Raw genomic sequence first — 56459 nt, forward strand, 5'->3', positions numbered from 1 at the left:
GCTGCCGCCGGTCCCGCGTCGACGGGCATCGATGACGCCAACCGCAGCAGACTCGCATTCGCGACCGCGGCCATGGCGGAGCGGTTAATGTGATTCGCGGCCTGCGGGTGAATGCTCCGCCCGCGGTCCGGATAAAAAACTGGAGAGACGACGTGAACAAGCGCGCTGGCTTCGCACTGGCCTGTCTGCTCGGCTGCACCACCGCCGGTGCCGCGGCGCCCGCCGATCAGGCCGCGCGCCTGGGCAAGGATCTCACCGAAGTCGGCGCCGAGCGGGCCGGCAACAAGGAGGGCAGCGTTCCCGTCTATGTCGGCAAGGGCGCCTTCGCGCCGGCAATGCTGAAGATGACGCGCGCGCAGCTCGAAGACCTGCGCAAGCGCCTCGTGAAGGACATCCAGGGGATGGTCGGCGATCCCGCCGTCACCGCCGACATCCTGACGCAGGCCCAGGCCATCATGGATGCCGAGCCGGCCAAGGCGAAACAGGTGCTCGCGGTGGTGCGGGCCATGCTGTCGTCCGACGCTTCTCTGAAAGCCGATTTCGACAAGGTCCTCGCCGGCCGCGGCGGCAAGAGCGTCGATGGACTGCTCGGGCAGGTCGAGTCCGGCAAGCTCAAGCTGCCGCAGATCAAGGACGACATCGTCGCCGTCATCACCGAACTCAAGAAGGGCGGTGGCGACGCCTTCATGTCGCGGATGGTCGCCGCGTTCGACGTGGGCCGCGTGCTCGAGATCGTCAGCATCATCGACGACCCCAAGACGCGCGTGCAGGCCAACGCGCTGGTCATGAAGTACATGCCCGCCTACGTGAAGGGCTTCCTCGACTACAAGACGCCGGGCAGCACCGCGGGCGCGCTGGACTCCATCAAGCCGCTCTACGTCATCACGCAGGCCAACCTCAAGGAGCACGAGGCCCAGCTCAGCGATGGCCACAAGGCGATGTTCAAGACGTATCCCGACTACAAGATGATCGTGTTCCCGAGTTACCGGAACGCGTTCTTCCCCGACGAGATCCTGAAGGCCACCGTCGCCAATGCGACCTCCGCCACGCTGACGGGCACCGACGAGATCAAGGGCGCGAAACTCGGCTTCCCGTTCCCGGTGCCGACCTCGGGCGCCGAGCCGCTGTGGAATCACAAGCTCAAGTTCCGCGGCTCGGCCGTCAAGCGCTACAACAACCAGGCCATCGTGAAACCGGACGGCACGTACAAGATCAGCAAGCTGGTCGAGGACGTGAAGTTCAAGTACGCCAATCTCAAGGAGCCGGCCGAGATCCAGACCGGCGGCCTGTTCGCGTACTACCTGCAGGAGGTGCTCGAACCACCGCGCGTCGCCGGCCAGGTGATCCTCGTGCACGAAACAGCGGGCAATCCTGGCCTGACGCGCAACGCCTGGATCTACTCGCCGGGCCTGGCGCGCGTGAACCGCGCGCCCGACGTGGGCTACGACAATCCCTCGATCGGCTCCGACGGCGAGCAGTTCAACGACCAGATCGATGTCTTCAACGGTGCGCTCGATCGATTCGACTGGAAGCTGATCGGCAAGAAGGAAGTGCTGATCCCGTACAACTCCTGGATGCTCAACAGCCCCACGTTCAAGTACAAGGACGTGATCCGGCCGGGCCACATCAACCAGGATCTGGCGCGCTACGAATTGCATCGCGTGTGGGTCGTCGAAGCCACGCTCAAGAGCGGCCAGCGCCATCGCTTCGGCAAGCGCCGTTTCTATCTCGACGAGGATTCCTGGGCGATCGCGGTGGTGGACTGCTACGACAATCGCGGCGAACTGTGGAAAGTCCAGGAAGCACACCTGCTGACGATCCCGTTCATCCCGACGGTCAGCGGCATCCCCGAGACGATCTACGACCTGCAGTCCAAGCGCTACTTCGTCACGACGATGACCAACGAGGACGCGATCTCGGACTTCGAGGTCAAGTACGAGGATTCGATGTTCACGCCCTCGGCGCTGCAGAAGAAGGCCCGGGCCAAGTAATGCGGCGCGTCGGCGTCCTGTTCGGCGTGATCGCCTTGCTCAGTGGCGCCGCCCCGGCGCAGCAGGAGATCGAGGACGCGGCGCCGGCAGAGACGGCAGCCGTCGCACGCGGGCCGAGTCCGGCGGTGATGGCGCCCAAGGCGGCGAAGAACCGTCTGCTCGACATCACGACGGCCGGCCCGCGGCTGGTGGCCGTCGGACAACAGGGCGTCATCCTGACGTCCGACGACGGCACGGCCTGGACGCAGTCGCCGTCTCCGGTGAGCACGATGCTCACGCGCGTCCACTTCACCGATGCGAAAGCAGGCTGGGTGCTCGGCTACGACGCCACGATCCTGCAGACCGCGGATGGCGGCGCCACCTGGGTCCTGAAGCATCACGATCCCAAGGGTCGCGCGCTGTACGACCTGCTGTTCCTCGATTCGAACAACGGCATCGCGATCGGCGCCTACGGCACGATGCTCGTCACCACCGACGGCGGCGCCACGTGGACGGCGCGCGACGATGCGCTGACCGGCCTGGGCATGCATCTCAACGCGTTGCAGAAGCTGGCCGACGGCACGCTGTTCATCGCCGGCGAGCGTGGCCTGATGGCGCGCTCGACCGACGCTGGCGCGACCTGGTCGATCCTCGATTCGCCGTACGCCGGCTCGCTGTTCGGCGCGATGCCCCATGGCGACAAGGGCGCGCTGGTATACGGCATGCGCGGCAACGTCTACGCCGCGACCGACCTCGCGAGCTGTCCGGTGGTCGATCCCGCAACCTGGGATCCGTATGCGCGTGAGACGGTCGCGGACGCGGAGAAGATCGCGGCGCTCGGCTGGCGCAAGATCGAAAGTCCCGTTCGCGAGAGCCTGTTCGGCGCGGTGCCGCTGGCCTCCGGCGGTGCGCTGCTGATCGGCGTGAACGGCACGACGCTGAAGCTCGATGCCGGAGCCGCGACGATCACGGCCGTGAAGACGCCGGCGGTCGAGACGCTCGCCAAGGGCGTGCGCTTCGGCGAGCACGTGTTCGCGGTCGGACGGCGCGGCGTCGAAGATCTGGGAGCGGCGCCATGAGTGAAAGGCCGCCCGTAGCCCGGACGAAGTCCGGGAACCCGATCCGTTCGGAGAGAGACATCCCGGACTTCGTCCGGGCTACGCCGATGTGTCGCGGGGTGAACGCATGAGTGTCGCCACGACATCCACCGGTTTCACTCGCGCGATCCTGCGCGTCGTCGAGCCGGTCATCTTCGGCAAGCGCGTGTTGACGCTCACCCTGCTGATGCTGATCACAGCCTTCCTCGGCTGGCACTCGGCGCAGCTTCGGCCCAATGCCGGCTGGCTGAAGATGGTGCCGCAGGCACATCCGTACATGCAGACGTTCATGCAGTACTACCAGGACTTCGGCGGCGCCAACACGGTCCTGATCGCGCTGAAGAACCACAAGGGCGACATCTACCAGCCGGAGTTCATGGAGACGCTGCGCAAGGCGGCGGACGACGCGTTCTTCATTCCGGGTGTCGATCGCGCACGCGTGAATTCGATCTTCTCGCCGAGCATCCTGTACATCGAAGTCGTCGAAGGCGGCCTCGCCGGCGAGAACGTGATTCCGTCCGACTACGCGGCGACGCCTGAGATGATGGCGCGCATCCGTGGCAACGTGGCCAAGGCCAATGTCATTGGCCGGCTCGTGTCCGAAGACCAGACCACGGCATTGATCCAGCTCGAACTGCTGGAGACCGATCCGAATTCCGGCACGACGAAGGATCGCGAGGAACTCGCCAAACCGATGCTGCAGCGCCTGCGCGAGGCCTGGCAGAACGGCAGCGACGTCGGCGCCAAGCTCAAGGCGGTCTCGACGCTGCTGACGAAGAACGAGGACGCCAAGGCCGGACTCGATTACGTGCAGGTGGGCGAGGCCCTGGAGAAGATCCGCGCGAAATACGAGACCGGCGACATCACGGTGCACATCGTCGGCTTCGCCAAGGTCGTCGACGACATGACCAAGGCGAGCATGCAGGTCGGCGTGTTCTTCGTCGTCGCGCTGCTGCTGATGGGCCTGCTGCTGTGGATCTACATCGGCAGCTTCCCGCTGGCGATGATCGTGGTCAGCACCTCGCTGGTGGCCTGCACCTGGGAACTGGGCCTGCTGCACGCCATCGGCTACGGCCTGGATCCCTTCGCGCTGCTGGTGCCGTTCCTGATCATGTCGGTCTCGGTCAGTCACGGCGTGCAGTACGTCAGCGCCTGGGCCAACGAGATCTCGACGCGCGACGCCACGCCCTACCAGGCCTCGCTGGCGACGTTCCGCTCGCTGGCGATTCCCGGCGTCGTCGCACTGCTCGCCAATGTCGTCGGCTTCTCGACGATCTACCTGATCAACATCCAGGTGATCCGCGAGATGTCGGTGAACGCGGCCTTCGGCATGGCCGGCGTGATCATGGTCAACAAGATGCTGCTGCCGATCGTGCTGTCGTACTTCCGGCTGCCGAACGTCGAGGGTTTCCGTCGCGCGACCGAACTGCGCGACCGCCTCGGCGATGCCGTGTTCCGCCGCATGGCGCTGCTGACGCGACGCGGCCCGGCGATCGTCGTGACCACGATCTGCCTGCTGCTCGCGGCCTTCGGTGCCTCGCAGTACCACCGCGTGCAGATCGGCGACACGACCGACGGCGTGCCCGAGCTGCGGCCGGACTCGCGATTCAACCAGGACGCGCGCGCGGTTGCGGCGAACTTCTCGATGGGGGTCGATCATCTCAAGGTCATCGCCGAGTCCTTCGACGACGGCTGCATCGACTACGACGTGATGGCCGAGATGGACCGCTTCTCCTGGTACATGAAAAACCAGGATGGCGTGCGCGACGTGCTGTCGCTGATCGAACTCGCCAAGCTCGCCAACTCCGGCCTCAGCGAAGGCCGTCTCGACGCCGAGGTGCTGCCGCGCGCACCCGAATCGCTGGCGCAGATCACGGCCCTGGTCCCGACGACCACGGGTTTCTTGACCGACACCTGCGACGCGCTCGCCCTCTTCATCTTCACCACCGATCACAAGGCCGACACGATCACGGCGCTGACCGACGCGGTGAAGCACTACGCCGACGATCTGCAGCAGGACAAGCGGGTCAAGCTGCGCCTGGCCTCCGGCAACATCGGCGTGATGGCGGCCACCAACGAGGAAGTTCGCCGCAACGAACTGCCGGTGGTGTTCTACGTCTACGGCGTGATCCTGCTGTTCCTGTGGCTGAGCTTCCGTACCGTGTCGGGCGTGCTGTGCATCGGCATTCCGCTCGCCACCGTGACCTTGCTCGGCTATGCGGTGATGGCGGCACTCGGCATCGGGCAGAAGGTCGCGACCTTGCCGGTGCTCGCCTTCGCCTGCGGCATCGGCGTGGACTACGGCATCTACAGCTACTCGGTGGTCGCGGCCGGACTGCGCAAGGGCCTGACGCTCGAGGAGGCGTACTTCCAGAAGATGCGCTCCACCGGCAAGGCCACCTTGTTCACCGGCGCCGGCATGGCGGTGGGCGTGCTGTTGTGGATCTTCTCGGACCTGCAGTTCCAGAAGGACATGGGCATCCTGCTGGTGTTCGGCTTCACGGCGAACATGATCGGCGCGATCGTCGTGCTGCCGTCGCTCGCCCACTTCTTCTCGAAGGAAGAGCTGAAGCACGCGGGCAAGGATCTCACCGCGGGTGCGGATGACGCGATTGACGACAAGCGCTGATGGCGGGCCCCGCGGACGGAGTCATTTACCGCAAAGGCGCAAAGGGAAAAGAAAGGACGCAAAGGAAAGAACGAGAATTTGGCCCGCACCAGGCCTTGTCCAACGCCTTGCGATTATCTCTGCGCCCTTTCTTTTCCCTTTGCGCCTTTGCGGTGAAAACGCAGCTTCCTCGAACCCAGACTTCGACCAGCGGGATCCCGGACTTCGTCCGGGCTACGGTGACGGAATCAGCCCGACTTGCGCCGCACGCTGCCCGGCCCGAACCCGTGCACGCGCTTGAAGCTGCGCCGGAACGCCGCCTCGGTCTGATAGCCCAGCCGCTCCGCGACGTGTGCAACCGATAGCCGCGGATCGCGCAGCAGCTTGAGCGCCTGCGCCATGCGCCAGCGCGTCAGGTACTGGTACGGCGTCTCCTCCAGCACTTCGGCGAAACGTTCCGCGAACGCAGTACGCGACAGCAGGGCCTCGTCGGCCAGCGAAGCCACGGTCCAGTCCTTGCCCGGGAACCGGTGGATCGCATCGAGCGCGCGCTTGAGTCGCGGATCCGCCAGCGCCGCGAACAGTCCGCGGCGCAGCGCGCTGCTCGCGAGGTACTGGCGCAAGGCCATCACGAACAGCGCGTCGGCGAGTTTGTCGACGACCGCCTGGGTACCGAAGCCGGTGTTGCCCGCTTCCTGCACCAGCAGTTCGGCGAGGCTGCGGTAGGCGTTGCCGGATCCGGTGCCGTGCACGTGCATCAGGTCCGGCAGGCCCGCCATCACCGGGTTGCCGGTGGTCGATTCGAAATGGAATTCGCCGCAGAGCATCGTCGTGAAACTGTCGGCACGCACGCTGCCATCTGCCTCTTCGAGCGGCGTCAGCACGTGCGCGGTGCCGCGCGGCATCACCACGAGATCGCCGGATTCCAGCTTCACCGGCGGCGTGTTCTCCAGCGTCAGCCAGCAGGTGCCACGGTCCACCAGGTGAAACCAGGCGGTGCCAGGAGGCGCCTGGGGATCCCAGTCGCGCCAGCGCCCGCAGTAGCGCATGTTGTCGGTGATGCGCGCGTGCATCTGGTAGGCGGCCAGGATGCCATCGAGCAGCGCGTCGTCTGTACGTTCCGTCATGGAGTGCGGACCCACGGGCACAGGCGGTGAAGCGACACGAGGCTAGCATGGCCCTCATCGCGTTCGGGTCTGCCATCTCATGACATCTGCCCTGCTCCGCATTCGCACGTCGTACGACTCGCTGGTCGAGGCCTGCGGCCGCGCGGATTTCCTGGCGCCGCTGCTGCTGCGCTTGTACCTCGCGCCGGTCTTCTGGATGGCCGGCTGGACCAAGGCCATGAGCTTCGAGGACACCGTCACCTGGTTCGGCGCCGATGGCCTGGGCCTGCCGCTGCCCACCTTGATGGCCGTGCTGGCCACCGGCGCCGAACTGCTGGGCGGCCTCTGTCTCGCTGTCGGCCTGGCGGTTCGCCCGATCGCCGTTCCGCTGATGCTGACGATGCTGGTGGCCATCCTGTCGGTGCACTGGCCCAACGGCTGGCTGGCCGTCGCAGAACCGCAGGGGCTGTTCGCGAACCAGCGGACGATGGAAGCGGCCGAACGCCTGTCACAGATCAAGGCGATCCTGCGCGAGCACGGTGACTACGACTATCTCACCGGCAAGGGCAGCCTCGTGATCCTGAACAACGGGATCGAATTTGGGGCAACCTACTTCCTGATGCTGCTGTCCCTGTTCTTCACCGGGGCTGGCCGCTGGTTCAGCGTGGATTACTGGATCGGCTCCAGGCTGGCCCCTGTTCACGCACGGCGGCCTGCGTCCGGCACGATGGCGCCGACGTATGTGTCCTCGCAGATCGCGCCGCGAAACTAGTTCAAAGCCTCATCAATCGGGCCCTTTCGGGCCTCAATCAAGGAGAATCACCATGACCAATACCCCGTCCAAGAAGCCCCTCGCCGTCGTCCTCGGCGCCGCGTTCGCGCTCACCGGCATGACCGCACACGCCTCCGTGTTCCAGACCACCGATCTGAGCTCGGGCTACACCGTGGCGGTGGCTGGCGACGACAAGGCCGGCGACCACAAGTGCGGCGAGAAGAAGACCGGTGAAGGCAAGTGCGGCGAGAAGAAGGACGAAAAGAAAGCCGGCGAAGGCAAGTGCGGTGAAGGCAAGTGCGGCGAGAAGAAGGAAGAGAAGAAGGGCGGCTGAGGCCTTTCGCGCGATGCAGCCGGGAACGTCCGGCTGCATCGCACTCTTTGGATCATCCCATCGACTCGAACCGCATGACGGCGATCACGCCACACGTTCAAGGTGCGGGTCTCGGCCTTCGACGTGAATTGCTGACCCCGCTCGCCGACGCCGAAGCATCCGCGTCGGGCATCGGCTTTCTCGAGGTCGCGCCCGAAAACTGGATGGGCGTGGGTGGCCGCCTGGGACGCAAGTTCCGCTCGTTCACCGAGCGCTTCAAGTTCGTCACACACGGCCTGTCGCTCTCGATCGGCGGCCCGGCTCCACTGGACGAAGACTTCGTGCGCGGGCTCAAGGCCTTCCTCGACCTTCACCGCATCGCGGACTACACCGAACATCTGACGTGGTGCTCCGACGACGGACACCTGTACGACCTGATGCCGATTCCGTTCACCGACGAAGCGGTCGAGTACGTCGCCGCGCGCGTTCGCCGCGTGCAGGACATCCTCGAGCGCCGCATCGCCCTGGAGAACGCGAGCTACTACGCGGCGCCGGGTCAGCAACTCAGCGAGATCGAGTTCATTCGCGCCGTCATCGAACGCGCCGATTGCGATCTGCTGCTCGACGTCAACAATCTCTGGGTCAACAGCATCAACCATCGCTACGACCCCGACCGCTTTCTGGATCAGCTTCCGCTGGAGCGCGTGCGCTACGTGCACGTCGCCGGACATTACGTCGAGGCCGAAGACCTGCGCGTCGACACGCACGGCTCGGATGTCGTCGAGCCGGTGTGGGCGCTGCTCGAACGCACCTACGCGAAGCTCGGTCCGGTGCCGACGCTGCTCGAGCGCGACTTCAACATTCCGCCGCTGCCGGAACTGATGCGCGAGCTGGATCAGATCCACCACCTCCAGGCACGCCATCGCCGTGACCCGCAGTCCCGCCGCGCAGCAGCCTGATCTGCGGACGCTGCAGGCGCGCTTTTCTGCGCACCTGCGGGATCCGTCGCGCCATCCGCCGCCCGAGGGCATCGAAGACCGGCGGCTGAAGATCTATCGCGACCTGTTCTACAACAACGTCGAGGATTTTCTCGCGAACGCCTTCCCGGTGATCCGCGCGCTGTCCGCCGACACGGTCTGGCATGCCCGCGTGCGCGATTTCTACGCGCGCCATCGCTCTTCCGCGCCGCAGTTCTACCGGCTCGCCGAGGAGTTCCTGAATTTCCTGCAGCACGAGCGCGGCGAGCATCCGGACGATCCGCCGTTTCTCGCCGAGCTGGCGCACTACGAGTGGGTCGAACTGGCGCTGGGCATTTCCGAAGCGGAGCTGACGCCGGAGCTGGCCGATCCCAATGGCGATCCGCTGGAGCAGCCGCCGGCCCTGTCGCCGCTGGCCTGGCCGCTGGCCTACGTGTGGCCGGTTCACCGCATCGGGCCGGACGTGCAGCCGACGCAGCCGCCGGCGCAGCCCACCTACCTGGTCGTCTACCGCACGCGTCAGGACGACGTGAAATTCATGGAGATCAATGCCGTCAGTGCGCGGCTGATGCAATTGATCGAAGAGAACCCGCAGGCCAGCGGGCGCACGCTGCTGCTGCAGATCGCGGGTGAGTTGCAGCATCCGGAGCCTTCGCAGATCGTCGAGGCCGGTCGCGGCATGCTCGCCGGCTTGCGCGAGCGCGACATCCTGCTCGGCACGCGTCACGGCTGAAGCGGAACACCGCTTCCGTAGCCCGGACGAAGTCCGGGGTGTCACTCCGGTATCGAATGGCTCCCGGACTGCGTCCGGGCTACGGTGGCGCCGACTGGCGCCACCGCTATCGCGCCCAGATAGCACGCTGTCGCGATCAGCAACCCCGTGACCGGCATCCGGAACCAGTAGCGCAGTCCCAGCACCAGGTAGCCGAGCAAGGTCAGCAAACCCAGGCCGAGCAGGAACGTCGACGCGAATAGCATCGCGCCATGGAACAGCGCGAGGTACGCATAGATGGCGCCGAACAGCATCGGACCCATGCTGTGGCTGCCGTTGAACCCGATCCAGGCGTTCCACATGCTCGTCCTGCGCGTGAGCTGAGGCGCGTCCTGCTTCATCCGCACTTCGGTCTGCGGATCACGCGGATGGAACTTGCGCGATGCGAATGTCAGCCACAGATGTCCGGTTCCCATCGAGAACGCCATCGCGGCGCTTGCTGCCATCAGCCCTTGTGCCAGCGAGATCATGTCGCTCCGCCTCGTTCCATAGCCCGGACGCAGTCCGGGATCTTTTCGTGGCTCGAAGACGGATCCCGGACTGCGTCCGGGCTACGCGATCGTCAGCCTCCGACGATCCGCGCCATCACCGCCTTCAGCACGAACACCACCCCACCGAACAGCGCGACACCCGTCGCCCAGATCAACACGAACCATAGCCACTGACGCCCGCCAGAATCCGGCGGCGTTTCAGTGGGCATAGCTGGCTCCCGGCTTGACCTTGCCGCGGAACACCCAATACGCGTACGCCGTGTAGATCATCACCATCGGCAGCGAGAAGGCCAGCGCCACCAGCACGAAGCGCTGCGACGTCTCGGGCGCCGCGGCCGCGTGCACCGTCAGGCTCGGCGGCACGATGTGCGGCCACAGGCTGATGCCGATGCCGATGTAGCCCAGCGCGAACAACGCGATCGCGTAGAAGAACGGGGCGTAGTGCGCCTGGTTGCGGATCTCGCGATACAGCGAGATCGCCACGACCGCCGTCGCGATCGGCACCGGCGACAGGCTCAACCAATGGGTGCCGCCGAACCAGCGTTCCGCGATCGCCGGAAATTTCAGCGGCGTGTAGATCGACACCACCGTCAGGACCAGCAGCGAGACCAGCAACGCGCGCGTGGCGGCACGCTTCGCAAACCCCTGCAGCTCTCCTTCCGTCTTCAGGTTCAGCCAGGTCGCTCCCAGCAGCGCGTAGCCGCCGACGACACCGACGCCGACGACGATCGAGAACGGCGTCAGCCAGTCGAACGGCCCGCCGGCGAACTGGCGGCCCTGGATCTTCACGCCTTCGAGCAGCCCGCCCAGCAGCAGGCCCTGGCTGAAGGCAGCCACCGTCGATCCCACCGAGAACGCGCGATTCCACCAGTGCCGCGTGGCCTTGGCCTTCACGCGAAACTCGAAGGCCACGCCGCGGAAGATCAGCGCGAACAGCAGCGTCATGATCGGCACGTAGAACGCCGGCAACGCGATGGCGTAGGCCAGCGGAAACGCGGCGAACAGCACGATGCCGCCCAGGATCAGCCAGGTCTCGTTGCCGTCCCAGATCGGCGCGATGCAGGCGATCGCCGTGTCGCGCGTGTCCTCGTCGGGCATCAGCGGAAACAGGATGCCGACACCCAGATCGAAGCCGTCAAGAATGACGTAGGCACCGACGCCGAACACGATCACGCCGGCCAGCACGAGCGTCAGGTCCATGTCAGAGGTTCTCCTTGACGCCCACCGACGGCGGATCCTGCGTCAGCTCCGCGGGCCGCGCGCCGCGCATGACTTCGGGGTGGATCGTCGGCAGGCTCGGCCCGGTCTGCACGAGCTTGAACACGTAGTACAGGTAGGCGATCAACAGCAGGCCGTAGACCAGCACGAAGATCGTCAACGACGTCGCCACCGACGCGGCCGGAATATCCGAGACGCCCTCGTGCGTGCGGATCAGCCCATGCACGAGCCAGGGCTGGCGACCGGTCTCGGCCACGATCCATCCGGCGAGCGTCGCGATGAAACCCAGCGGCGTGGCGACCACGAACGCGCGCAACATCAGGCGATCCTGCTCGAGCTTGCCGCCGACCCATCGCCACACACCCCAGGCGCCGAGCAGCAGGAACAGGAATCCCAGCCCCGCCATCACGCGGAAACCGAAGAACACCGGCAGCACCGGCGGCTGCATCTCCGGCGGCACCGAGCCGAGTCCCTGGATCTCGCCATCCAGATCGTGCGACAGGATCAGGCTCGCGAGCTTCGGAACGGCGATCTCGAAATGATTCTGCTGCGCCTTCTGGTCGGGAATGGCGAACACCAGCAGCGGCGCGCCGCGCGTGGTGTGCCACAGGCCTTCCATCGCCGCGACCTTGATCGGCTGATGTTCCCGCACGTTGAGGCCGTGGAAATCGCCGACGACGATCTGCAGCGGCGCCGCGATGGCCAGCACCGTGATCGCCGTGCGCAGACCCGCGAGCCCCGCGCCTCGATACACGTCCTTCCACAGGCACCATGCCGATCCGCCGGCCACGACGAGCGAGGCGGTGATCGACGATGCCAGCAGCATGTGCGTGAGCCGGTACGGGAACGAGGGATTGAACACGACAGCCCACCAGTCCGTCGGCACGAGTTGTCCGTTGATCCACTCGGCGCCCTGCGGCGTGTGCATGAAGCTGTTGGCCGACAGGACCCAGAACGCGGAGTTCGTCGTGCCCAGCGCCACCAGAAGGCTCGCGAGGAAATGCAGGCGCGGACCAACCTTGTCCCAGCCGAACAGCATGATGCCGAGGAAGCCCGCTTCGACGAAGAACGCGGTCAGCACTTCGACCGACAGCAAGGGGCCCAGCACCGGCCCGGCCAGGTCGGAGAAACGCGAGAAGTTGGTCCCGATCTCGTAGCTCAGCACCAGACCCGAGACCACGCCCATGCCGAACGTCAGCGCGAAGATCTTGACCCAGAACCGGTAGAGCTCGAGCCAGTAGGCGCGCTGCGTGCGCCGCCACGCCGCTTCGAAGCACACCAGGAACCAGGCCAGACCAATGGTCAGCGTCGGAAACAGGATGTGGAATCCGATGGTGAAGCCGAACTGGATTCGCGACAGCAGCAGAGCGTCCACGTACGTCCTCTGATATTCGTCGCGGCCCACCGCTCGTACCGAGTCTTGTGCAGGACGCGAAGGGCTGCTCCTCCGACGTCGTGAATGATCCGCCCCTTGCCGCGCTTTGTCATTCGCGTGTGCGACGACGTCGGCGGTCGCGGGTTCTCACATGTTCCCGAACGTGCGCGAAGTCTTCGTGCCCCCGTAGCCCGGGCGAAGCCCGGGGTTTTCCTGATCGATGAAACAGGATCCCGGGCTTCGCCCGGGCTACGGGGTGCGCGCGCCGACGGCTTCGGACAGCACGTCGCGCGCCTGCAACATCGCGTAGGACCGGATCCTGCACAGCAGGTCGCCGTCCAGGCAGCCTTCGAGCCGCGCCTGCAGTTCATCGCGCAGCGCCTTGTCCGCCGGCTCGCGCTCGTAGCCGACCTCGGCATACAGCGCGTCGGCGGCAAAGGCATAGCGCGCCGCAAGGGGCTCGTTCCCCGCGGTCTGAATTTCCACCGCGGCGAGCCGCTCGAGCGCTTCGGGCGCCAGATGCGAGGCGCCGACCTCCAGCGAGATGCGGCCGACCTCGACGAAGTTGCGGCGCGCCTGTGCGATGTCGCCCTTGCGCAGCAGCGCCAGCCCGGCCGTCGACAACACGTGCGCGACGCCTTCGAGGCTGCCGAGTTCGCGAAACGTGTCGGCGCCGGCGGTGGCCAGGCGCAGCGCCTCGTCGTATTCGCCGATCTCGATCAGCCCCACCGCGAGATTGTTCGACAGGCGCGCGCGATCGAAACGCCAGCCGCGAAGCTCGGCCTCCGCAAGCCGCTCGCGCAGCCGCGGCACCGCCTCGGCATAGCGGCTCTGCTGCAGCATCAGCGTGGCGAGCTCGGTGTCGACGACGAACCGGCGATACGGATCGTCGACGCCCGCGAGGATCTGCGACTGCTCGAGCAGCAGCGTCTCGGCCGCCGCGTAATCGCCACGATCGCGCGCGCAGGTGGTGAGCTGTTTCAGCGCCTCGACACGCGTCTGCACGTCGTTCATCTGGATCGCCAGTCGCAGCGCTTCGCGCAGCAGGCTCTCGACGCGCGCGGGCTCGGATCCGCGCAACAGGCGCCCGAGCGCGATCAGCAGATGCGCCCGCGCCTGCGGATCATCGCTGGGCAGGGCCTCGGCTCGCTGCGTCCATTCGATGCCTTCCTGCAGGCGTCCACGCTTGATCCAGAAATGCGCCAGCGCCGTCGTCAGCCGGATGGTCGGGTCGTGCGCACCGAGGCGATGGCCGATGTCCAGCGCCGCGCGCAGGTTGTCCTGCTCGAGCACGAGGCGCTGCATCCATTGCGGCCCCTGGGCACCGGTGATGCGCGGCACCGCGTTCCGCGCCATCGTCAGGGCCCAGGCCAGCAGCCCACGCTGCACACCCAGCGAATCGCCGGCGTGAAGTTTCTCGCGGGCGAACTCGCGCAGCGTCTCGAGCATCCCGTAGCGGTGATCGTCACTGGCAGGGAATCCCAGGCGATACGTGACCAGCGATTTGTCGACCAGCGCGGTCAGCAGGTCGGCCATGTCTTCCACCGGCAAGCCATCGCCGGCGCACACGGCCTCGGCCGCAGCGAGGTCCCAGCCGTCGGCGAACACGGCGAGACGATCGAACAGCAGCCGCTCCGACGCAGACAGTGTTTCGTAGCTCCACTCCACGGTGGCGCGCAGCGTCCGGTGGCGCGACCCGGTATCGCGCGCGCTGCCGGACAGCAGGCGGAAGCGATCCTTCAGACGCAGCGCGATCTCGCCGACGGGCAGGGCGCGGGCACGGCTGGCCGCCAGTTCCAGCGCCAGCGGCATGCCGTCGAGGCGGCGGCAGATCTCGCCGACGGATTCCGCCGTGCGGCTGTCGAGCGTGAAGTCCGCGCGGTGCGAATGGATGCGCTCGACCAGCAGGCGCGCAGCCTCGGACAGCTCGCCGCCCTCGCCCTGCGTCGCCAGCGGATCCATTCGCAGCACCTGCTCGCCCGACAGGTACAGCGGCTCACGCGACGTCGCCAGCACCCGCACTCCCGCGGCCGCCGCCAGCGTGCCGGCGATGCGCGCGGCAATGGCCAGCAGGTGCTCGCAGTTGTCGAGGATCAGCAGGACCGATCGCGATTCGAGGTATGCGGCGATCGAATCCAGCAGCGGCCGCTCGCCTTCTTCGGCGATGCCCAGGGCGTACGCACAGGCGCGTATCGCCGTTTCGTCGTCGTGCGCAGGAGCCAGCTCGACCAGCCACACGCCATCGCCGAAGAACGGCAGCAGGTCGCCGCCGACCTCGAGCGCCAGTCGCGTCTTGCCGACCCCTCCGGGGCCGACGGCAGTGACCAGGCTGCGCTCGCGCAGCAGTTGCCCGAGGCGCGCGCGCTCGTCGACGCGTCCGATGAACGAGGTGGCCGAGCGCGGCAGGTTGTGTCCGCGGACCGACAGCGTCCTGGGCAGGGGGAACTCGGATCGCAAACCCGGGTGGCAGAGCTGCAGCAGACGCTCCGGCTGCGGAAAATCCTTCAGCCGGAAGCTGCCGAGATCGCGCAGACTGCAGCCATCGGGAAGCCGCCCGGCGGCCGCCTCGCCGGTCGCGGTGGAGACCAGCACCTGGCCGCCGTGGCCCGCTGCCGAGACGCGCGCGGTCTGGTGGACCGCCAGCGAGATGTAGCTGTCGCCGTAAGGCTCGGCCTCGCCGGTGTGCACGCCGACGCGGATCGCCAGGCGCACGTCCTGCGGCCAGGCCTGTGCGTCGATGGCCGCCTGCGCCTGCAGACAGGCACAGATCGCGCCCGCTGCATCGGTGAAGACGCAGAAGCAGGCATCCCCCTCGTGTCCGACGACATGGCCGCCATGAGCGCGCGTGGCCTCGCTGACGAGCTCGCGGTGGCGGAACATCAACGAACGGAAATCGTCGCCAAGCCGGCGCAGCAGCCCGGTCGAACCCTCGATGTCGGTGATGACGAAAGTGACCCGGCCGCGCGGCAGTGCGGAGGTGGGCTCGGCGGTCATCCCCGGGGTCATGCGGCAACTGTAGCGGAAGGGTGCGCGCGCTCGCGTGACGCGCCGGACTTCTCGATCGACGGCCCTTGATCGGGCCCCCATGCGCCACCACCATGTCTGCATGACCACCGCCCCCAACCCGCGCAGCCTGTTCCTCGGCCACGGCGCACCGACGCTGGCCCTGAGCGCCCATCCCGCCACGCAGGCGATGCGGACCCTCGGCCTGCGGCTGGCCACGCCGCGCGCGGTGATCGTGGTCTCGCCGCATCGCTACGCCGCCGGCTTCGACGTGGGCGGCAGCGAACGCTTCACCGCATGGCACGACTTCCAGGGCTTCCCGGCCCCGCTGTACGCGTTGCAGTATTCCCCGCCGGGCGACCCGGCCCTGGCGGACCGCGTGTCCGCGGCCATTCGCGACCAGGGCCTGCCGAGCCAGGTCTCGGACGATGCCCGCATCGATCACGGCATCTGGGTGCCGCTGCGCCTGCTGTGGCCGAACGCCGACGTCCCGGTGATTCCGGTGGCGAGCACGCGCGCCGGGCCTGAACCTCACCTCGCGCTGGGCCGCGCGCTGAAGCCGTTCACCGACGAGGGCTGCATCGTCATCGGCACGGGCAGCATCACGCACAACCTCGGCGACCTGGATTTCGGCAACGAATACGCGCCGGTCCAGCCCTGGGCGCAGGCTTTCGACGACTGGATCGCCGAGAACCTGGTCCGCCGCGACGAGGCGGCCCTGGCGCGTTATCGCCAGCAGGCGCCGAACGCCGTGCACGCGCACCCGACCGACGAGCACCTGATGCCGCTGTTCGCGGCGCTGGCGGCCGGCGGCGCAGCCCAGCCGACGTTTCGCGGCTTCAGCCACGGCACGATCAGCCTGTCGGCCTACGAATTCGCCTGAGCCCCGGGGGCCGTCGGCCACCGGCGCCCCTGAACGGCACACGGCGCAAGCCGTAAACTCGCGGCCCTTTCCGGAGTTTCGCGGTCCTTCGATGTCCAACGTTGCCGATCAGGCGCTGCTGCGCCGCACCTTCGCGATCATCAGCCACCCGGACGCGGGCAAGACCACGCTCACGGAAAAGCTGCTGCTGTTCGGCGGCGCCATCCAGCTCGCCGGCACCGTGAAGGGCCGCAAGGCCACGCGCCACGCGACCTCGGACTGGATGGCGCTCGAACAGCAGCGCGGCATCTCGATCACGACCTCGGTGATGCAGTTCCCGTACAAGGACCGCATCGTGAACCTGCTCGACACGCCGGGTCACGAGGACTTCTCCGAAGACACCTACCGCACGCTGACGGCGGTGGATTCGGCGCTGATGGTCATCGACGCCGCCAAGGGCGTGGAGACGCGCACGATCAAGCTGATGGAAGTCTGCCGCCTGCGCGACACGCCGATCATCAGCTTCGTCAACAAGCTCGACCGCGAGGGCCGGCCGCCGCTGGAACTGCTTGACGAGATCGAGAAGGTGCTGGGCCTGCAATGCACGCCGATCACCTGGCCGTTGGGCATGGGCCGCGAGTTCAAGGGTGTGTATCACCTGCTCGAGGACCGCTTCTATCTCTATTCGGGCGACAAGCACCGCATCTCGGAGATCGAGACCGTCGACGGCCTGCTCTCGCCCGGGCTGGGCGATCGATTCGGGCAGAGCTACCAGACGCTGCGCGACGAGATCGAGCTGCTGCAGATGGCTGGCACCGAGTTCGATCTCGACAAATACCGTGCCGCGAAGCTGACGCCGGTTTTCTTCGGTTCGGCGATCAGCAATTTCGGCGTTCGCGAACTTTTGAACGGCTTCGTCGAATGGGCGCCGCCGCCGCAGCCGCGCGCCACCGACGCGCGCGATGTGGAACCCACCGAAAGCAAGTTCAGCGGCTTCGTGTTCAAGATCCAGGCGAACATGGATCCCAAGCATCGTGACCGCGTCGCGTTCCTGCGCGTGTGCTCCGGCGCCTACCGGCGCGGCATGGCGCTGCACAGCGTGCGCCTCGGCGGACCGGTGCGCATTTCCAGTGCGCTGACCTTCATGGCCTCGGATCGCGAGACGGTGGAAGAAGCCTGGCCCGGCGACATCATCGGCCTGCACAACCACGGCAACATCGCCATCGGCGATGCGCTGACCGAAGGCGAGACGCTGCGCTTTCTCGGAATTCCCAACTTCGCGCCCGAACTGTTCCGGCGCGTGGTGCTGCGCGATCCACTGAAGGCCAAGCAGTTGAACAAGGGCCTCGACCAGCTTTGCGAGGAGGGCGCCACGCAGGTGTACCGGCCGCTGACCAACAACGACATCATCCTGGGCGCCGTCGGCACGCTGCAGTTCGACGTGGTCCAGTTCCGGCTGCGCGACGAATACAACGTGGAATCCAGCTTCGAACCGGTCTCGGTCCACTGCGCCCGATGGGTCGATTGCCCGGACCCGGCGCTGTTCAACGCCTTCGTCGACAAGAACGAAACGCGCATGGCGCGCGACCACTACGGGGACCTCGTCTACCTTGCGAGCTCTTCGGTGAATCTGTCGATGACCCGCGAGCGCCATCCCGAAGTGCGCTTCCTGGACACCAAGGAACACGCGCGCGCCTGAGTCCGGGCTGACGGCGGTTCAGTCGAGATTCATGCGGACGGGTCAAAAACGCACGTGCTTAATCCAAAATGCCTCCGTGAGCACCGCAGCGCTGCGCGACGGCGGCCAACTACACCGGATGGGAGAAACAACGTGAAAAAAAGCTTGGGAATTTGGTGCGCGGGCTCGGCCCTGGCGCTGGCCGCCACGGCCGTATCCGCACAGACGTTCGACGACTCCAAGTACGTCGGCCTGATGGGCCTGGGCTACTTTCCGGACAAGGACCTGAACCTGGACGACGGTGGTGGTGCGCGCGGCTATTTCGGCCTTCCGCTGACGCCGGGCCTCAACCTCGAGATCAACGCCTGGGGCTACGGCGCGGACCCCGAGGACGACAATCTCGCCTACCTCAAGCAGTACGGCGGCGGCATCGACCTGATGGCGCCGTTCAGCCGCGGCAAGGTCGCCCCGTTCTTCCTGATCGGCGGTGGCTACAACCGCGCCAAGAGCGACGATCTGGGTAAAACCGACAACGGCTACGCGAACGCCGGCCTCGGCATGCTGTTCGACCTGGGTCGCGGTTGGGCGCTGCGTGCCGAAGGCCGCTACGTCGCCTTCTTCCCGGACGGCAAAGCCGATCTTCCGGACGGCCATTACGACGACGTCGTTGCGGGCCTGGGCCTGCAGTACACGTTCCAGAAGCCGCAGGCCGCCGCTCCGCCGCCGCCCCCGCCTCCTCCCCCGCCGCCTGCGCAGCCGAAGGACAGCGATGGTGACGGCGTGCTCGACTCGGTCGATCAGTGCCCGAACACACCCAAGGGCGTGCAGGTGGATACGCGCGGTTGCCCGCTGGATTCCGACGGCGACGGCGTGCCCGATTACCTCGACAAGTGCCCCAACACAACCAAGGGCCTGAAGGTCGACGCGACGGGTTGCGTGCGGGATGCGCAGACCATCGTGCTGCAGAACGTCAACTTCGAGTTCAACAAGGCGACGCTGACGGCGGATGCGAAGGGCGTGCTCAACGATGTCGCGAAGGGTCTGGTGAGCCAGAAAGATCTGCGGGTCGAGATCGCCGGGCACACGGATTCCAAGGGCAGCGATGCGTACAACCTGAACCTGTCCAACGGCCGCGCGGCTTCGGTGAAGTCGTACCTGATCTCCCAGGGCGTCGGATCGAGCCAGCTGGTGTCGAAGGGCTACGGCGAAGGACAGCCGGTGGCCACCAACGACACCGATGCGGGCCGTGCGCAGAACCGCCGCGTCGAGTTCCGCGTGCTCAGCCAGCCGGGCGCCAGCCTGCGGTAAGCCTCACGCGATAGCAGTCGGTCACGAGAGCCCGGGCACGAAAGTGCCCGGGCTTTTTTCGTGGCACCCGTAGCCCGGACGAAGTCCGGGGCTTTTCCCTTCTCAAAGCGGGAGTCCCGGGCTTCGCCCGGGCTACAAGTGACCGCGTAATGACAGCGCGCTGAAAGCCGGAAAAGGCTCTCCGCGAGGTGTCCTCTGCGACAATCCCTCGCCCGCTTCGACGCCGCCGTAGTCGCCGCTCCCCCGCATGACCGAACCCGTTCCGCGCCACGACGCTTTTGCGGCGCTGCGCATTCCCAATTTCCGCAACCTGATGGGGGGCACGTTCCTCATCACCTGCGGGCTCCAGATGCAGCGGGTGGCACTGGGCTACACGCTCTACCTGCTGACGCGTGATCCGCTGTCGCTGGGCCTGCTCGGACTGGCCGAGGCGATCCCGTTCATGGGCCTTGCGCTGTTCGGCGGCCACATGGCGGACCGGCGCGACAAGCGCCGGATGATGCAGGTCGCCGGCGCGGTCTTCATGAGTGGCACGCTGCTGCTGTTCTTCGCGTCGCTGATGCGCAGCCACGTGTCCGACGCGCTGCTCGCCGGACTGATCTACGTCGTGGTCTTCATCGAAGGACTCGCACGCGGCCTGTACAGCCCGGCGTCGTCGTCGCTCAAGCCCTTCCTGGTGCCGCGCGAGCACTACGGCAACTCGGCGACGTGGAGCAGCATGTCCTGGCAGGCCGGCGCCATCCTCGGTCCGGCGCTGGGCGGCTTCGTGTTCGCCGCGATCGGACTTCCCGGCACGCTGGCGGTCGTCGTAGGACTGATCGTCATCAATATCCTGCTGACCGGCGCCATCGATCCGCCGGCAGCCGCGAAGCAAGTGGCGTCGAAGGACCCGCTGTGGCGCAGCCTCGGCGAAGGCTTGGCCTATGTCTGGCGCACGCCGATCATCCTGTACTCGATCTCGCTCGACATGTTCTCGGTGCTGTTCGGCGGCGTGATGGCGATCCTGCCGATCTTCGCGGAAGACATCCTGCGCGTCGGCCCCGAGGGCATGGGCATTCTTCGCGCGGCGCCCGCCGTGGGCGCCGTGGGGACGATGCTGATCTGCGCCTGGTGGCCGCCCACGCGCCATGCCTGGCGCAACCTGCTGTGGTCGGTGCTCGGCTTCGGCGTCGCGACGCTGGTCTTCGGACTCTCGACGAACTTCTGGATCTCGATGGTCGCGCTCGCCGCCAGCGGCGCGTTCGACAGCGTCAGCGTCGTGATCCGCGGCACCATCGTGCAGAGCCTCACCGAAGACCACATGCGCGGTCGCGTGGCCGCGGTGAACAGCGTGTTCGTATCGGCCTCCAACGAGCTCGGTGCCTTCGAATCTGGGGTCGCGGCCAAGCTGCTGGGCGTCGTGCCCTCGGTCGTCTTCGGTGCGGCGGCGACCTTCGCGACGGTGGCCTACATCTGGCGCCGTTCGCGCACACTGTTCGCCGTGCGACTCTGAAGATGCCCATGGCCACGAATCGGATCCTGCGACGAGAGTTTGAGATCGACCCTGACGCGGTGGTCGCCGCGTCACGGCGCAGCCTGCTGGTACGCGCCAGCGGGGTGCTCCTGCTGGTCGCGCTGTTCGGCGCGGTCGTGAACACCTGGGTGCCGCAGACGATGCATCGCGTCGCCTGGAGCTTCGCGGTGGCGATCCTGGCGGTCTACGCCGCCGTGGAGGTGTCGTCGCTGCGCTGGGCGCGCCGCAGCGCCAAGACGATGGTCCTGCGCCTGGCGCCAGATGCGCTTGAACTGCAGATCGGCGTGGGCCGCCACCGCATGCCCTACGCCGACCTCGGCATCGCGCGCGTGCGCCTGTCCGGCGGCAAGGTACGCCGCGTCGAATTGCACAGCGCCCACAACGGCCGCGTCGCTCTGGCCGGCTTTCGCAACATGGACGAGCTGGCGGAGTCGCTCACCGCGGCGATCGCGCAGGCGCGGGCGGATTCGGGGACGTCCGCCTCTCCTCCGTCGCCCCCGTAGCCCGGACGAAGTCCGGGATCGCCGCTCTGCCGTCCGAAGAATCCGTCGGTGTGGATGTTCGGGTCGATGGCGTTCATCGGCTTTTCAGGATGTCAAAAAGCAACAAAGGCGAACGCAAAGGAGCAAAGGGAAAAAGAAAGGACGCAAAGGAATGCATGACACATCCTTTGCGTCCTTTCTCGGCTTTTCTCCGCGCCTTTGCGCTAGCCGTTGCTTCTGTTTCGAGGAATCAAACCAACTTCTTGAAGTCCGGCTTGCGCTTCTCGTTGGAAGCCTCGACGCCTTCCTTGCATTCGTCGCTCCGGTAGTAGCCCTTCACCGCCGCGATGCCCAGGTAGCTCAGGCCGCGGATGTTCCCGGAGTCGGCGTTGAACGAACGCTTGGCGATCACGATCGCGGTGGCGACAGCGAGCCCCGGACTTCGTCCGGGCTACCGGGGCGTTCCTCGTAGCGTACGGATCCGGTCGCGCGTGGCTGGATGCGAGCCGAGATAGTCCATCAGCGTGTTCTTGTCGTCGTCCGACGTCCGTTCGCCGTGTTCCGCCGCAATCCGCTCCAGCATGTCGGCGAGGCGCGAGGGCGGTATGCCCAGCGCCTGGAGCTGACGCGCCGCATCCGCATCGGCCTGGCTTTCGAGATCGCGCGAATGCCGCGCCTGCAGGATCGCCGCCGGCGCGCCGGCGATCAGCGGACTGAAATCCCCGATCCACCAGGCGACGAAAGCGCCCACGACGCTGCTCTGGATCATCATCCGCAAACCGTGTCGCCGGTCGACGTGGCCGAGCTCGTGCGCGAGCACCGCGAGAATCTCCTCGTCGTTCTTCGCGATGGCCACCAGATCGTCGAGCAGCACGATGCGCCCGTCCGGCAGCGCCATCGCGTTCGGGCCGACGTCGGGTCCGGAGCGGAACAGCAGCTCGGCGCGATGATCGGCATCGAGCCGCCCGAACTGTGCAGCGAGCCCTTGCCGGCGCGGCGCATCCAGCGTGCTCGGCTTCAGCAGATGGTCGTCGAGCAGCTCGAGCGTCTGATCGGAGAGCAACACCGTCACCGCGTCCGGCACACGATATGCAAGCCGTTCGGCCGCCCACGGCAAGCCCCAGCGATAGCCGGCGAATCCCGCCAGCACGACGACCACCATCGAGGCGATCGCGAGCATCCAGCTGCGCTGCGCGAGATCGACGACGCTTTCCGAATGGCCGATCGCCTCGAGCCATTCCGCGAATGCCGGACCGTCGGCCGTCTCGCAGGTCGCACCGTCGGCAAAGCGCAGAACGCGCGGCGCGCCGCCCAGGCGTTCGCCGATCTGGACCTGCTCCAGCGGCTCGCGACGTTCCCAGCCCTCGCCCTGTATCCATACCTCGCCGCGTACCGGCAGCAGGCGAACGCGATGAAGCTGCGCCGATCGCCCGTCGTAGTAGTTGCCCGGCAGGCTCACAGGCCGATGTCGATGTCGAACAGTTCTGCGGTTTCCTCGCCGGTGGCGGTGGCATCCACCGCGACATCGGCGAGGAACTCGTCCAGCGACGCTGCGGGCAATAGGGCCATGCACTGCGCGCGATAGCGTGCGAGCCGGACCGCCGCCCAGGGCATGTACAAACCGAGCGTGATCAGCACGAGCAGGAAATTGCTCAGGCTGATGCCCAGTAACGGCCAGAAGCGCAGCGTGCTCTGGAAACGATGCTCGCCCAGCTGCGTGTGATTCCACACCAGATTCCCGATCAGGGCCTGGAACAGCGGCGTCACGAGCAGCGAGGCCGCGAAGAACAACGCGAACACGGCCATCAGCACCGGCAGGATGGCCGCGAAATCCGGCTTCTCGCCGCCGGTCGGCATCGACGCGGTGCCCGCGATCAGCCCGCCGAACGCGACGATGCTCCCGATCAGCGCCACCAGGAAGACGCCGCCGACGATCAGGTAGACCTTGTAAAACGCACCGATGGTGGCGTCGAACCGGAATTGCGTGCGCCCGAACCACGCAAAGCCGTGCTGGTAGGACTTCATGCGCTGATGGAACATCGGCGCGAGCAGGTACAGCGTGCCGAACATCAGGATGCCGAACAGCAGGAAGGCCACGTAGGCCTCGCCCACCGTTCCGCGAAAGGAGAAGCGCAGGCCGCGGTAACTGGTGTTGCGCAGACGGAAACGAAACGAGTTGCGCAGCAGCAGGGGCATCACGCCGCCGAGCATCGCCAGCGCCAGCAGCGTCAGCGGTCCGGGCACCGCGTTGGCGAGGCTGTAGACACCGAAGAGCCCGAGCGCGATCAGGCGGCCCATCAGGATCGCCATCGGGGTGCCGTGGTAATCGAAGACGCTGCCGGCGACGCGCGTGTGACGGCTGAAGTACTGCAGCCGGCGCACCTTGGCCCACGCGGAATAGATACCGAGCGTCAGGATCGTCAGCGTGATGTTGACGATCCAGATCCGGAAATACTCGCCGCCGTTCCCGGTGAATTCGAAGCGCTCCGGTGCGAATTCATCCGAGGCCGGACTCGACCACCGCGGAAACTCAATCTGGCTCATGACGACGCTCCCCGCGTGTCGGCAACCGGAACGAAAACACCGCGCTCCTCCCCGGATCCCTCGCGACGCGAAGCGTGACGTCGCGCCCCGATGTTACACGCGGCTGAGCACCCATCTGCGCCGTTGCCAGATCGAGGCCAGCACCAGCGACTGGACCCCGCGATACGCGGTCATCGCCAGCCAGATCGCCGACAGGCCCAATCCCCACACCGGCCCGAGCAGATAGGCCATCGGCAGGAACAACAGCCACTGCAGGCCGACACCCACCGCCATCACGAGCCGCGCCGCACCCACGCCGAACAGCGCGTTCATCAGCACCAGCCCGACGCCGTCGATGATGATGCCGGCGCCGATCAGGCGCAGCGGAAAGGTGCCCAGTTCGACCAGCGCGGGGTCCTGCAGGAACAGTCCGAGGATGGCGCGGGGTAGCAGCAGCATCGGCAGGCCGACGAACGTGAGCAGCACGCTGGCGACCTTGCACACGTCCCAGGCCCAGCGATGCGCATCGACCGGATCGCATCGTCCGAGCGCCTGGCCGGCGAGCGTCGCCGCGGCAAGGCCGAAGCCGACGCCGGGCAGCACCGCCACCAGCGAGATGTTGATCAGCACGTTGGCCACCGCCAGCTCGCGCGTGCCGACCTGGCCGACGATCCAGAACAGCACCGTGAAGCCGGCGGCGAAGAACAGTTGCTGGATCGACGAGGGCAGGCCCAGCCGCAACAGGTTCCTGAACTGCTCGCGGCTCGGGCGTCGCGCGAGGAATCCCGCCGGGCGTGCGTGGCGCCAGCCCAGGATGAAGTACGCGATCGTGCCCAGGAAGATCGAGATGCTGGTGCCCATGCCGGCACCCGTCACGCCCATTTCCGGAAAGCCGAACTTGCCGAAGATCAGGCAGTAGTTCAGCGCGATGTTGAAGCTGTGCATGCCCACCAGCGTGAACATGTACAGGCGCGCGAGCTTGATTGCGCTCCAGTAGCCGCGGAACGAGAAATTCATTCCGATCGCGACGACGCTCAGCAGGCGCAGCTGCAGGTAGGTGGTTCCCGCAGCCACCACCTCGGGATCATCGTTGAGCAGGTGCAGGATGTTCGGCGCCTGCCAGATCAGCAGCGCCGCGAGCGGAATGCCCAGCGCGGCCGACAGCAGGATGCCGCCGTTGAGCGGGATCGCCGTCTCGTCGAGCTTGCCCTCGCCGACGCGCCGCGCGGCCATCGCCTGCACCGCGGACGACAGGCCGGTGATGAACGCCACCGCCATGAAATTCAGGAACGAGGCCAGGCCCACGCCCGCGAGCGTCGCCGGTCCCAGGTGCGCGACCATGCCGGTGTCGACGAGGTTGAGCACGTTCTGCGAGGTCATTGCCGCGATGATCGGCAAGGCCAGCGCCAGCACCTCTCGAGATCGTTGCCGGTCGAGTCGCCAGAACGCCGTCGGCGGCAGTGGCTTGCCGTCGGCGCTCGTGGCCGGCATCGAATGCGTCAGGCTATTTCTCCTCGATCGTGTTGATGATCATCGCCGCCAGATTGAACGGCTGATCGCCGAGCCGCTTCTGCAGGTTCTTCGGGAGACTCTTCTTGTCGATCTGCAAGGTCGACACCTGCGCGCTGCCCTGCGCCGTGGCGCCCGACCAACTCTCGACGTGCGGCCCGTCGTGCCGCGCCGGGCGGATGCCCATCGATTCGAGCTTGTCGCTTTTCGGAATCAGATCGTGCGCGCCGCGATCGAGCGAGGCGGTCGAGGCGCTGATCTCGATCCAGCTGTTGATGTCGTGCTTCATCAGCGGCTCTGCCAGGCGCTGCACGATCGGATTGGCGAACGCGCGACGCACACCGCGGCGGGCCAGCTGGCCGACGAACGAGGCCGCAGGCGCAAGGGCACGCGAGGCGCTCGCACCCTTCTGCTTGCCGCGGCGGCGCGGTTTCGGCGGCGGCGGCGGCGCGGCCAGCATCGGCCTGAGGACTGACGCGAAGTTGGTCTGCACATGCGCGCGCAGCCGCACGCGCTCGCCGTCGCCATGCGCCTCGGTGTCCACCGTGACGTCGAGCTTGAGGATCGACCCGAACACACCCGCCGGAATCTCGGCCTTGAACGACAGGCGATCGTCACCGCTCGCGCCCAGCGCGCCAGCGGCAAGTGCATCGATGCGCGTGCGGAGTCGGTCGATCAGGCTCATCTAGAATCGGATGTGCGGGTGGGGGTCGCGGTGGGGGCCGTGCGGATAGCCGGGATTCTCATCAGGAATCGGGCCCGGAACGAATACATCAGGCATGTCGAAATCATATCGCTTCGTCGTCACCGGCCGGGTCCAAGGCGTTTTCTTCCGCAGAGCGACGCAGCAGCGCGCCCTGCAGGCCGGCCTCGACGGCTGGGTACGCAACCGTACCGACGGCGCTGTCGAGGGCCGCGTGTGCGCAGCGGATGCTGCCGCGCTCGATGCGTTCAGGACATGGCTGCTGCGCGGACCCGATCGGGCGCAGGTGCAGGCGTTGCAGTGGGAAGACTGCGAGGACCATCTCGAGCCGGGCTTCGAAGTGCGAGGCTGACCGTAGCCCGGGTGCAACCCGGGTCGTCGCTCACTTCCCGCAAAAAGCCCCGGGTTTCACCCGGGCTACGGGCCTGCGATCCCGGCTCTTTGGCTTCGCGAAATTCAACGTCCGGGCTACGCACTACCGTTTGGTGAGGAAGCTCGCCGTCGCCTTCTGCGCCTTGCGGAAATACAGCTCCGGCGAGAGCCGTTTGAGGCGCCACAGCGAGCGCGCATCCGCATGCGGCATCACCAGAAACCGGTTGGATGCCACGGCATCGACGATCTCGCCGGCCACGTCCTCGGCCGTGACGCTGGCCTTTTCCATCATCCGCTCGACGATTCTCATCATCTGCGGCGCCGTCTGCTTCTCGCCGGAGGCCAGGCCCACCTTGCTGGTGTTGACCAGGTCGGTCTTGAAGAACGACGGACAGGCCACGCTCACGCCGATGTCCGGGAAGACCTCGTAGCGCAGGGTTTCGGACAGCGAGATCACCGCTGCCTTGGCCGCGTTGTAGCTCGCCATCGCCGGCGGATTGGCGATGCCCGCGAAGCTCGCGACGTTGACGATGTGCCCGCCGGCCTGCGCCTTCATCGTCGGGATCACGGCGCGCGCGCCGCGCACGCAGCCCAGCACGTTGATGTTGAACACCCAGTCCCACTGCTTGATAGGCGATTCCTCGACCGTGCCCGCGGTGGCGACACCAGCGTTGTTGATGAGCACGTCGACACCGCCCCACGCGGCCGTCACGGCCGTCACCGCGGCGGCGAAGGATTCTTCGGAAGTCACGTCCAGCACCAGCGACAAGGCGCTGGCACCGCCGGCCTCGAGCAACTTGGCGGTTTCCTGCGCGGCATCTGCCCGCATGTCGGTGACCGCCACGCGCGCACCCTGGGCTGCGAAGGCCAGAGCGCAGGCACGACCCAGGCCGCTGCCGGCACCGGTGATCAGAACGCGTGAGTCCTTCAGCGTACGCATGCCGTGCTTGCCCCCGTTCGAAGAACGGCAAAGTCTACGCGCCGCGATGGACGCGCAGCAGCCGGTGGCTACAACTCGACGCTGCGCTGGTAGATGACGTCGAAGCTGAACTTCTTCTTCTGCGCCTTGGCCTCGGCGTAGTCGGCCATGCGTGCGAGACGCGACGGTACCTTCATCAGGCGATCCTGGCTGTGCTGTGCGTGGGCGCTCAGACCGGTCAGCGAACCGATCTCCCAGTACTCCAGCAGTTCCTCGACGATGCCCTGGTAATGGCGCGTGCCGAACACGCCGCCGCGGCCGAGGACCTCGCTCATCTCGGCGAAGCCCGGAATCTTGTGGCCTGGCATCTCGAAGCCCAGCGTGACCTTGAGCAGCGAGTCGAGCGCGCGCTCGGGGTCGGCACGCAGGATCTCGCCGAACACCGCGCGGTAGAACTGGTAATGCCTCGATTCGTCGCCGGCGACGTGCGCCAGCATGCGCTGCAGCGCCGGCTCGCGGCCCGCAGCCAGGCGGCCGGTGTTTGCATGCGAGATCTGTGTGGCCTTCTCCTGCAGCGAGGTGTAGGCCAGCAGGCGATACGGATCCTGCTGCCAGTCCGGCTCGAAGCCCGCATTGATGTACTGGAACTGCATCTTCTCGACCGCGCCCATGTCGAAGATGCGCGCGTCGCGCACGTAGTCGCGCATCACGCAGCCGTGGCGGTCTTCCTCCGCCGTCCACAGATGGTTCCAGTCGCTCCACGGCGAGGCCGGGCCGAAGTACACCGCGATCAGGCGATGGAAATGCGGAAGGCCTTCCTCGGTGAGCAGGTTCAGCGCCAGCGCGATGCGCACCACGTCCGGCAGCGCGCGGGCGGCCTCACGCGTACGCGCCAGCTCCTCGTCACGCTCGGCACCGGAGTCGGCATCGGCCGGCATCAGGTCGTTGGGGAACCAGAGCTTGCGGCGGGCAACGTGCGCATCCATCTCCCGCCGGACGGCGGGCTCGAGCGCGGTCAGGACATCGACCTGTTGCGGCGTACCGAAACGGACATTGGCGAGGGCGGGACGGGTCATGCGCGCGGGCGTCTGGTATGGGCCGGAATCATCCATGCAGATCAGTCAATCGGAGCGGACTCGAAGGGGATACGTGGCCCGGACCGGCACCGATGCACCCTCCCCTAGTGTAGCCCTAGGTCCGCAGCAGGGAGAGCAATTCCTGGCGGGTACGCTGATCTTCGCGGAAGCGCCCCAGCATCATGGAGGTGATCATCGTGGAGTTCTGTTTCTCCACGCCCCGCATCATGGCGCAGAGGTGTTTCGCTTCGATGACGACAGCCACCCCATTGGCTTCCGTAACCTGCTGGATCGATTCACCGATCTGCTTGGTCAGGTTCTCCTGGATCTGCAGGCGCCGGGCGAACATGTCGACGATGCGCGGAATCTTGGACAGGCCGATGACCTTGCCCGCCGGCAGGTAGGCCACGTGGCACTTGCCGATGAACGGCAGCATGTGGTGCTCGCACATCGAATACATCTCGATGTCCCGCACGATGACCATCTCGTCGTTGCTCGACGCGAAGATCGCCTCGTTGACGATCTCGCCGAGATCCTGCTCGTAGCCCTGCGTCAGGAACTCCATGGCCCGCGCCGCGCGGTACGGGGTCTTGACCAATCCCTCACGGTCAGGGTTCTCTCCAATTGCCTCGATGATGGCCCGGAAGTGTTCTTCCACGATAATGCTCGTCATAGGTTGAGCCCATGCCAATTGTGGCACGCCGGCCAGACCCAAGCCCCGCCCCCACCATGTCGAACGCTGCGTCCACGATCCGCACGATCCCGGTCGACCTGATCCGGCCGGGAAGCACGCAGGCGCGCCGCCATTTCGATGCGGACGCGCTGGAGGAACTCGCGCGCTCGATCCGCGAGTCGGGCGTGATCCAGCCGATCGTGCTGCGCACCCGCGTATGGGGCTACGAGCTGCTCGCCGGCGAGCGACGCTGGCGTGCGGCGCAGCTCGCCGGCCTGCACGACATCCCGGCAATCGTGCGCGACGACCTGTCGGAGGACGAGGCTTTCATCCTCGGCCTGATCGAGAACCTACAGCGCGAATCGCTCTCGCCGATCGAGACCGCCGCCGGCCTCAAGCGCCTGGGCGAGACCTTCGAGCTCACGCACGACCAGATCGGCGAGCGCATCGGCAAGTCGCGCGCCTACGTCAGCAATTACTTCCGCCTGCTCAACCTCGATCCGCAGGTCGCCACACTGGTCAACGAAGGCCACATCCCGCTCGGGCACGCCAAGGTGCTCGCGTCATTGCCGCACGATCAGCAGCTGCGCTTCGCCGACGAGGTGATCCGCCACAAGCTCACGGTGCGCCAGCTCGAACGCAGGGTCGCCCTGCATCGTCGACCCAAGGCGACGTTCAACCAAGGCAAGCCCGGCGACTGGGAACGACTCGAGCGCGAGCTCTCCGACCTCGTGGGCTGCCCGGTTGCGATCAGCCTCGAGAAGGATGGTCAAGGCGAGCTGCGCGTCGCGTTTCACTCGCTTGACGAACTCGACGGCGTGATGGCGCGTCTGGGCTACCCGGCAAATTCTTGAACCGTACGGTTCATGATCGGAAAGTTATCACCAGCTTTGATGGATAAGCTTGTGGATAAGCGATCTTCACGTGCCAGATGACACGTGGAATTACGCACTCCCGTGCGATGTGACGATTTTTTTTCCACCTCCATGCAGATTGCTGCCCCGCCATGACCGACTCCGCCGCAACGCAGCAACCGACATGGGATCAGCGCCAGCGCTTCCGTTTCCTCGAAGCGCATGCCATCTGGCGCGGGCAGGTTCGCGTGGCCGACGTGCGCGACAGCTTCGGCATCACGACCGGCAAGGCCGAGAAGGATTTTGCGGCCTACATGCGCCTTGCGCCGGTCAACCTGCTGCGTGATCGGCGCACCGGCGAGTACCGCCCCACCGACGTCTTCGTGCCGCAGTTTTTGCGCGGAACCGCAGCCGAGTACCTGCAGGTTCTGCGCAACCACGAACTCGATTCGGATCTGCCGGTGGCGATGGCGGCCTCCGGCATGGTCGCGGCCGAAACGCTCGAGCCGCCCGCGCGCGAATTCGACGTGCGCGTGCTCGCTCGTCTCAACACCGCGATCCGCGAACGCCGCTTGCTCGCCATCGACTACCAGTCGATGACGCACCCCGAACCGCGCCGCCTGGAGATCGCACCGCACGTGCTGGTCTTCGCAGGACGCTGGCACGCACGTGCGTGGTCGGCCCGCCACGAGGGCTATCGCGACTTCCTGCTGTCACGCATCTGCGGACTGCCTGAACTGCTCGGCGTCTGCGAGCGTAGCGCCGACAACGACTGGGATTGGCGCAACGACGTCGCCATTCGCATCGCACCGCATCCGGATCTGAGCCCCGCGCAGAAGCGCGTCGTCGAGCAGGACTACGGAATGCTGCATGGCATGCGTGAAACGCGTGTGCGCGTCGCGCTCGCGCCGTACTTCCTGCGCCTGCTCGGCATCGGCCGCAACGATCGCGAACGCTCGGCGCAGGAGCAGCAGATCGTGTTGCTCAACGCCAACGATCTCGACGCGTTGAACCGCTTGTCCTGAGGCATCGCAAGCGCGATCGGGCAGCACTGCCAACCTGAACGTGCGCGCACGGATCTCAGGTCGAATTTCCCGCGGCTCGTCAACGGTGGCGCGGACCTGGGAGCAGGAATAAGCTGCCCGCTCGCCAGTTGCTCCACAGACGATGACTGCACCGCGACAACTCGATCTTCTGTTTGATGCATACCGTGTCGATGAGCGCGTCAGCGCGCGCGCACGCTGCATCCGCATCGAGGTGCGATCGCCTTCGGAAGTGCGTCTCACGATGCCGCGCTCGGTCCCCAAGGGCGAAGCCCGCGCCTTCCTGCTGAGCCGCGAAGGCTGGATTCGCGAAAAGATTCTCGAGCTCAAGCTCAAGCTCGCCGAACATCCCGAGCGTCCCGAAGCTTCCCTGAAATGGGATGGCACCGACGTGCTGCCATTGCGGGGTGAAGACGTCGTGCTGCGCGTACTCGCCACGCGAGCGCGCGTGCCGGCGGTACGCGTGACCGATCGCGCGATCGAGCTGTTCGTTCCGCCGGCGTGGCTCGGCCAGCCGTCGCGTCTGCAGCGTCTGCTGCGCGATGCGTTCAAGCGCGAAGCGATGCTGGACGCGCAGCGCATGCTGGTCGAAGAGGCACAGCGGCTGGGCGTGTCGTTCAGCGGCCCGCGCATCGCCGACCAGAAAACGCTGTGGGGCAGTTGCACCGCGCTGGGCCTGATCAGCCTGTCATGGCGCCTGGTCATGGCGCCGCCGGCCGTGCTGCGCTACGTGGCCGTGCACGAGCTCTGCCACGTTCGTCACCATGATCACGGTCCGCGTTTCTGGAAGCTCGTCGAGCGCCAGATGCCGGGCTTCGAGACGCATCGGCGCTGGCTGCGGGAACATGGTCCCGGCCTGCACTGGTGGATCGGCACCTGATTCGCGATCGCGCGAACGTGTAGCCCGGGTGAAACCCGGGGTTTTCCGTCTCGAAGCAGGACTCCCGGGTTTCACCCGGGCTACGGGCTACGGTCGCAGCGGCATCACGCGCTGCGCCGCAACTGCCCGATCTTCTTCAGGTGCACGAGCAGCAGCGACACCGCCGCGGGCGTGACGCCTGAAATGCGCGCCGCCTGTCCCACCGTCTCCGGCCGATGCGCGATCAGCTTGGCGCGCACCTCGTTCGACAGCCCGCGGATCGCCGCGTAGTCGACGTCGGACGGCAGCGCCGCTTCCTCGTAGCGCTGGTTGCGATCGATCTCGATCTGCGCACGCGCCAGATAGCCGCTGTACTTGGCTGCGATCTCCACCTGTTCCGCCACGGCCTCGTCGATGTCGGACTCAGCGAGCCCCAACGAGCGCAACACCTGTGTCGACCCCTCGGGACGTCGCAACAGATCCAGCGCGGAACACGCGGTCGACGTCGGCGGCTCGCCGTAGACCTCGACGAACGCGGGCTGCATCAGCTCCGCAGGTTTCAGCCAGCGGGCTTCGAGCCGCGCGTGCTCGGCCTCGATGGCCTGCCGCTTGGTCTCGAACGCGGACCAGCGTGCGTCGTCGACCAGACCCATCTCGCGCCCGACCGGTGTCAGCCGCAGATCGGCGTTGTCCTCGCGCAGCATCAGGCGATGCTCGGCGCGCGACGTGAACATCCGGTACGGCTCGGTGGTGCCGCGGGTGACCAGATCGTCCACCAGCACGCCGATGTAGGCCTCGTGCCGCTGCGGCACCCAGGCTTCGCGCTCCTGCGCGTTGCGCGCGGCATTGATGCCGGCGAGCAGGCCTTGCGCAGCCGCCTCTTCGTAACCGGTCGTGCCGTTGATCTGGCCGGCGAAGAACAGGCCGGCGATCGACTTGGTCTCCAGCGAGCGATACAGATCACGCGGGTCGAAGTAGTCGTACTCGATGGCGTAGCCCGGCCGCGTGATGCGCACGTTCTCCATGCCGCGGATCGTGCGCACGAAGCGCTGCTGGATGTCGTAGGGCAGCGAGGTCGAGATGCCGTTGGGATAGATCTCGCGCGTGTTCAGACCTTCGGGCTCCAGGAAGATCTGGTGCGCCGTCCGATCGGCGAAACGGTTGACCTTGTCTTCCACGCTCGGGCAGTAGCGCGGACCGGCGCCTTCGATGCGGCCGGTGTACATCGGCGACCGATCGAATCCTTCGCGGATGATCGCGTGCGTCGCCTCGTTGGTGTGCGTGATGTGGCAGGGCACCTGGCGCGGATGCTGCGCGCGCGTCCCCATGAACGAGAACACCGGCACCGGATCGTCGCCCGGCTGCACCTGCAGCACCGACCAGTCGATCGTGCGGCCGTCGAGACGCGGGGGCGTGCCGGTCTTCAAACGGCCGGTGCGCGGCATGCGCTCGCGCAGCCGCTGCGCCAGGGCGATCGACGGCGGATCGCCGGCACGTCCGCCGGACGATTGCTCGAGCCCGACGTGGATGCGTCCGCCCAGGAACGTGCCGGTCGTCAGCACGACGCTGCGTGCGTGGAACTTCAGGCCCAGCCGCGTGACGACACCCGCGACGCGATCGCCTTCGACGACCAGGTCTTCGACCTCCTGCTGGAACAGTGTCAGGTTCGGCTGGTTCTCCAGCGCCTCGCGCACGGCCCATTTGTAGAGCATGCGATCAGCCTGGGCGCGCGTGGCGCGCACGGCCGGACCTTTCGATGCATTGAGCGTGCGGAACTGGATGCCGGCGCGATCCGCCGCGTGAGCCATCAGGCCGCCGAGCGCATCGACTTCGCGAACCAGATGACCCTTGCCGATGCCGCCGATGGCCGGGTTGCAGGACATCTGGCCGAGCGTCTCGATCGACTGCGTGACGAGCAAGGTCGCGCAGCCCATGCGGGCTGCCGCGAGCGCGGCCTCGGTGCCGGCATGGCCACCGCCGATCACGATGACGTCGAAGCGATCCACCGCGGAAGGTCCTGGGAAAACGGGGCGCACAGTCTAGGGACTATTTCCGGGCTTTTCCTCAACGGGCGGCGAGGGCCCTTGCTAGGCTTGCGCCGTCGCCGCGCTCGTTTCCAGACCATGTCCCCCAAGTACCTCCCCCTACTGCTGCCGATGCTGCTGTCCGCCTGCACCCCGGCCGCGCAAACCCCTCCCCCCGCTCCGACCGTGGAGGCGCCCGTGCGCACGCAGGTCACCGATCTCGACGCCTTCAACGCCTTCGTGGCCACGCGGCCCACGCCCGAGGTGCTGCGCCAGCGGTATCCGGGGCTGACGGTGGTGCTGCCCGGCGACATCTCGACGCGTGAATTGCGCTCGGACAACAGCCGCTTCTTCGCCGAAATCGATGCCGAGAGCCGCATCACGGGCGGCCGCTTCCAGTAAGCCCGATCCGCCCATGCCCGAGTTGCGCTTCCTCACCTTCGACGTCTTCACCGACCAGGCCTACGGCGGCAACCCGCTGGCCGTCGTGTTCGGTGGCGATCATCTGAAGGGCGGGCAGATGCAGCGCATCGCGCGCGAGTTCAACCTGTCGGAAACCGTGTTCGTGCTGCAGGCCACGATGCCCGGTGCCATGCTGCGGCTGCGCATCTTCACGCCGACCGAAGAACTCCCCTTCGCGGGACATCCGATCGTCGGCGCGGCCTGCGCGCTGGTGGTCATGGAACTGGCGCCGCCGGGCAACGGCCTGCGCATCGGCATCGAGACCGGTTCCGGCCTGGTTGCCGTGACCTTGCGCAACGACGGCAAGGTTCCGTACGCCGAACTCACGACCGCCCAGCTCCCGCAGTTCGAGGGCCGGGCACCGGAGATCACGCTGATCGCGGACGTGCTCGGCCTGCAGGCACGCGACATCGGATTCGAGGGCGAAGCCCCCTGCGTGGCGAGCTGCGGACTGCCGATGCTGCTGGTCCCGCTGCGCGCGCCCGAAGTCCTCGCGGGCATCGACACCGACCACTCGCGCGTCGCCGCGCTGCTGGCCGACAGCGGCGCACGTGGCCTCTACGTCTACGCGCGCGGTTACGAAGGCGAGCTGCGGACGCGCATGTTCCATCCGGGCATCGGCGAGGATCCGGCCACCGGCTCGGCGGCGGCAGCGCTGGCCGGACGACTTGCGACCGACTCCCCCCAGGCCGACGGCACGCTCGCGTGGAATCTCGTGCAGGGCGCCGAAATGGGAAGGCCGAGCGCGATCTTCGCGTCGGCGGACAAATCCGATGGCACCGTCAGCGCCGTGCGCGTCGGCGGTCACGCCGTCCACATCATGAAGGGTTACCTGAATGCCGATTAACCTGACCGTGCGTACCTGCGGCATCGCGCTGTGCGCCCTGCTCGCGGCCTGCGCGCCGCGGCTCTACCAGCGCGAGACCGTTGCGGTGGATCACCGCGACATCGACCAGTTCGAGATCCGTTACGCCGACTTCGAAGGCTGCCTGTGGAAGCAGCAGGTTCCCATCAGCTACCGGCTGAAGCGGCCCGCTTACGTGCTGGACCTGGGCGTGCACTTCGGCAACAAGCCCGAAGCGCCGAGCCTGGACATCAGCTTGTCGGGTGCCGCGGACCTGACGGCCCGTTTCCCCGCGCTGGCCCAAGCGCCGCAGCCAACCGAGACCGAAGACAGCGTCCGTTACCGGGTAAGCGCGGATCAGGCCGGCTCGACGCTGGCGATGACGGTGCTCCGCGACGGCGTCGCGGTGGGCGAGGAACATCTGCGCCTCGAGCGCTCGACCTGTCGCGCGCTCAGCGTCGGCGAGTAGCGGTTCCCAAGCCCCAATAAAATGGGGCGGCCGGGTCACCGGCCGCCCCGTTGCAACGCAGCTGGGGGAGTGTGGGGTACTGCGTCACAGTCAGTTGGCGTCCCGTCTGGGCGGGATGGCCGTGACACGACCGGCGGGTTCTTCGACCCGCGCTTTGATCACGTCACGCCGCGATGCTGCCCGCCGTCCGGGGCTCAGGCAATACGTAAAGTCCCCAAGGTCGATGCACCGATCAGCCCTACGGCGAGCCAATACGTCGACAGGATCAGGGTCTGCGCACGCCGGTACGGACCGTTGAACTGACGGACGGCCAGGGCGCTGTCGGACAGCAGGAACAGCAGCGCGCCGGCAATGGCCAGCATCCCCGAGGTATCGCCGCGCACCTCCGCCCGCGCGGCGGCGGCCAAGGTCATGCCCACCAAGGCGGCCGCGTAGACGATCACCGGGATCTTCAGCTCGCCGGTGCGCGGCAGCAGCCACACGAAGAACGCCGCGGCGCCGGCGATCGGCAGCGCGCACCACAGCGGCGGCGTGGAAAAGCCGTCCAGCACGAAGGCCCAGACGAACAGGCCGTGCGCCACCAGAAAACTCCCGAGGCCCGCCATGAACGCGACGTTGCCGGCACGCAGCAGCGCGATGTCGCCGCAGGTCGACAGCAGCAGGGCCACGCAGATCCAGTTGCGGTAGGCCGGGTCAGCCGACTCCGCGAACGCCGCGGCGCCCAGCACCAGCAAGGTCGTCAGCGGCTTGAGCAGGTAGAAGGCGGCGTGGCGGCCGGTGCGCCGTTCTTCGGACAGGATCGCGAGCACGGCGCTCACGGCGGCGGCGATCAGGAACAGCGTCGAGACGGTCGGCATGCCACATGCTTCCAGGAGCGGGCGGCATACTTTAGGCACTTCCTTCGAGACTCCGCATGCACGTCCACTGGCTCCAGCACGCCTCGCACGAAGACCTGGGCTGCATCGGACCCTGGCTGGCCCGTCGCGGCGACCGCGTGACGATGACGCGCCTGTGGGCGGGCGATCCACCGCCAGCCGCGCCCGATTTCGACGCGCTGATCGTCATGGGCGGGCCGATGAACATCTACGAGCACGACGCGCATCCCTGGCTCGTGCCCGAAAAGCGCCTGATCCGCGCGGCGATCGACGCCGGCCGGCCGGCGCTGGGCATCTGCCTGGGATCGCAGCTCATCGCCGACGTCATGGGCGCTCCGGTGACGCGCAACGCGCACACCGAGATCGGCTGGTTCGATGTGAGCCTGAACCCGGCCGGCCGCGCGCTGGCGCTGTTCGCCGACTGGCCCGACACGTTCAGTGCATTCCACTGGCACGGCGACACGTTCGCGATTCCACCCGGCGCGCAGAACCTGATGAGCAGCGCCGGCTGCGCGCACCAGGGCTACACGATCGGCGATCGCGTGATCGGCCTGCAGTTCCATCTCGAAGTCACGGCGGCCGATGCGCGCGTGTGGCTGGCGCAGGAAGAGCTGAAGCCGTCCACGTACGTGCAGGCGCCCGATTTCATCCTCGGGGAGCTCGACCGCTTTGCGCTCAACAACCGGTTGATGATCAAGCTGCTCGATCGCTGGCTGCCAAACCCGTAGCCCGGACGTTGAATTTCGCAAAGCGAAAGAGCCGGATTGCGCTGGGATATACGAGGGGAACCCCGGACTTCGTCCGGGCTACGGTCTAGACGCTCAGGGCGTCGCCCATCGGCTTGCGAGCGCGGCGCGCGACCTCGGGTGCGCGTGCGACGGACAGTTCCGCGATGAAGCGGCGCAGCGTGTCCAGCGCCTCGGCACGGCCGTCGCGCGCGTGCTCGCGCATGTGCGAGCGATAGCTCTCGTCGTTGGCCAGAAAGCGATCCACGTCGCTCGGCGTCAGGTTCTTGAGATCGCCGGCCATGCCCACGCCCATGCGCTCGATCATGCTGGCGTTGAGGCGCTGCTCGAACGCGTCTTCCGGCATCGCCAGGATCGGCTTTCCGAAGTGGATCGCCTCGCCGATGGTCTGGTTGCCGGCGGTGCTCAGCACCGCGCGGCAGCCGGCGAGATCGTTCACGAAGGCCTCGTTGCTCGGCGCCCGGAAGTCCAGGTTGTCGACCTTGCCGACATAGGGCGTCCCGTAGATCACCACCGGCACGTCGAGCAGGCGCAGGGCGCGGTCGATGTGCGGCAGGAACTGATGCTCGCCCTTGTTGAAGTAGCACAGCAGGTAATCGCCGCGCCGGGCCTTGGCGCGCAGCACTTCGTCGCGCAGCATCGGCCCGACGATGCGCACGCCCGGATACGCCGGCTCGGCCGGGTAGAAGCTGGAAATCAGGATGCGTTCGGGCACGCCCATCAGCGCGCGATAGCCGTAGGCGTCGCGCATGCCCAGCGCCCACAGATCGGGCGGGAAGTGCGGCTTGCAGTAGGCCAGGATGCCGACGTGGTCGAACGAGATGCGCGGCAGCTTCAGGCGCTGCGCGGCCCGATGGGTCCAGGCCTCCGAATCGGAGATCACGAGCTGGATGCCGCGCTCGGCGAATTCCCGGTCGACCTGGGCGGTTCCGGCCCCCTTGAACAGCAGGTCGGCCACCGGTCCGAAATTGCCGGCCAGGGTCTTGGGCAGCGAATGGCGGCCGCGATCGTTGTAGCGGTACCCGATCATCGGGATCCGCACGGTCGGGAACTTGGGCGCCAGCACCTCGTAGGCGTCGCCGGCCGTGAACACGGTGATCTCGTGCTCCTTCATCAGCTCCGGCAGCACGCTCATGGTGCGCATGGCGTGTCCGCGCCCATATCCCATCACGCCCCAGGCGATGCGCATGGCGAGCCCCCGTTCCATTTCGGCATTCGGCTTTTCATACGCGGGCAAGCCTGGGCACGCCGCGTAAAAATCCGGTGACGTGCGCACGACGGTTCGATGACAGCCGCGAACGATTCAGGCCGTGGCGAAGTCCGCGGGGCCGCTATCATGGGGGTTCATTCGCCCTCACGACGAACCGATGGAAGCCCTGGCCACCCCCGAACTCTGGGCTGCGCTGCTGACCCTGACTGCCCTGGAAATCGTCCTGGGCATCGACAACATCATCTTCATCTCGATCATCGTCTCGAAGCTGCCCAAGGAGCAGCAGGCACGGGCGAGAACCCTGGGGCTGGCCGGCGCACTGTTCACGCGCGTGGGCCTGCTGTTCTCGCTGGCCTGGATGGCGAGCCTGATCCACCCGCTGTTCACGGTGATGGAATTCCCCGTGTCGGGGCGCGACCTGGTGCTGTTCTTCGGCGGCCTGTTCCTGCTGTGGAAGGCCACCACCGAGATCCACGAGTCGCTCGAAGGCGGCGACGACGAATCGAGCATCGACGTGCCGCGGCGCAAGGTTCCGACGTTCCTGAGCGCGATCGTCCAGATCATGATCCTGGACATCGTGTTCTCGCTGGACTCGGTGATCACCGCGGTGGGCATGACCAACAACCTGCCGATCATGGTCGCGGCGATCACGATCGCCATCATCACGATGATGTTCTTCGCAGGTCCCTTGTCGCGCTTCGTCGACGCGCATCCGACGGTGAAGGTCCTCGCGCTGGCCTTCCTGATCATGGTCGGCGGCGCGCTCGTGGCCGAGAGCCTGCACTTCCACATTCCGAAGGGTTATCTGTACTTCGCGATGGCCTTCTCGGTCGGTGTCGAGATGGTGAACCTGAAGATGCGCAAGAGCATCGACCGGCGCCGTCCGCGTCACACCGAAGCGCCGCAATCCGGAGAGAACCCGTGACCCGCGAGATCATTTCCACGCCGTCGGCCCCCGCGGCGATCGGCACGTATTCGCAGGCGGTGCGCTGCGGCAACACGGTCTACCTCGCCGGCCAGATCCCGCTTGATCCGGCGACGATGACGCTGCGCAACGCCAGCATCGAGGAAGAGATCCACCAGGTCTTCGAGAATCTGCGCGCCGTCTGCGTGGCGGCCAAGGGCTCGCTCAATCACATCGCCAAGCTCAACCTGTTCCTGACCGACCTGTCGCACTTCGCCAAGGTCAACGAGATCATGGCGCAGTACTTCGACGCGCCCTACCCGGCCCGTGCGGCGATCGGCGTCGCAGCGCTGCCGCGCGGCGCGCGCATCGAGGCCGACGGCGTCATGGTGCTGGATTGACGCCCGCGCTGATGACCCGACCGGATCCCTTCGCGCCGCTGTCCACCCGCGCCTGATCGATCCCGCGCTGTCCCGGATGAGCAGCCCGAAGAATCCCCGCGGTGCGCGCACTCCTGCCGCACCGCCGCTGACGCTCGACACCGAACTGACCTTCCTCAAGGGCGCGGGGCCGCAAGCCGCGTCGGCGCTGCGCGCACTCGACCTGCACACGGTCGGCGACCTGCTGTTCCACCTGCCGCTGCGTTACGAGGATCGCCGCGCGGTGACGCGCCTGATCGACCTGCGCGAAGGCATGGAAGCGCTGGTGCGCGGCCGGGTCGAAGTGGCCGAAGTGCGCTTCGCGCCGCGCCGCATGCTGGTGGTGGCGATCGACGACGGCGGCAACGGCCTGCTGCTGCGCTTCTTTCATTTCAACGAAACGCAGCGCGCGATGTTCGTCGCCGGGCGCACTGTGCAGGCCTTCGGCAGCGTGCGCTCCGGGCGCAACGGCCTGGAGATGGTCCACCCGGAATACCAGGTCGTGGACCTGGGCGGCGACCTGCCGATCGAAGACCGGCTGACGCCGATCTATCCGCTGACCGCCGGCATGACGCAGCCGCGGCTGCGCCGGATGATTTCGCAGGCGGTCGACGTGGCGGCACGCGACCTGAGCCTGCGCGCGCAGCTCCCGGGATTCTCCTCGGCGCCCGATACGCTGACCGCCCTCGAGGCGATCCATCGGCCCGGCAGCGGTGCCGACGCCGAGGCGCTGCGCGCGATGCGCCATCCCGCGCAGCAGCGCCTGATCCGCGAGGAACTGCTCGCGCACCAGTTGTGCATGCGCCTGCTGCGACGCGAAACCCGCGGTCGTCCGGCGCCCGCGCTGCCCGGCCTGTCCGAAGCCACGCAGCAATTGCAGGCGCAGCTTCCGTTCCGCTTCACCGGCGCGCAGACGCGCGTGCTCGCCGAGATCGGGCAGGACATGGTCGGTGGCCGGCCGATGCTGCGGCTGGTGCAGGGCGACGTCGGCTCGGGCAAGACCGTCGTGGCAGCCGCGGCGATGCTGGCGGCGGCCAATGCCGGCCACCAGGCCGCGCTGATGGCGCCCACCGAACTGCTGGCCGAACAGCATCACGCGAGCCTGCAGCGCTGGCTCAATCCGCTCGGCCTGGAGGTCGTGCTGCTCAGCGGCAAGCTCAAGAAACGCGAGCGCGAGGCGCGCATGGCGCAGGTCGCGGATGGCAGCGTGCGCATCGTCGTGGGCACGCACGCGATCTTCCAGGCCGATGTGACGTTTGCGAAGCTCGCCCTCGCGGTGGTCGACGAACAGCACCGCTTCGGCGTGCAGCAGCGACTGCAGTTGCGCGACAAGGGGCCCGCCGGCACGTCGCCGCACCAGCTCGTGATGTCGGCGACACCGATCCCGCGCACGCTCGCGCAGACGCTGTACGCCGATCTCGATGTCTCGGTCATCGACGAGTTGCCACCCGGGCGTACGCCGATCGTCACCGTCGCCATCAGTCACGAGAAGCGCGGCGAAGTGCTGCAGCGCATGGGCGAGGCCTGTCGTGAAGGCCGCCAGGCGTACTGGGTGTGCACGCTGATCGAGGAGAGCGACGAGATCGAGGCACAGGCCGCGGCGGTGACGGCGACGCTGCTGCGCGAGGCGCTGCCGGAACTGCGCATCGGCCTCGTGCACGGCCGACTCAAGCCCGACCAGAAAGAACTGGAGATGCGCGATTTCAAGGATGGCCGCACGCACATGCTGGTGGCCACGACCGTCATCGAGGTCGGCGTCGACGTGCCCAACGCCAGCATCATGGTCATCGACAACGCCGAACGCCTGGGCCTGTCGCAGCTGCATCAGCTGCGCGGCCGCGTCGGACGCGGCGCGCGCGCCAGCCAGTGCGTGCTGCTCTACCAGCCGCCGCTGTCGCAGGGCGCCCGCGCACGACTCGACGTCATGCGCACGACCACCGACGGCTTTCGCATCGCGCAGGCCGATCTCGAACTGCGCGGGCCGGGCGAGCTGCTCGGTCGCCGCCAGACCGGGCTGATCGGCCTGAAGCTCGCCGACCCGGTGCGCGACGCGGACCTGATCCCGCCGCTGCAGAAGCTGGCGGACGAGTGGCTCGAACGCTCGCCGCAGGAAGCGCAGCGCCTGATCCGTCGCTGGGTCGGCGACGTCGAGCGCTACGCTCGCGTCTGATTGCGAAGAACGCCATGCCGTCCTTGAAGAACCAGCTTCCCCACTACTGGCGCCTGATGCGCTTCCACCGGCCCATCGGCATCTGGCTGCTGCTGTGGCCGACGCTGTGGGCGCTGTGGTTCGCGGCCGATGGTCCGCCGCCGCTGCACGTGTTCGTCGTGTTCGCGCTGGGAACCGTGCTGATGCGCGCGGCCGGATGCGTCATCAACGACTTCGCCGATCGCGATTTCGATCCGCATGTGGCGCGCACGCTGGATCGCCCGCTCGCCGCCGGCCTGGTGACGACGCAGGAAGCATTGCGCCTGTTCGTCATCACCTGCGTGATCGCGTTCTGCCTGGTGCTGAGCCTGGGCAATCCGCGCGTGCTCGCGCTGAGCCTGCCCGCGGTGGGCCTCGCGGCGCTGTATCCGTTCACCAAGCGCTGGATCTCGATGCCGCAGGCCGTGCTGAGCCTGGCGTTCTCCTGGGGCATCCCGATGGCCTTCGCGGCCGTACTGCCCGCCATCCCGTGGAACGAGGTGCTGTGCCTGATGGCTGCGAACGTCTGCTGGGTGATCGCGTACGACACGTTCTACGCGATGGCCGATCGCGAGGATGATCGCCGCATCGGCGTGAAGTCCTCGGCGCTGTTCTTCGGCGATCTCGACCGTCCGATCACCGCGCTGCTCCAGGTCGCCACGCTCGCGCTGCTGGCCTGGGCCGGCCGCGATCTCGGCGCGTTCTGGTTCGGCGGGCTGGCCATCGCGGCGGGGCTGGCGGTCCAGCAGCAGTGGAGCATCCGCACGCGCGATCCGCAGGCCTGTTTCCGCGCCTTTCTCGCCAATCACTACTTCGGCGCCGTGATCTTCCTGGGCCTGGCGTTCGACCGGATGCTGCTCTCTTGAGCACCTTCTCGCGTCTCCACGCGATCCTCTCCGGCGTCGGCCTGCTGCTCGTCGGCTGCAGCTCGCACCTGGGCAAGCCGGCCACGCCGGCGCCTGCCGCGCTGCACACCGACTTCGAAGTCAGGACCGATCTCGTGTTCACGCCGGACGACGCGCCGCGCAAGCTGCTCGCGGACGCCTACATCCCGAATGGCGACGGGCCCTGGCCCGGCGTGCTGCTGATCCACGGCGGCGGCTGGGAAGCCGGCGATCGCGACCAGGTGGCGTCGATCGCGCGGCGCCTGGCACGGCGCGGCTTCGTGGTCTTCAACACGACGTATCGCCTGGCGCCCAAGGACGTCTTTCCGGCGCAGCTCCAGGACGTGCAGCAGGCGCTGAGCTGGATGCAGTCGCATGCCGCCGAGCTGCGCATGCGGCCGGAGCGGATCGGCGCGTTCGGCTATTCAGCCGGCGCCCACCTGGCGGCCCTGCTCGGCACGCTGTCGCCCGGCGATGCGCTGGCCGCGACGCCGCGCGTGGCCGCCGTCGTCGCCGGCGGCACGCCGAGCGACCTGACCAAGTTCAAGGGCGGAAAGCTGGTGCCGCAGTTCCTCGGCACCAACTGGAAGACCGATCCGGAGGCCTATCGGCGTGCCTCGCCGGTGACCTACATCAGCCGCGACGATCCGCCGTTCTTCATCTACCACGGCGGCTGGGACAAGCTCGTGCCGGTGGACCACGCGGAAGACCTGCACGCGGGCCTGCTGGCGGCCGGCGTGCGCAGCGAGCTGTTCATCCTCAAGGGCCGCGGGCACATCACGGCGTTTCTGACCGACGGGGCAGCGTTCGAGGCCGCGGCGAGCTTCCTCGACCGCGAGTTGCGCGCGCCACCGTAGCCCGGGTGAAACCCGGGGTTGCGCTCTGTATGCGAGGGGAACCCCGGGTTTCACCCGGGCTACGGGTCAGCCGCGCCGCAGGGCCTCGATCAGTTCCGTCAGGTCCGGCGGCATCTCGGCGCTGACACAGACCGGCTCGCCGGTGATCGGATGCGCGAATGCGAGTTCACGGGCATGCAGCGCCTGGCGGCGAAACGCCCGCAAGGTGTCGCGCGTGGGGTCCGACAGGCCGACCCCGCGTGCACCGCCGCCGCCGTACAGCGTGTCCCCTGCCAGCGGCATCCGCTGATGCGCGAAGTGGACGCGGATCTGGTGCGTACGACCGGTTTCGAGCTTCACCCGCAGGTGCGTGTGGTGGGAGAAGCGTTCCTGGATGCGGTAGTGCGTCACCGCGTCGCGACCGTGATGGTCGACCACCGCCATCTTCAGGCGGTCGCGCGGGCTGCGACCGATCGGCAGGTCGATGGTCCCGCCGCTGACCGGCGTTCCATTGATCACGGCGTCGTATTCGCGCCGGATCTCGCGCCGGGCCAGCATCGCGACCAGCTTGGCGTGCGCGCTCAGCGTCAGCGCGATGACCAGGACGCCCGAGGTGTCCTTGTCCAGGCGATGCACGATGCCGGCACGCGGCACGGACGCAGTCTGCGGAAAACGGTGCAGCAGACCGTTCTGCAGCGTACGGTCGGGCTGGCCGGCCCCGGGATGCGTGGTCAGCCCGGCGGGCTTGAAGACGACGGCCAGATGCGCGTCGGCATGCAGCACGTCGAAGGCCATTTCCTGCGGTTCGATCCGGAAATCAGGCTCCGCGACCGGCTCGAGTTCGAGCAGGTCCTCCTCGCCCACCGGGGTGCGGGCGCGGGTGACGACGGCGCCGTTCACGCGCAGGCGGCCATCGGCCAGCCAGGTCTGGATGCGCGACCTCGACCAGTCCGGGAACAGGCGGGCGGCCACCGCGTCCAGGCGTTGTCCGTTCATGTCGGACGGAACCCGGGCGGCCTGCGCGGAGTCTTCTCCCGCGAGGCTCAGGTCATCGATGCCCTCGTCCCCATCGTCCGGATCAGCAGCATTCATCGGCTATACTCATGCACATTTTTTCGCCCGATTCGTCCTTCCTGCGCATGAAGATTTCGCCTATCGCGGCGCTGGTGCTCGCGCTTCTGATCGCCGCCTGCAGCTCGAACCCGGACAAGAAGGACAGGTTGCCTCCCGATCCGGACCGTCCCAATGTCTTCCGGGACAAACAGGATCCTTTGGCAAAGCGTCGCGAGGATCGTCGGCTGGCTCAGCTCGACGCCGAGCAATTGTATACGCGCGCACGCCGCAACCTCGACAGCTCCGACTTCGGCGGCGCCATCGAAAGCTACGATCTGCTCTCGACGCGCCATCCGTTCTCGGATTACACGACGCAGGGCGAGCTCGAGCGCATCTATGCGCTGTACCGCAACTTCGATCCGGATCGCGCGCTCTCCAGCGCCGACCGCTTCCTGCGTGAGCATCCGCGCCATCCGGCGGTGGACTACGTCCACTACGTGAAGGGTCTGACGAACTTCAACCGCGACGAGTCGCCCCTCAACCTGCTGCCGGTCGACGACTCCAAGTCCGACGTCACCAGCCAGCGCCGCGCGTTCGACGACTTCGCGCTGCTGCTGCAGAAGTACCCGGGCAGCCAGTACGCCGCCGATGCGTACTCGCGCATGATCTTCATCCGCAACCGCCTGGCCACGCACGAGCTGCACGTCGTCGACTTCTACGTGCGTCGCGGCGCCTACGTTGCCGCCGCCAAGCGCGCCGAGCAGATCATCGGCCTGTATCCGAGCACCCCGGCGAGCTACCGCGCGCTCGAAGTGCTGGTCGAGTGCTATCGCCTCGCCGGCCTGGAACAGCAGGCCAAGGACGCGCAGCGCCTGCTCGCGGCACAGGATCCCAAGCTCGTGGCCGCACTGACGCACGTCTCGCCGGCCGATCTGGAAGCGGCCGTCGCCAAGGCGGAGGCCCCTCCCCCGGCACAGAAGCCGGGCGTGATGTCGCGCATCGCCGGGTTCTTCTCGCCGCTCGACGGCAGCAAGGGCCCCAAGGAAATCATCATCCCGTCGTCGTCGAAGCCTGCCGCCGATCCGGCGGACGCTGCGGCAGCCGGCGCCGCCACCAGCGAATCGGCTTCCACGCAGGCACCCGGCGCCAGCGCCGCGGAACCGGCGGCGACGACCAGCAACAAGATCCACGTCTTCTACGAATCACCCGAAGACGCTCCCCCGCCGCCCCCGGCGCCGGTCCCGGCCGAACCCGCGAAGGATTCCGCCGCCGCGCCCTGAGCCGAAGACTGCATGGCCCTGACCCTCAGCGCGATCGAAGCCCGCGTCATCGCGAGCCTCGTCGAGAAGTCGATCACCACACCGCAGTACTACCCGCTCAGCGTCAACGCGCTGGTTTCGGCCTGCAATCAGAAGTCCGCGCGCGACCCGCTGATGTCGCTGTCCGACGGTGACGTCGGCTCCACGCTGATCCGGCTCGAAGAGCTTCGGGTCGCCAAGCGCGAAGATCAGCTCAGCCGCGTGCCCAAGTGGCGCCACCGTTTCCACCACGAACTGCTGATCAAGGAGCCGGCGATGGCCGTGCTCGTGACCTTGATGCTGCGCGGTCCGCAGACGCTGTCGGAACTGCGCTCCAACGCCATGGGCCTCGGAGGCCCATCGGAAGCCGCCGCGGTGCAGGCGGTGCTGGCCGATCTGTCGGACCGCGCCCAGCCCCTCGTCGGCGCACTGTCGCGCCAGAGCGGGCAATCCGCCCAGCGCTACACGCAGCTGATCAGTCCCGAAGCAGCATCCGGTTACACGACCGGGCCGATCGAGGCGGAGCCGACGTCCGCCCTGTCCGCAGGAGGACCTTCGCTGAGCGAACGCATGGCGGCGCTCGAGGCGCGGGTGGCGGAACTCGAAGCCAAGCTCGGGCCGCTGTTGTCCTGAGCGCGCTCCGCGGCAAGACACCGCGTCGTCGAGCCGTTTGCGTACCGTTCCGGCATCGAATTGGCCACGCAACAAAAATAGTCATGGCGAACCGTAATTTTCAGCCTGCCGCGTGACCGACCTCGCCGACCTGCGCGCCCGGCTCGAGCGCGCCCGACCTGAACTGCTCGCCCGCGACGCCCAGCAGTTCTCGCGTCAGCTCGCGCGTGCGGACAAGGCGCGCTTCGACTCGGCGCGCTTCCTGCGCGATCTGGCCGCCGGCCTTGCCCGCCGATCTGCACGCGACGCACTGCGCCCCGCGACGATCCGCTACCCGGCCGAACTGCCGGTCTCGCAGGCACGCGAAGAACTCCTCGCCGCGATCCGCGACCACCAGGTCCTGATCGTCTGTGGCGAGACCGGCTCGGGCAAGACCACGCAGCTGCCCAAGCTCTGCCTGGAACTCGGCCGCGGATCGCGCGGCCTGATCGGCCACACGCAGCCGCGACGCCTCGCCGCGCGCAGCGTCGCCACGCGCATCGCCAAGGAACTCGATACTCCGATCGGCGAACTCGTCGGCTTCGAGACGCGCTTCGATCGTCGCGTGTCGGAGAAGAGCCTGGTCAAGCTGATGACCGACGGCATCCTGCTGGCAGAACTACAGAGCGACCGCGACCTGTTCGCGTACGACACGATCATCATCGACGAGGCGCACGAGCGCAGCCTCAACATCGACTTCCTGCTCGGCTGGCTCAAGCGCCTGCTGCCGCGGCGCCCCGACCTGAAGGTCATCGTGACCTCGGCCACGCTCGACCCCGAGCGACTGTCACGGCATTTCAACGACGCGCCGATCTTCACGGTGGAGGGCCGCGCGTACCCGGTGACCTTGCGCTATCAGCCCGAGTCCGAGGAAGCGGAAACCGAAGACGCGGTCGCCGATGCGATCGACCAGTTGTGGAAGGGGCGCCCCGACGGCGATGTGCTCGTGTTCCTGCCCGGCGAGCGCGAGATCCACGACCTGTCGCGCTCGCTCGCCGGCCGCTTCCCGCGCGCGCAGGTGCTGCCGCTGTATTCACGCCTTCCCGCCGCCCAGCAGGATCGCGTGTTCTCGACGGGCGGGCCGCCGCGCATCGTGCTGTCGACGAACGTGGCGGAAACTTCGGTGACGGTGCCGGGCATCCGTTATGTCGTGGACACCGGCACCGCGCGCATGAGCCGCTGGTCCACGCGCCTGGGTATCCAGCAGCTGCACATCGAGGCGGTGAGCCAGGCCGCGGCCAACCAGCGAGCCGGCCGCTGTGGTCGCGTCGGCCCCGGCACCTGCGTGCGCCTGTATGCCGCGGACGAGTTCGCGTCGCGCCCGCTGTTCACCGATCCCGAAGTGCTGCGCGCCAATCTCGCCGGCGTGATCCTGCAGATGGCGACCTTGGGCCTGGGCGACGTCGAGGAATTTCCGTGGCTCGATTCACCTGATTCGCGCCAGGTCTCGGAGGGCTATCGCCTGCTGCAGACGCTCGGCGCGCTCGACGACGAGCGCGCGCTGACCAAGCTGGGCCGCGAGATCGCACGCCTGCCGCTGGATCCGCGCGTGGCGCGCATCGCGCTGGCCGGTCGCGACACGAATTGCGCGCGCGAATCCTGGGTGCTCGCCGCCGCGCTGTCGGTGCAGGACCCGCACGAAAACCCTCCGGAGTCGCTGCCCCAGGCGCGGCAGAAGCACGCCGAGTGGAGTCATCCGCGCTCCGACTTCCTGACCTTGCTGCAGCTGTGGAACCGCTGGCAGGAATGGGGCGAGAACGCCTCGAATCGCCAGCTGCGCAAGCTGTGCAAGGACCACTACGTCTCCTACCTGCGCATGGAGGAGTGGGAGTCGGTCTATCGACAGATCGCCGACCTGCTCGGCGAACGCGAGGATCGCAAGGCAGTGGTCGCCAGCACGCCGGAGGCGATCGAAAAACTCTACGTGCCGCTGCACCAGGCGCTGCTCGCGGGGCTGGTCGATCACCTCGGCCTGAAGCTGCCCGAGAAAGCCGAGTACCAGGGCCCGCGCGGTCGGCGCTTCAAGATCTTTCCCGGCTCCAAGCTCGCGAAGAAGGCGCCGCAATGGCTGATGTGCGCGGCCATCGTGCACACCTCGCAGATCTTCGCGCGCACCGTCGCGGCGATCGAACCCGAGTGGCTCACCGTCGTGGCGCCGCACCTGGTCAAGCGCGTCGCGCAGCAGCCGGAGTGGAACATCCAGCGCGGCGAAGTGAGCTGCACCGAGCACTTCAGCATCTTCGGCATGCCGCTGATGAAGCAGCTGCGCCACTACGGCACGATCGATCCGGCCGGCGCGCGCAGCATCTTCCTGCTCGATGCACTGGTGCGCGGCGAGATCACGAACAAGCCGACGTTCCTGCAGCAGAACCTGAAGCTCGCCGACGACGTTCGCGAGAAGGAGGCGCGGCTGCGCCGTCCCGACCTGCTCGCCGACGAACCCACGCTCGCCGCGTTCTATGACCAGCGCCTGCCGGCGGACGTCTTCACCGTTGCGGCCCTCAAACGCTGGCTGCATACGCCGGGACAGAACCGCGCGAACGCCCTGCGCATGCGCGAAGCCGACGTCCTGCGCAGCGGCGCCGATGCCGACATCGCGAGCCAGTTCCCGGATCACCTCGATCTGGCGGGTCATCGGCTGCGCCTGAGCTATGCGCACGATCCGGGCACCGACGCGGACGGCGTGTCGTTCCACGTGCCGATCGCGCTGCTGTACGCGCTGCCCGCGGAGCGCTTCGACTGGCTGGTGCCGGGCCTGCTGCCCGCGCGCATCGAAGGCCTGATCCGCACCTTGCCGCAGCCGCTGCGCCGTCATTGCGTGCCGGCCGCGGACTACGCGATGGCGCTGGCCAACAGCCTGTCGCCGGAGGCCGGCGAACTGCTGCCGGCGATCTGCACGCGCTTCCACGCGATGACCGGCGTGAGCCTGAGTCCCGGCGACTTCGCGCCGGCCAAGCTCGATGCGCATCTGCAGCCGCGCCTGGTGCTCGAAGACGAGCGCGGCCGCAAGCTCGCCGAGGACAAGTCGCTCGCCGCGTTGCAGGGCTCGCAGACCGGCGCGGCGCGCGCGGCCCTGGCCAGCAGCGCGGTGCAGGACGAGGCGTCGCGCCGCTGGGTGCGCGAGAAAGTGCTCGACTGGGATTTCGGCGATCTCCCGGACTCGGTGCAGTTGCCGACGCGGGCGCAGGCCTATCCGGCCTTGCAGGTGCGCGACGGTCACGTGGCGCTCGCGCTGCTCGAATCGCGCGAGGCCGCGGCGAAGAGCCACGTGCAGGGCGTGCGCGCACTGCTGCTCGCACGGCTCGGCGATCGCATGCGCGATCTCGCCCGCACGGCCAAGGCGAAGCTCGGGCTGTCGCAGATCGGCCTGGCGCTGTCGCCCGATGCGCTGGCACTGTCGATCGCCGCGCGTGCCGCGCTGCGCGCCTGGCCGCTGGCGCAGATCCGCACGCAGGCCGCGTTCCAGGATGCGCTGCAGCACCGTGGCGAGTTCGGACGGCTCGCGGCGGCGATGCTCGAGCAGGTCTGCGAATGGCTCAACGCCGCCGCCGAGCTGCGCAAGCGCATGCGGGCACTCGGCACGGCCTGGCCGGAGGCGCGCGCAGACCTGGCTGAACAGCTCGACACGATGCTCGCCGCCGGATTCGTCGATGCGATTCCCGAGGCGCAGTGGCCGCGTATCGCGACCTATCTGAAGGCCGCCTCGATCCGGCTCGATCGGCTCCCCAACAAGCCGCAGCGGGATCTGGAGCTCACGGCGCAGATCAAGCCGTGGATCTCGAAGCTGCCGCGTCCGCTGCACCCGGCACGCTGGGTGCTCGAGGAATGGCGCGTGGCGCTGTTCGCGCAGGAACTGCGTGCCGAGGGAGCGCCGAGCGCGACCCGCGTGCGCGATGCTCTGACAGCCTGAACACTGAGCCCGGATTCGCCGAGCCCCGTAGCCCGGGTGAAACCCGGGATTCCCCTCGCAAACGGAGCGCAACCCCGGGTTTCACCCGAGCTACGCTGACCTGCCCGCGCAGAGCTTGAGATACTGGCGGCATTCCAATTCCAGCTTCATCGCATCCCGACGACCCCGACATGACCCTCGCTGATCCCCGCGACCGCCTGATCGTCGCCCTCGATGTCCCCGATGCCGACGCCGCCCGCGCGCTGGTACGCACGCTCGGCGACGCCGTCTCGTTCTACAAGATCGGCATGGAGCTGAGCATGTCGCCCGGCTTCTTCGAACTGCTCGACTGGCTCAAGCAGGAAGGCCGCAAGGTCTTCGTCGACCTGAAGTTCTTCGACATTCCGGAGACGGTGGCGCGCGCGGTCGGCAATCTGGCCGAGCGCGGCGCCGATTTCTGCACCATCCACGGCAACCAGTCGATGATGGAAGCGGCCGCCACAGCGAAGTCACGCAATCTCAAGGTGCTGGCCGTGACCGCGCTGACCAGCCTCGATCGCGGCGATCTCGACGACCTGGGCTTCCAGTGCGACATCGCGGACCTGGTGCTGTCGCGTGCGCGCCGCGCGCTGGCCTCGGGCTGCGACGGCGTGGTGTCCTCCGGTCTCGAAGTCGAGCGCCTGCGGCGCGAGGCGCCGCGCGAACTGATCTGCGTGACGCCGGGCATCCGTCCGGTCGAGAACCGCGTGATGGCCGACCAGAAGCGCGTCATGACGCCGGCAGCGGCGATCCAGGCCGGCGCCGATTACCTCGTGATCGGCCGCCCGATCCGTGATGCCGCGGACCCCCGCGCGATGGCGCTCAGCGTCCAGGCCGAGATCGCCGCGGCGGCGACGTGAAGCCGCTGGGCGCCGACGCGCGAGCGCTGCTGGCGCTCACCGTCGGCGCAGTCCTGATCGGCCTCGCGCCGATCTTCGTGCGGCTCGCCGATGTCGGGCCGATCGCCGCCGCGTTCTGGCGTTGCGCGCTCGCGTGGCCGATCCTGGCGCTGGCTTCGCGCTACGAAGGCGCCGTCGACGCCTCCGGGAATTCGACGGCCACGCGCGGCCTGCTGCTCGGCGCCGGCCTGTTCTTCGCTGCCGATCTTTCGCTTTGGCACTTGGGCATCGGCATGACCTCGGTGGCCAACGCTACCTGGCTCGCCAATCTTGCGCCGCTGTTCGTCGCGCCGGCCGCGTGGCTGCTGTGGCGCGAGCGCGTGAGCTCGCGCTTCCTGCTCGGCCTCGTGCTCGCGCTGGTGGGGACGGCGATATTGATCGGCGACGGCCTGCGCGCGGATCGTGCGCGACTGATGGGCGATGCGCTGTCGATCGTGGCGGCCGTTTTCTACGCCGGCTATCTGCTGTGCGTCTCGCAACTGCGGCGACGGCATTCCACGTTGCGCATCCTGAGCTGGAGCAGCGCGACCGTCGCCGTGACCTTGCTGCCGATAGCGTTCCTCGCCGGCGAGAAGATCCTGCCTTCCTCGATCCACGACTGGCTCCTGCTGGCGGGGCTCGCGCTGCTTTCGCACGTCTGCGGCCAGGGCCTGATCGCGTATTCGATGGCGAGCCTTCCCGCCTCGTTCTCCGCCGTCGGCCTGCTGGTGCAGCCGCTGGCCGCTGCGATCTTTGCGTGGGTGCTGCTATATGAACGTTTCGGCTGGCAGCAGGCCCTCGGCGGCGCCGTGATCCTCGCCGGCATCTGGTTCTGCCGCATGGCCTCCCGCACCGCGACACCCGCGTCACCGACACCCGGAGTCCTCTGATGAAGATGCGAATCCCGCGACTCTCCAGTCTCTCCCGCGGCCTGTGGGGGCAGATGATCAAGCGCGTGTACCCGATGCTCGACGGAACGCCCGCTCTCGAAGGCGAGGCGTTTCCCGCCGACTACGCGATGGTGCCGTTCGCCAACTCGAAGCGGATCGGCTGGACGCATTACGGCGTCATGATTCCGGATCTGCCGGCGCCGCACCGGTTCTTCTCGATCATGTCGATCATCGGCACGCCGGGTGCGCTGGCCTTCGACACCGATCACGCGTTGAAGACCAGCCCGCGACGCAATGCCACCCTCGTATGCGGCACCGCGGCCACGCATCCGCATCACTTCGCCGGCTACTCGATCGATCGCGACTGCGATTTCCCGGACGAAGGCGGTCTCGTACGCTTCGGCGACGAGGTGGAGATCCAGGGCGACTATCCGGATTTCCGCGTCACCGCGAATATCCACGATCTGCGGCTGGAGATCGACCTGCGCTGCACCGACAAGGTGACGTGGTTCCTGAAGACGCCGGTCTACGATCATCTGAGCCTGCTCTGCGATTACCAGGGCACGCTGGAATGGCAGGGCACGCGCAGCGAGATCGCGGGTCAGTGCACCTACGAGTACGCGGCCTGCCCGAGCCCGTATCTGGTGCGCGACCGGCCGCTGCCGCGGGCGCTCAAGGTTCCGCTGGATTTCTTCACGTACCAGATCATCAATCTCGAGGACGGCGTGCAGCTGCTGCTCACGCAGATCCGCATCGCCGGCAATCTCGCGGTGAGCAAGGTCTATGTGCGCGGGCGCGATGAGTACAACCGCACGTATCTGGCTGCGGAGTTCGACGTGATCCGATATCGCGAGCCCGCGGAGCGAACGCCGGACGGTCGCCGCATGCGCCTTCCCGATCAGTTCGAGTGGCACGTCGCCGGCGACGACGGCACCCGCGTGTTGAGCCTGCGCTGCACCTGCGACACGCCATTCACGTACGGCCTGGGCAGCGGCTTCGTCGGCGGCTATCGCTACGAAGGCGAATTCCGCGGGCTCGAAATCGGCGGGCGCGGCTACATCGAGTACATCGATCGGCGCGAGGAGTGAGCGTTCGCGCCATATAACCCCCTCTCCCCGTGAACAGCGCACGGGGAGAGGGAGACCTGCAGCGACATCCACGCCGCACCCGGACGTCATTCAGAAAAAAATCCGGCGACCGAAAGTCATCTCGCGATCGCCGGGCTGCTCTGGCAGGAGCAGAACTCCGGTTCCAAAAAATCTCCGGCTCTTCGAGGAGGAAGGTTCGAGGAGCCGGATGGCTCGAAGGACGAGCAGTGAGTGGCCGACGACCCGCGCCGTCGGCGGTGGAACCCCATCAGGTCACGAACGCTATTTGCCGAGGCGATTGAGCGCGCCGGTCGTGAGGTAGGCGTTGTAGAAGTCGTACGACGGGTCGTATTCCGACTTGTATCCCGTCGGGCTCGCCTTGGCGTGATAGAAGCGGCTCATGCGATTCGACTGGATGTCGTGGACGTGGCAGTAGTCCCACGACCACGCCGGCGTGCCGTCGGCGTTCTTGTGCACGTTGTCGCCCTTGACCTGTCTGCCCGACCCGGTCTCGAACGACTTCCACACCTCGCCACGCCGATCGAACGTGATGCTCGAGTTGTACATGTTGTTCCGCGTGTCGATCCACACCTTCTTCTTGCCCACGGGCGCGCGCGGGTAGCCGGTCGGTTTGGTCTCGATGACGACGCACTCGGGCACGAGCTGGAAATTCGTCTCGTAGAACGTGATGCCCTTGCCCCCTCCGTGCACCTTCTTGTCCCAGTTCGGCTGATCGCCCTGCCAGTTCTCCGATACGGGCGCCAGGTGCGGCTGGCGTCCGATCAGCTGGAAATCTCCCCAGGTCAGCATCGGATCACCGGAGGACCAGGCGTCGGAAAGGAAGAACGTGATGCCGGGAACCAGCGGCTCGAAACGCTGGTTCGTCGGGAACTGGCGAACCCGCTTGAACGCCGGGAAGTAGCCGTGAAGGTCCGGAAACTTGCGCTGGTCGTAGTACCAGATCGACAGGAACGAGGAACCCTTCGTGTCGTTCGGCCGCGTGAACCAGACGGACTGCAGACGCAGAAGGTCCTTGCGATCCTGGAACACCTTGCCGTCGGATCGGGCCTGGCACTGGAGTTCCGCCCACATGAACTCGTACTCGTATCCGATGGTGCCGTCCGGCTTCAGGTCGACGTCGGGGATCGTGTAGAGCGAGAAATTGTGGCGGCCCCAGCTCATCGTGATGTTGGCCAGCGCCTCCTTGCCGTCCTTGGGCTCGATGAACGGCACGCCGCCCAGCCAGTTCTCGTTGGTATCGGTCGTCAGATTGCCGTCGGCAGCCCAGCGCGCGCGGCCCCTGTTGCGCAGCGTCGCCTCGAGGTGATCGGCGTTGTACATGTGCGTGAGGTCCCGCGTCGTCGGCACGATCTTGATGCGCCGTCCCTGCTCCTTGATGTTCTTGTACTGGATCGGATCGAGCAGATCCTTGACGATATCGACGTTGTTGGCGTCGACGTAATCGCCTGTCTTGATCTTCCCTTTCGTGAACATGTCGATCGACATGAGTTCGTCGGGATAGGCCTTGCTGATGTCGCCCGTGGAAGCTGCGACGGACCACATCGGAGCCAGAACACCCAGCCCTCCCACACCGCGCGCCGTCTTTTCAAGAAACGCTCGGCGGCTGAAATCGAAATCGTATTTCCGGATGCGCACAGGCTCTCCTCCATTTTGAACACAAGGGGTCGAGGCCTTGATAAAAAGGCCTTCTTCTACTTGCCTGCCAGATTCAAGAAACGCTTTCCCCCGGGCTCTATTGCCTGCTTTTGGCCCGATGTATCCCAACGGTAGCGCGAGCATCGCGGGTGCAAAACTGCTCTCAAGGATAGGGTGCGCGGGATGGACGAAGCGCGGTATATCCCTTCACGAATGACCGGCGACGTCGCACGCCACTGCACGTCCATCAGACTTGATTGCGAGAAGCGCCCGATGAGAGAGATCGCAAAGAGGTTCGATGCTGCTGCCATCGCAGACCGTCGAGCACTGCTCTCACGGCGCGTTCCGGTCAGGACGGAACTGCTGCGTCAGCTGGAGCGCGTCGTCATCGCCACGGCAGAGCCCTCGCTCAAGCAATCTCGTGTGCGGGTCGCCCGGAGTCTCGACTTTGCGTCGTGGGACGATCTGCACCGCGCGATTTTCGCCTCCACCGACGCCGGCCTTCGCGCCCTGTGCGATTCGATTGGCAAGCGGCTCGCGAATCCCGATCGCTGAATCCCTGTTTCCGATTCCCGGCGTAGCGGCCGGAATGAATCCTCAGGGCGCGAACGATGGAAGTGGGCAGACTTCCATCGCGGCGACCAGCCCATCCTGGATCGTGAAGCGATGACCCACGTGCTCATCGGCCAGCACGGCGCCCGCCAGACTGCTGCGTGCCGCAAGGGGTCACGAGAGGTCGCCACGTCAGGCCGGCTTCTTTTCCTCTCCCTCGTCCCTGAGCGAGAACGGCGTGAAACTCGTGTTGCGATCGAACGTATCCACGCCCTCGGAACGCTTGAGCCATCCGACGATGGCGTAGGTCACCGGCGTGAGCAGCGCTTCCAGGCCGACCTTGAACAGGAAATTGAAGACCACGACCGAGACCAGCGCCTCCATGCCCCAGATCCCGTAGAACGCGAGCGGGTAGAAGATCATCGAGTCGGCGGCCTGACCGCAGACGGTGGAGCCGATGGTGCGCGTCCACAGGTGACGGCCTTCGGTCCACACCTTCATCTTCGCCATCACGTAGGAATTCACGAA

Annotated in this window: 52 protein-coding genes and 1 pseudogene (1 of these 53 running past the window's edge); 32 read left to right on the plus strand and 21 right to left on the minus strand. The window is 67.1% G+C overall.

The genetic code is table 11. The annotated features are described in order from the left end of the window. Positions 1–152: 152 nt before the first annotated feature. From DFR24_RS17535 to DFR24_RS17545, 3 genes are all read left to right on the plus strand, one after another. A complete protein-coding gene (locus DFR24_RS17535) occupies positions 153–1991 on the plus strand; it encodes a DUF1329 domain-containing protein (protein WP_246051700.1) in 1839 nt (612 codons plus the stop codon). Continuing rightward, a complete protein-coding gene (locus tag DFR24_RS17540) occupies positions 1991–3049 on the plus strand; it encodes a YCF48-related protein (protein ID WP_133882721.1) in 1059 nt (352 codons plus the stop codon). The genes DFR24_RS17535 and DFR24_RS17540 overlap by 1 nt, the downstream gene beginning before the upstream one ends. Before the next feature lie 106 nt (positions 3050–3155). Next, positions 3156–5696 (plus strand): efflux RND transporter permease subunit, encoded by a 2541-nt coding sequence (locus DFR24_RS17545; RefSeq protein ID WP_133882722.1) that lies wholly within the window; start codon positions 3156–3158, stop codon positions 5694–5696. Positions 5697–5923: 227 nt separating this feature from the next. Here DFR24_RS17545 and DFR24_RS17550 read toward each other — a convergent pair whose 3' ends face one another. Then, entirely contained in the window at positions 5924–6802 is an 879-nt protein-coding gene (locus DFR24_RS17550) for an AraC family transcriptional regulator (protein ID WP_133882723.1), read from the minus strand. Positions 6803–6881: 79 nt separating this feature from the next. Between DFR24_RS17550 and DFR24_RS17555 the strand changes: the two genes are divergently transcribed. The 4 genes from DFR24_RS17555 to DFR24_RS17570 all read left to right on the plus strand — a co-directional run bounded on the left by DFR24_RS17555 (position 6882) and on the right by DFR24_RS17570 (position 9576). Beyond that, positions 6882–7553 (plus strand): HvfX family Cu-binding RiPP maturation protein, encoded by a 672-nt coding sequence (locus DFR24_RS17555; protein WP_133882724.1) that lies wholly within the window; start codon positions 6882–6884, stop codon positions 7551–7553. A 52-nt stretch (positions 7554–7605) separates the two neighbouring features. Next, positions 7606–7887: an HvfA family oxazolone/thioamide-modified RiPP metallophore gene (locus DFR24_RS17560; protein ID WP_133882725.1), complete on the plus strand. Its 282-nt coding sequence runs from the start codon at positions 7606–7608 to the stop codon at positions 7885–7887. 74 nt (positions 7888–7961) lie between these two features. Beyond that, positions 7962–8825 carry an HvfB family MNIO-type RiPP peptide maturase gene (locus DFR24_RS17565; RefSeq protein ID WP_133882726.1) on the plus strand — a complete coding sequence of 288 codons (864 nt, stop codon included), beginning with the start codon at positions 7962–7964 and terminating at the stop codon, positions 8823–8825. Next, positions 8794–9576 carry an HvfC family RiPP maturation protein gene (locus DFR24_RS17570; RefSeq protein WP_133882727.1) on the plus strand — a complete coding sequence of 261 codons (783 nt, stop codon included), beginning with the start codon at positions 8794–8796 and terminating at the stop codon, positions 9574–9576. The genes DFR24_RS17565 and DFR24_RS17570 overlap by 32 nt, the downstream gene beginning before the upstream one ends. Before the next feature lie 41 nt (positions 9577–9617). Here the strand turns inward: DFR24_RS17570 and DFR24_RS17575 are convergent, their stop codons facing one another. The 5 genes from DFR24_RS17575 to DFR24_RS17590 form a co-directional block, all read right to left on the minus strand. After that, entirely contained in the window at positions 9618–10085 is a 468-nt protein-coding gene (locus DFR24_RS17575; protein WP_210772552.1) for an LIC_13387 family protein, read from the minus strand. Positions 10086–10177: 92 nt separating this feature from the next. Continuing rightward, positions 10178–10315, minus strand: a complete 138-nt coding sequence (locus DFR24_RS24490; RefSeq protein WP_162851294.1) for a hypothetical protein — start codon at positions 10313–10315, stop codon at positions 10178–10180. After that, positions 10305–11306 (minus strand): cytochrome d ubiquinol oxidase subunit II, encoded by a 1002-nt coding sequence (gene cydB, locus DFR24_RS17580; protein WP_133882728.1) that lies wholly within the window; start codon positions 11304–11306, stop codon positions 10305–10307. Before cydB ends, DFR24_RS24490 begins: the two co-directional genes overlap by 11 nt. A gap of 1 nt (position 11307) precedes the next feature. Beyond that, the gene (locus DFR24_RS17585) at positions 11308–12699 is read right to left on the minus strand and encodes a cytochrome ubiquinol oxidase subunit I (protein ID WP_133882729.1); all 1392 of its coding nucleotides are present in this window, start codon (positions 12697–12699) and stop codon (positions 11308–11310) included. Positions 12700–12948: 249 nt separating this feature from the next. Next, entirely contained in the window at positions 12949–15693 is a 2745-nt protein-coding gene (locus DFR24_RS17590; RefSeq protein WP_162851295.1) for an adenylate/guanylate cyclase domain-containing protein, read from the minus strand. A gap of 112 nt (positions 15694–15805) precedes the next feature. Here DFR24_RS17590 and DFR24_RS17595 point away from each other — a divergent pair, with 112 nt between their 5' ends. From DFR24_RS17595 to DFR24_RS17615, 5 genes are all read left to right on the plus strand, one after another. Next, positions 15806–16585, plus strand: a complete 780-nt coding sequence (locus DFR24_RS17595; RefSeq protein ID WP_162851296.1) for a DODA-type extradiol aromatic ring-opening family dioxygenase — start codon at positions 15806–15808, stop codon at positions 16583–16585. Between the two features lie 91 nt (positions 16586–16676). Further along, positions 16677–18263 carry a peptide chain release factor 3 gene (locus DFR24_RS17600; protein ID WP_133882732.1) on the plus strand — a complete coding sequence of 529 codons (1587 nt, stop codon included), beginning with the start codon at positions 16677–16679 and terminating at the stop codon, positions 18261–18263. A gap of 132 nt (positions 18264–18395) precedes the next feature. After that, positions 18396–19550, plus strand: a complete 1155-nt coding sequence (locus DFR24_RS17605) for an OmpA family protein (protein WP_211346628.1) — start codon at positions 18396–18398, stop codon at positions 19548–19550. Between the two features lie 247 nt (positions 19551–19797). Then, entirely contained in the window at positions 19798–21042 is a 1245-nt protein-coding gene (locus DFR24_RS17610) for an MFS transporter (protein WP_133882733.1), read from the plus strand. Between the two features lie 8 nt (positions 21043–21050). Then, on the plus strand, positions 21051–21566 hold the full coding sequence (locus DFR24_RS17615) for a hypothetical protein (RefSeq protein WP_133882734.1): 516 nt from the start codon (positions 21051–21053) through the stop codon (positions 21564–21566). Positions 21567–21795: 229 nt separating this feature from the next. On the opposite strand, the gene DFR24_RS17620 is transcribed toward DFR24_RS17615, so the two are convergent. The 5 genes from DFR24_RS17620 to DFR24_RS17640 all read right to left on the minus strand — a co-directional run bounded on the left by DFR24_RS17620 (position 21796) and on the right by DFR24_RS17640 (position 26262). Further along, positions 21796–21957: a hypothetical protein gene (locus tag DFR24_RS17620; RefSeq protein ID WP_210772375.1), complete on the minus strand. Its 162-nt coding sequence runs from the start codon at positions 21955–21957 to the stop codon at positions 21796–21798. Between the two features lie 39 nt (positions 21958–21996). Further along, the gene (locus tag DFR24_RS17625) at positions 21997–23004 is read right to left on the minus strand and encodes a M48 family metallopeptidase (RefSeq protein WP_133882735.1); all 1008 of its coding nucleotides are present in this window, start codon (positions 23002–23004) and stop codon (positions 21997–21999) included. Then, the gene (locus DFR24_RS17630; protein ID WP_133882736.1) at positions 23001–24089 is read right to left on the minus strand and encodes a YjgN family protein; all 1089 of its coding nucleotides are present in this window, start codon (positions 24087–24089) and stop codon (positions 23001–23003) included. The genes DFR24_RS17625 and DFR24_RS17630 overlap by 4 nt, the downstream gene beginning before the upstream one ends. A gap of 93 nt (positions 24090–24182) precedes the next feature. After that, positions 24183–25559, minus strand: coding sequence for an MATE family efflux transporter (locus tag DFR24_RS17635; RefSeq protein WP_133882737.1), 1377 nt, complete (start codon positions 25557–25559; stop codon positions 24183–24185). Positions 25560–25572: 13 nt separating this feature from the next. Further along, positions 25573–26262 carry a hypothetical protein gene (locus tag DFR24_RS17640; protein WP_133882738.1) on the minus strand — a complete coding sequence of 230 codons (690 nt, stop codon included), beginning with the start codon at positions 26260–26262 and terminating at the stop codon, positions 25573–25575. A gap of 94 nt (positions 26263–26356) precedes the next feature. On the opposite strand from DFR24_RS17640, the gene DFR24_RS17645 reads away from it, so the two are divergent. Then, a complete protein-coding gene (locus DFR24_RS17645; RefSeq protein ID WP_133882739.1) occupies positions 26357–26632 on the plus strand; it encodes an acylphosphatase in 276 nt (91 codons plus the stop codon). Positions 26633–26755: 123 nt separating this feature from the next. On the opposite strand, the gene DFR24_RS17650 is transcribed toward DFR24_RS17645, so the two are convergent. The 3 genes from DFR24_RS17650 to folE form a co-directional block, all read right to left on the minus strand. Next, the gene (locus DFR24_RS17650) at positions 26756–27592 is read right to left on the minus strand and encodes an SDR family oxidoreductase (protein WP_133882740.1); all 837 of its coding nucleotides are present in this window, start codon (positions 27590–27592) and stop codon (positions 26756–26758) included. A 68-nt stretch (positions 27593–27660) separates the two neighbouring features. Next, complete coding sequence (locus DFR24_RS17655) at positions 27661–28647, minus strand: acyl-ACP desaturase (protein ID WP_133882741.1); 987 nt, start codon at positions 28645–28647, stop codon at positions 27661–27663. Between the two features lie 115 nt (positions 28648–28762). Continuing rightward, on the minus strand, positions 28763–29320 hold the full coding sequence (gene folE / locus DFR24_RS17660; protein ID WP_133883113.1) for a GTP cyclohydrolase I FolE: 558 nt from the start codon (positions 29318–29320) through the stop codon (positions 28763–28765). 56 nt (positions 29321–29376) lie between these two features. Between folE and DFR24_RS17665 the strand changes: the two genes are divergently transcribed. The 3 genes from DFR24_RS17665 (at position 29377) to DFR24_RS17675 (ending at position 32097) form a co-directional block, all read left to right on the plus strand. Beyond that, entirely contained in the window at positions 29377–30174 is a 798-nt protein-coding gene (locus DFR24_RS17665; RefSeq protein WP_133882742.1) for a ParB/RepB/Spo0J family partition protein, read from the plus strand. A 152-nt stretch (positions 30175–30326) separates the two neighbouring features. Beyond that, positions 30327–31199 carry a WYL domain-containing protein gene (locus DFR24_RS17670; RefSeq protein WP_133882743.1) on the plus strand — a complete coding sequence of 291 codons (873 nt, stop codon included), beginning with the start codon at positions 30327–30329 and terminating at the stop codon, positions 31197–31199. 142 nt (positions 31200–31341) lie between these two features. Next, positions 31342–32097, plus strand: a complete 756-nt coding sequence (locus DFR24_RS17675) for a M48 family metallopeptidase (protein ID WP_133882744.1) — start codon at positions 31342–31344, stop codon at positions 32095–32097. A gap of 104 nt (positions 32098–32201) precedes the next feature. On the opposite strand, the gene mnmG is transcribed toward DFR24_RS17675, so the two are convergent. Then, on the minus strand, positions 32202–34082 hold the full coding sequence (mnmG, locus tag DFR24_RS17680) for a tRNA uridine-5-carboxymethylaminomethyl(34) synthesis enzyme MnmG (protein WP_133882745.1): 1881 nt from the start codon (positions 34080–34082) through the stop codon (positions 32202–32204). A gap of 216 nt (positions 34083–34298) precedes the next feature. On the opposite strand from mnmG, the gene DFR24_RS17685 reads away from it, so the two are divergent. From DFR24_RS17685 to DFR24_RS17695, 3 genes are read left to right on the plus strand one after another with little or no spacing between them, the layout of a single operon-like run. Beyond that, entirely contained in the window at positions 34299–34502 is a 204-nt protein-coding gene (locus DFR24_RS17685; protein WP_133882746.1) for a hypothetical protein, read from the plus strand. Positions 34503–34515: 13 nt separating this feature from the next. Next, entirely contained in the window at positions 34516–35409 is an 894-nt protein-coding gene (locus DFR24_RS17690; protein ID WP_133882747.1) for a PhzF family phenazine biosynthesis protein, read from the plus strand. Continuing rightward, positions 35399–35875 (plus strand): hypothetical protein, encoded by a 477-nt coding sequence (locus DFR24_RS17695; RefSeq protein WP_133882748.1) that lies wholly within the window; start codon positions 35399–35401, stop codon positions 35873–35875. The genes DFR24_RS17690 and DFR24_RS17695 overlap by 11 nt, the downstream gene beginning before the upstream one ends. A gap of 194 nt (positions 35876–36069) precedes the next feature. Here the strand turns inward: DFR24_RS17695 and DFR24_RS17700 are convergent, their stop codons facing one another. After that, positions 36070–36732: a lysoplasmalogenase gene (locus DFR24_RS17700; protein WP_133882749.1), complete on the minus strand. Its 663-nt coding sequence runs from the start codon at positions 36730–36732 to the stop codon at positions 36070–36072. 56 nt (positions 36733–36788) lie between these two features. On the opposite strand from DFR24_RS17700, the gene DFR24_RS17705 reads away from it, so the two are divergent. Then, positions 36789–37478, plus strand: coding sequence for a type 1 glutamine amidotransferase (locus DFR24_RS17705; protein WP_133882750.1), 690 nt, complete (start codon positions 36789–36791; stop codon positions 37476–37478). 85 nt (positions 37479–37563) lie between these two features. Here the strand turns inward: DFR24_RS17705 and DFR24_RS17710 are convergent, their stop codons facing one another. Continuing rightward, positions 37564–38685, minus strand: coding sequence for a glycosyltransferase family protein (locus DFR24_RS17710; RefSeq protein WP_133882751.1), 1122 nt, complete (start codon positions 38683–38685; stop codon positions 37564–37566). Positions 38686–38863: 178 nt separating this feature from the next. Here DFR24_RS17710 and DFR24_RS17715 point away from each other — a divergent pair, with 178 nt between their 5' ends. The 5 genes from DFR24_RS17715 to DFR24_RS17735 all read left to right on the plus strand — a co-directional run bounded on the left by DFR24_RS17715 (position 38864) and on the right by DFR24_RS17735 (position 43958). Next, positions 38864–39631 (plus strand): TerC family protein, encoded by a 768-nt coding sequence (locus DFR24_RS17715; protein ID WP_133882752.1) that lies wholly within the window; start codon positions 38864–38866, stop codon positions 39629–39631. Beyond that, the gene (locus DFR24_RS17720) at positions 39628–40011 is read left to right on the plus strand and encodes a RidA family protein (protein WP_133882753.1); all 384 of its coding nucleotides are present in this window, start codon (positions 39628–39630) and stop codon (positions 40009–40011) included. Before DFR24_RS17715 ends, DFR24_RS17720 begins: the two co-directional genes overlap by 4 nt. Positions 40012–40087: 76 nt before the next feature. Beyond that, on the plus strand, positions 40088–42199 hold the full coding sequence (gene recG / locus DFR24_RS17725) for an ATP-dependent DNA helicase RecG (protein ID WP_133882754.1): 2112 nt from the start codon (positions 40088–40090) through the stop codon (positions 42197–42199). Positions 42200–42213: 14 nt separating this feature from the next. Beyond that, positions 42214–43083, plus strand: a complete 870-nt coding sequence (gene ubiA / locus DFR24_RS17730; RefSeq protein WP_133882755.1) for a 4-hydroxybenzoate octaprenyltransferase — start codon at positions 42214–42216, stop codon at positions 43081–43083. Next, the gene (locus DFR24_RS17735; protein WP_246051701.1) at positions 43080–43958 is read left to right on the plus strand and encodes an alpha/beta hydrolase; all 879 of its coding nucleotides are present in this window, start codon (positions 43080–43082) and stop codon (positions 43956–43958) included. Before ubiA ends, DFR24_RS17735 begins: the two co-directional genes overlap by 4 nt. A gap of 66 nt (positions 43959–44024) precedes the next feature. Here the strand turns inward: DFR24_RS17735 and rluD are convergent, their stop codons facing one another. After that, a complete protein-coding gene (gene rluD / locus DFR24_RS17740) occupies positions 44025–45029 on the minus strand; it encodes a 23S rRNA pseudouridine(1911/1915/1917) synthase RluD (RefSeq protein WP_133882756.1) in 1005 nt (334 codons plus the stop codon). Positions 45030–45076: 47 nt separating this feature from the next. Here rluD and DFR24_RS17745 point away from each other — a divergent pair, with 47 nt between their 5' ends. The 6 genes from DFR24_RS17745 to DFR24_RS17770 all read left to right on the plus strand — a co-directional run bounded on the left by DFR24_RS17745 (position 45077) and on the right by DFR24_RS17770 (position 53723). Next, a complete protein-coding gene (locus tag DFR24_RS17745) occupies positions 45077–46270 on the plus strand; it encodes an outer membrane protein assembly factor BamD (protein WP_162851297.1) in 1194 nt (397 codons plus the stop codon). A gap of 12 nt (positions 46271–46282) precedes the next feature. After that, positions 46283–46921: a YceH family protein gene (locus tag DFR24_RS17750; RefSeq protein ID WP_133882758.1), complete on the plus strand. Its 639-nt coding sequence runs from the start codon at positions 46283–46285 to the stop codon at positions 46919–46921. A 112-nt stretch (positions 46922–47033) separates the two neighbouring features. Then, positions 47034–50849, plus strand: a complete 3816-nt coding sequence (gene hrpA, locus DFR24_RS17755) for an ATP-dependent RNA helicase HrpA (RefSeq protein ID WP_133882759.1) — start codon at positions 47034–47036, stop codon at positions 50847–50849. A gap of 170 nt (positions 50850–51019) precedes the next feature. Continuing rightward, positions 51020–51727 (plus strand): orotidine-5'-phosphate decarboxylase, encoded by a 708-nt coding sequence (pyrF, locus tag DFR24_RS17760; RefSeq protein WP_133882760.1) that lies wholly within the window; start codon positions 51020–51022, stop codon positions 51725–51727. Next, positions 51724–52635, plus strand: a complete 912-nt coding sequence (locus DFR24_RS17765) for a DMT family transporter (protein ID WP_210772376.1) — start codon at positions 51724–51726, stop codon at positions 52633–52635. The genes pyrF and DFR24_RS17765 overlap by 4 nt, the downstream gene beginning before the upstream one ends. Continuing rightward, positions 52635–53723: a DUF6670 family protein gene (locus DFR24_RS17770; RefSeq protein WP_133882761.1), complete on the plus strand. Its 1089-nt coding sequence runs from the start codon at positions 52635–52637 to the stop codon at positions 53721–53723. The genes DFR24_RS17765 and DFR24_RS17770 overlap by 1 nt, the downstream gene beginning before the upstream one ends. Positions 53724–54005: 282 nt before the next feature. On the opposite strand, the gene DFR24_RS17775 is transcribed toward DFR24_RS17770, so the two are convergent. After that, positions 54006–55379 (minus strand): DUF1329 domain-containing protein, encoded by a 1374-nt coding sequence (locus DFR24_RS17775; RefSeq protein ID WP_133882762.1) that lies wholly within the window; start codon positions 55377–55379, stop codon positions 54006–54008. Positions 55380–55562: 183 nt separating this feature from the next. On the opposite strand from DFR24_RS17775, the gene DFR24_RS17780 reads away from it, so the two are divergent. Beyond that, the gene (locus tag DFR24_RS17780) at positions 55563–55934 is read left to right on the plus strand and encodes a hypothetical protein (RefSeq protein ID WP_133882763.1); all 372 of its coding nucleotides are present in this window, start codon (positions 55563–55565) and stop codon (positions 55932–55934) included. Between the two features lie 42 nt (positions 55935–55976). On the opposite strand, the pseudogene DFR24_RS25375 reads toward DFR24_RS17780, so the two are convergent. Together DFR24_RS25375 and DFR24_RS17790 are read right to left on the minus strand one after the other, a co-directional pair. Continuing rightward, positions 55977–56084 (minus strand): annotated as a pseudogene (locus tag DFR24_RS25375) (nuclear transport factor 2 family protein); the annotation flags it as partial. A gap of 39 nt (positions 56085–56123) precedes the next feature. Then, positions 56124–56459: the end of a queuosine precursor transporter gene (locus DFR24_RS17790; RefSeq protein ID WP_133882764.1), read on the minus strand. 390 nt of this gene lie beyond the right edge of the window; 336 of the gene's 726 nt are visible here — the last part of the coding sequence; its start codon lies off the right edge, out of view — the gene reads right to left on this strand; it ends in the stop codon at positions 56124–56126.

The sequence above is a fragment of the Panacagrimonas perspica genome, assembly GCF_004364935.1.
Taxonomy (GTDB): domain Bacteria; phylum Pseudomonadota; class Gammaproteobacteria; order Nevskiales; family Nevskiaceae; genus Panacagrimonas; species Panacagrimonas perspica.

Coding starts and splice junctions, on each gene's coding strand:
- DFR24_RS17540 (WP_133882721.1), top strand. CDS start 1,991: ATGCGGCGCGTCGGCGTCCTGTTCGGCGTGATCGCCTTGCTCAGTGGC.
- DFR24_RS17545 (WP_133882722.1), top strand. CDS start 3,156: ATGAGTGTCGCCACGACATCCACCGGTTTCACTCGCGCGATCCTGCGC.
- DFR24_RS17550 (WP_133882723.1), bottom strand. CDS start 6,802: ATGACGGAACGTACAGACGACGCGCTGCTCGATGGCATCCTGGCCGCC.
- DFR24_RS17555 (WP_133882724.1), top strand. CDS start 6,882: ATGACATCTGCCCTGCTCCGCATTCGCACGTCGTACGACTCGCTGGTC.
- DFR24_RS17560 (WP_133882725.1), top strand. CDS start 7,606: ATGACCAATACCCCGTCCAAGAAGCCCCTCGCCGTCGTCCTCGGCGCC.
- DFR24_RS17565 (WP_133882726.1), top strand. CDS start 7,962: ATGACGGCGATCACGCCACACGTTCAAGGTGCGGGTCTCGGCCTTCGA.
- DFR24_RS17575 (WP_210772552.1), bottom strand. CDS start 10,085: ATGATCTCGCTGGCACAAGGGCTGATGGCAGCAAGCGCCGCGATGGCG.
- DFR24_RS24490 (WP_162851294.1), bottom strand. CDS start 10,315: ATGCCCACTGAAACGCCGCCGGATTCTGGCGGGCGTCAGTGGCTATGG.
- cydB (WP_133882728.1), bottom strand. CDS start 11,306: ATGGACCTGACGCTCGTGCTGGCCGGCGTGATCGTGTTCGGCGTCGGT.
- DFR24_RS17590 (WP_162851295.1), bottom strand. CDS start 15,693: ATGACCGCCGAGCCCACCTCCGCACTGCCGCGCGGCCGGGTCACTTTC.
- DFR24_RS17595 (WP_162851296.1), top strand. CDS start 15,806: ATGACCACCGCCCCCAACCCGCGCAGCCTGTTCCTCGGCCACGGCGCA.
- DFR24_RS17600 (WP_133882732.1), top strand. CDS start 16,677: ATGTCCAACGTTGCCGATCAGGCGCTGCTGCGCCGCACCTTCGCGATC.
- DFR24_RS17610 (WP_133882733.1), top strand. CDS start 19,798: ATGACCGAACCCGTTCCGCGCCACGACGCTTTTGCGGCGCTGCGCATT.
- DFR24_RS17615 (WP_133882734.1), top strand. CDS start 21,051: ATGGCCACGAATCGGATCCTGCGACGAGAGTTTGAGATCGACCCTGAC.
- DFR24_RS17630 (WP_133882736.1), bottom strand. CDS start 24,089: ATGAGCCAGATTGAGTTTCCGCGGTGGTCGAGTCCGGCCTCGGATGAA.
- DFR24_RS17635 (WP_133882737.1), bottom strand. CDS start 25,559: ATGCCGGCCACGAGCGCCGACGGCAAGCCACTGCCGCCGACGGCGTTC.
- DFR24_RS17640 (WP_133882738.1), bottom strand. CDS start 26,262: ATGAGCCTGATCGACCGACTCCGCACGCGCATCGATGCACTTGCCGCT.
- DFR24_RS17645 (WP_133882739.1), top strand. CDS start 26,357: ATGTCGAAATCATATCGCTTCGTCGTCACCGGCCGGGTCCAAGGCGTT.
- DFR24_RS17650 (WP_133882740.1), bottom strand. CDS start 27,592: ATGCGTACGCTGAAGGACTCACGCGTTCTGATCACCGGTGCCGGCAGC.
- DFR24_RS17655 (WP_133882741.1), bottom strand. CDS start 28,647: ATGACCCGTCCCGCCCTCGCCAATGTCCGTTTCGGTACGCCGCAACAG.
- folE (WP_133883113.1), bottom strand. CDS start 29,320: ATGACGAGCATTATCGTGGAAGAACACTTCCGGGCCATCATCGAGGCA.
- DFR24_RS17665 (WP_133882742.1), top strand. CDS start 29,377: ATGTCGAACGCTGCGTCCACGATCCGCACGATCCCGGTCGACCTGATC.
- DFR24_RS17670 (WP_133882743.1), top strand. CDS start 30,327: ATGACCGACTCCGCCGCAACGCAGCAACCGACATGGGATCAGCGCCAG.
- DFR24_RS17675 (WP_133882744.1), top strand. CDS start 31,342: ATGACTGCACCGCGACAACTCGATCTTCTGTTTGATGCATACCGTGTC.
- DFR24_RS17690 (WP_133882747.1), top strand. CDS start 34,516: ATGCCCGAGTTGCGCTTCCTCACCTTCGACGTCTTCACCGACCAGGCC.
- DFR24_RS17695 (WP_133882748.1), top strand. CDS start 35,399: ATGCCGATTAACCTGACCGTGCGTACCTGCGGCATCGCGCTGTGCGCC.
- DFR24_RS17700 (WP_133882749.1), bottom strand. CDS start 36,732: ATGCCGACCGTCTCGACGCTGTTCCTGATCGCCGCCGCCGTGAGCGCC.
- DFR24_RS17705 (WP_133882750.1), top strand. CDS start 36,789: ATGCACGTCCACTGGCTCCAGCACGCCTCGCACGAAGACCTGGGCTGC.
- DFR24_RS17710 (WP_133882751.1), bottom strand. CDS start 38,685: ATGCGCATCGCCTGGGGCGTGATGGGATATGGGCGCGGACACGCCATG.
- DFR24_RS17715 (WP_133882752.1), top strand. CDS start 38,864: ATGGAAGCCCTGGCCACCCCCGAACTCTGGGCTGCGCTGCTGACCCTG.
- recG (WP_133882754.1), top strand. CDS start 40,088: ATGAGCAGCCCGAAGAATCCCCGCGGTGCGCGCACTCCTGCCGCACCG.
- ubiA (WP_133882755.1), top strand. CDS start 42,214: ATGCCGTCCTTGAAGAACCAGCTTCCCCACTACTGGCGCCTGATGCGC.
- rluD (WP_133882756.1), bottom strand. CDS start 45,029: ATGAATGCTGCTGATCCGGACGATGGGGACGAGGGCATCGATGACCTG.
- DFR24_RS17745 (WP_162851297.1), top strand. CDS start 45,077: ATGAAGATTTCGCCTATCGCGGCGCTGGTGCTCGCGCTTCTGATCGCC.
- DFR24_RS17750 (WP_133882758.1), top strand. CDS start 46,283: ATGGCCCTGACCCTCAGCGCGATCGAAGCCCGCGTCATCGCGAGCCTC.
- pyrF (WP_133882760.1), top strand. CDS start 51,020: ATGACCCTCGCTGATCCCCGCGACCGCCTGATCGTCGCCCTCGATGTC.
- DFR24_RS17770 (WP_133882761.1), top strand. CDS start 52,635: ATGAAGATGCGAATCCCGCGACTCTCCAGTCTCTCCCGCGGCCTGTGG.
- DFR24_RS17780 (WP_133882763.1), top strand. CDS start 55,563: ATGGACGAAGCGCGGTATATCCCTTCACGAATGACCGGCGACGTCGCA.